The organism is Sphaerochaeta sp. PS (genome assembly GCF_032144095.1).
GTDB lineage: Bacteria > Spirochaetota > Spirochaetia > Sphaerochaetales > Sphaerochaetaceae > Sphaerochaeta.
The window spans coordinates 111864-169534 of sequence record NZ_JAVSNJ010000001.1 but is presented as its reverse complement, the minus strand read 5'-3'; the positions used below and the strand labels follow the sequence as shown (position 1 = coordinate 169534).

Sequence of the window (57671 nt, the reverse complement as noted above, 5' to 3'; positions counted from 1 at the left end):
ATTGTAGTTGGAGGAGGCAGAAGTGCCGGGGGCAACGCCGAAGAACCCAGCTTCTGGGTTGATGGCGTAGAGCTGGCCGTCAGAGCCGTACTTCATCCATGCAATGTCGTCACCGACGGTCTCGACCTTCCAGCCAGGAACGGTAGGGATAAGCATTGCAAGGTTGGTCTTTCCACAAGCCGAGGGGAAGGCACCGGTCAGGAAGCGGCTCTTGCCTTCAGGGTTGGTGATCTTGAGGATGAGCATGTGCTCGGCAAGCCAGCCTTCGTCACGTGCAAGCACGGTGGCGATACGCAGGGCAAGGCACTTCTTTCCTAGCAGGGCGTTCCCGCCGTAGCCTGAACCATATGACCAGATCTCTCTGGTTTCCGGGAAGTGGGAGATGTATTTGTGTTCCATGGGAGCACAGGGCCAGATTCCACCATCACTCTCACCTTCAGCAAGAGGCTTGCCTACAGAGTGGAAGCAGGGAACGAAGTAGCCATCGGTTCCAAGGACATCAAGGACTTTCTTGCCGACACGGGTCATGATCATCATGTTGGTTACGACGTAGGGGCTGTCAGTGAGCTCTACTCCAATCTTGGCAATGTCTGAGCCAATGGGTCCCATGGAGAAGGGGATTACATAGAGGGTGCGGCCTTTCATGCATCCGCGGTAGAGATCGGTCATCTCTTTCTTCAGTTGTTTGGGATCCATCCAGTTATTGGTTGGGCCGGCAGCATCCTGGGTCTCGGAAGCGATGTAGGTACGTTTCTCTACACGAGCTACGTCGGAAGGGTCTGAGAGAAACAAAACACAACCAGGCTTCTTGGCGGGATTCAGTCTCGTAGCTAAACCACTTTCAACAGTAAGATTGATCAATTCATCGTACTGCGAGGAACTTCCGTCTGCGAGCACAATAGCATCTGGGGTGGTGAGTTCTGCAAACTCTCCAATCCACTTTTTAAGTCCAGCATGTTTAATGTCTTTGACGTTCATGGACTACTCCTTATCATCTAGGTATTGAGCAATTCTTCACTAAGTGGAGAGTTGCTCACCTTTCACGTTACCTGTTTTTCCAATCTTTATCAATACGGTTGGCGATGCACAATCGATATTTTTTTCATGGATACAGTTGTTGGCTCATCTCTAGAACATGGTCCCATGAAACCGGGAATTGAAGCTCAGATAGAGCTCAGGGGGGACATCATCGGGGATGTCCAAGAGGAAATCCGAAATTTTCTTTATCCTGTCCTTCAGGGAGTCCTTCTTGTTGTGGTCCGCTTCCTTGAGGGCCTCCAGGCTCTCTTGGATGATGAGATGGGCGTTCTTCACCTCCTGCAAGGCCATCTTGTAGCGCTGGCTCAAATCCAGGATCATCTGCCGGGTCTCCTCGGGGTGTTCCTCGATAAAGGCGGGAAACGAGTGCTGGGAAATCTCCACCATGGTACAGTCGGTCAAGGCAACGGCAGTAGCGTTTCTTGGGTCTGCCTCAAACAACCCCATCTCACCCAGGCTTGATCCTGGCAAGGATATCTCAAAGAGTTGGAACTGCTGGGGGGTATGGTAGTTGAGGAAGAGGGCAACCGTCCCGCTGCGCAGGAGAAACATGGTGGAACAAGGCGCTCCCTGCTCGTAGATAACCGTCCCTTTTGGTAGCTCCAGTATCGGGTTCTCTCCGTTTTTTGCTGTCTGCATTCAGGCCCTCCATTATGGTGATGGTACAAGTATACCCTTCAGATAGGGTTACAGACAAGTGGTGACATTTTCCTTGCCCAGCGATAGTTCCGTGATACACTGAATCATCATGAGTCAAAGAACACCCATCAGGACACGAGAAAAGCTTGCATACGGTTTCGGGAACTTCGGGCAAAACATGCTCTACAGCTTCATGGCCAACTTCTTGCTCTTCTTCTATACGGACATTTTCGGCATCCTGCCGGCAGTTGCAGGAACCATCCTCCTGGTAGCCCGCCTTTGGGATGCCATCAACGACCCGATGATGGGAATGCTTGCCGACAAGACCCGCTCGCGGTGGGGAAAGTTCAGGCCCTACCTCCTGGTTACCCCCATCTTCTTCGTTCCCTTTGCCGTTGCTTCCTTCAGCGCCCCGTCCTTGGGCATGGGAGGCAAGATTGCATGGGCTGCCATAACCTACATAGCCTTCGGCATGATCTACACAGCCAGTGACGTACCCTTCTGGGCCTTGAGCAGCGCCATTACCGATGACACCAACGAACGCAACAGCCTGGTTGCCTACCCCCGCCTCTCCGCCACCCTGGCAGTGGCCATCGCAACGCTTGCAACCCAGCCGCTGATATACCTCTTCTCAAGGGAGGGCAAGCCAGCCTCTGGCTACCAGATGACCGCCCTGGTCTACAGCGTGCTCACCGTAGCCTGCTTTGCCATCACCTTCTTCTTCGTCAAGGAGAGGGTCCAGCCCGTACAGGATGAAAAGAGTCATTTCAAGGACATCCTCACCATTTTCGGAAGCAACAAGCCCCTGCTGTTGGTCATCATCAGCGGATTCTTCACCGGAATCGGGCAGACGGCAAAGCTCTCCATGCTCATCTACTATGCAAAGTACAACCTCGGCAATGAGCTGCTCTATACCCTCTTTGCAGGCATCAACATCCCCTTCATCCTCATCGGCATCTCCACCGTCCCCTACTTCAGCAAGCGGTTCGGCAAGAAGGCAACCTGCATCGGATACTATGCCATCTACGCCCTTGGTTCTTTGGGCTTCTTCTTTGTAGGGTGGGAAAACTTCCCCCTCCTGATGGTGTTCAACTGCATCAGCAGCCTGGGAATGGCCAGCCCACAGGTAATCCAGACCGCCATGATTGCCGATACCATCGAGTATGGGGAGCTCAAGACAGGGAAACGGACTGAGGGGACCATCTTCTCCAGCCAGACATTCCTGGCCAAGCTTACCGCTGCCGTCACCTCCGTGATGATAGCAACCTCGCTTGCCGCGGTGGGCTACCTTCCCAACGCTGTCCAGGGCCCGCAAGTATTGCAGGGTATCCATGCACTTACTGCCTTCATCCCCTTCTTCAGCAGTATTTTGGGCATCATTCCCATCGCTCTCTACCCACTGTCGGAAAGCCGCCACACTCAGATAGTAGAGCAGCTCCACCAACAAAGGCGGAACACCTTAGATTGACACGATTTGGCAGTGCCGCTACCCTAATCCCAGGAGACTGGAACGAATCGGTTTCCAAAGGATGTATTATGACTGAACTAGCACTGCCGGCAGGTTCCCTACAAGCGGCCCTGGTTGCCTTCAATGAGGGCGCCGATGCCACCTACCTGGGCATGCGCAATTTTTCTGCACGGAAAGAAGCAACAAACTTTAGCCTGGAGGACCTCTCCAAACTAAGACAGTTTGCCAACGAACACAACAAAAAAATCTATGTGACGGTCAATACCCTCATCGATGACGAGCAGATCTCCGAAGTGGTGAAAACCCTGCGGCAGATAGCCTTCATCGGCTGTGACGGCATCATCGTCCAGGACCTCGGGGTTGCCCGAATAGTAAAGAACCAGTTCCCTTCCCTCTCCTTGCACGGCAGCACCCAGCTTGCGGTACACACGATAGAAGGAGTCAGGGAACTTGAACGTCTTGGCTTTTCCCGTGTGGTGCTTGCCAGGGAGCTGACCCTTGAGGAAATCCAGACCATCAGGGAGGCCTGTCCCAATATTGAGCTGAAGGTCTTCATCCATGGCTCACTCTGCTATGGATTCTCAGGCCTGTGCACAGCCAGTGAACAGCTATGCGGCCGAAGCGCCAACTGTGGGGCATGTGCCCAGATCTGCCGCTCCTGGTTCGCCCTTGAGGCCGATCCGAGCGTACATGCAGCACTCTCCCCCACACCCGAAGGGAAAGAGACTGGCTGGTACTTCTCCATGAGCGACCTCAAGGCTGGGGATGTTGCAAAAACACTCCAGGATATGGGGATCGACAGCCTGAAGGTAGAAGGAAGGATGAAAGGCCCTGCCTACACCCTTGCCGCCTCCAGGTACTACCGGGCCGTACTTGACGGAAGTGCGACAGAAGAGGAAAAACAGGCCCTTGACGAGAGCCTCTCCATTGTATTTGCCAGAAGGCAGACCAAGGGCTGGCTCGGCGACTATGGACGGGTCGGGCATAACTTCGAGGTCAGGACAGCCCCAACCTTGGGAAGCACCAGCTTTCCCAGCCACAGGGGAGTTCCTGCTGCCAAGATCAAGGTGGTCAAGAAGGACTATGCCATCGTCACGGCCCTGCGCGACATTGCGATCCGCGATGGCCTGATGTACTACACAAAAGGCAAGAAAGACCCCATCGAAGCGATCAAGTTCGGCCTGAGCGGCATCTTCGACCAGAAGGGCAAAAGCCTCGCCTTTGCCTACAAGGGGGAGACTGTAGAGGTTGACCTCCCACGCAACGAGGAGCTTCCCCATGCGGGAGAGATGCTCTACCTCATCAGCCTGCACGACCAGAACCCTGCCTTGGTAAACGAGAACATTCCCACCACCAAGTTCCTGCTCGATACCCAGGTAGAGGTGCTGGAAAAGGACCTTGTCCTAACCACGGCCTTCAAGGGAAACACCATCTGCCACACCTATGAGATCGAGGTGGCAAAGGCTCAGAAGGACCAGGACCTGCAGCAGCATCTGGTCAATGTCTTCAGCAAGAGCGACACCTCATATTTCGGCCTTGGGGAGCTCGCCTTCGAGAACAAGACCGGGTTGGAGGACAACCAGGTATTCCTTCCCCTTTCCTGGCTGAAGGCCATCAGGAGGGATTGGTATTCCTGTCTGGACAATGAGCTTGCCAAATGGATGACCGCCGATGAGCAGCCTGCTCCTGCTGAGGAAAAGCTTGAGGTTGAGAGTCTTCCCTCTCGCGAAAAGCTCTGCACCAAGGAGGGACTTCCCTACCTTGACCTGTCCATCCTTGCCAAGCAGTTCTCTGCAGGGAAAAAACCGGAGGGTATCCTCTTCTTCGAGAACAACCTCTTCTACCTCCCCCTCTCCCCTGTCATATTCGGCGAGGAGCAGTTCTTCAAGGACCTCGATACCGTCGTATCGTACTTGAGGAAGGAGGGCTATCTGGAGAAGACCCGGTTCGGGTTGAACAACATCGGCCAGCTTGAGTGGGCACGAAGCCAGAAGGACATCCTATGCTTCATCGACATCTACCTCTACCTGGGCAATGCCGAGAGTGCAAAGATGGCTGTTGAACTGCTTCCCAACCTTGCTGGAGGATATCTCTGGATGGAACGCGACCATTTCCAGGAGGAGAGGTGGCCTTTCACCCCTACCCTGGTAGGAAGTGAGTTCACCCCACCACTATTCATCAGCAGAAGCTGTTTCCGCCACGATTCCTTGATGCTAAGCTGTGAAGGCTGTCCGCTCAAGGGTTCCTGGTATGTAAAGCAGCAGAACCATCGCTACCATGTGATGGTGAACGACTGCATCACGACGGTGGTGAAAGCCTAGCTTACAGTGGCCCTTCGGGGCCACTTTTTTTGAACTGGGAGGTAAATGGGACAAAGTGGTAGGAGATCGGGAAGGCCAGCTCCCCCCGTTGGTCGAGCACCTCCAATTCAGGGAAGGTGACCCACTTTGCGTCAACGGTCTCCTCTTTCTGCAGTACCACCTCAATGGGCCATGCATCCTTTCTTACCAGAAAGATATCCACGAAGGAGGCTGCCTTGCGGGCAGTCCCCAGAAAGGTCATTTCCGAACTCTCGGCAATGATGCCGGTCTCTTCCCTCAGTTCACGCAGGGCAGCTTCCCTACTGCTCTCGCCTGCAAGGACAGAACCGGAAGTATTCTCCCACAGGTTGGGCAAAAGCTGCTTCTGGGCCGAGCGCAAGGTCAGCAGGATCTCCTGCTTCTTGTTTACTGTCCAGACGGAGACCACCACATGGTAGAGCCCTTCAGGGATGGGAACGCCCCGCTGGTGTACTCTTCCCAAGGGGTTACGGTCATTGTCATAGAGATCGAAGTATTCTGGCATAGAGCCACCCTAGCAAAATACCCCCCGACTACTCAAGACAGGAACACGGGAGAACGGAAGAAAAAATGAAGGTCACCCAAGACAAAAAAAGCTCCCACTGGACAATGCCAACAGGAGCTCTCTCGTATCTATCTGGACTCAGATCAGGTTGAAACGCTGCACAAAGGCCTCTGCGTTCTGGATGGAACCACCGGCTGCACCCTTAACGACGTTGTTGACCAGCAAGAGGAAGCCAATCTTTCCGTTCTTCTTCTTCAGGCGGCCTGTGTAGACCACCATCCCTCTTGGATTGCCCCAGAAAGCGTATTTGGGTTGGGGAAAGGTGTTGTCAGAACCATATTCGACAGGCAGAGCCGGAGTGGAGGGAAGGTCACACACAACCTTGAAGTTGTTCCAGTCGTCGATGACATCCTGCAGTTCGACATCCTGCTCAAAGTCCAGCCACACAGCTTCCAGGTGTCCGAACAGGACAGGAACGCGTACGGTGAAGGCATAGACCTCAGGATCGATGGAGAGGATCTTCTTGATCTCCTTCTCGATCTTCTCCTCTTCCCCTTTGATGAAGGGGATGCAGTTGTCGGTAATGTCAAAGGAGGAGAGGCCAGGATAGCCTGCGCCACTGACGCTCTGGTAGCTGTGCACCATGATGCTCTTGATACCATGTTTTCTCAGGGGAGCAACTGCCATGGCCAGGCCTGTGGTCACACAGTTCGCATTGGTCACGACGAAGCCTGTCTCCGGGTACCCCTGCTTCTTGATGAGGTCGAGCGACTCCAGGTTGGCTTCAGGAATGAGGATGGGCACATTGCTGTCATAGCGCATGGAAGCTGCGTTGGAGAAGACATAGAAGCCATTCTCCCTGAGCTGAGGTTCGGCTTCCCGTGCAACTTCGGCAGGGAGAGCGGAGAAGACAATGGTGACCCCTGCTTCCTTCATTGCGGCAAAGTTGAACTCCTTGACCTCGATGTCACGGATATTCTTGGGCATCTCAAGTGGCATGACCCAGTGGACTGTCGAAGCATACTTGAGCCCTATGCGTGAAGCGGAGGCTGTTGCATATGCTATTTCAAACCAAGGGTGGTCTGAGAGCATCCACATGAATACCTGACCTACTGCCCCAGTTGCACCAATTACGGCTACTTTAATTTTCTTGTCCATCTGAAATTCTCCCATATCGGATACCTATCCGCTAACCATTCACGTAAAGTAGTTGTACACTACTAGTTTTTGAGAAGAAATTCAATAGTTTTAAACAATAATATGATTATTTTAACAAATTGTTATTATATTAACACAAAAGTTTATCATACTGAACTTTTCTCAAGCCTTAGGCCTGCATCATCCCTTAGGAACTGTTAGGAAATAAACTAAGCGAAAGTCTCTGACGGAGATACCCAATAATTCCATTCCCCATGGAACTCATGCCTGCTGATATTGAGCTCCTCAAGCTCCCTATCTGAGACCTTGATTCCCTTCTCATACTCGTTGGTATCAAGTCCACATTTCACTCTCAGACCTTTTTGGGTCGTCGTGGATCCTATCAGGCTGATGATGACCGCCAACGAAACCAAGGGCCGTCCCCTCCAGTTCTTGCTTATATGGCTGAACATTCGGTGCTCGATCTTATTCCACTTGGAAGTCCCTGGAGGAAAATGGGAGACATGTATCTCCAGTCCGATCTCATTGGACAGGAGCTGCAATGACTTCTTCCAGAGCTTGTTCCTGCTCCCATTACTGCCACCCCCGTCAGCTGTGATATAGAGCTTGGTTGCCCCATGGTACTTGAGGCAACCCATCTCATCCCACCAGGAGCGGATGCTCTGGGCTGTGAACATTGCAGTGTCACTGCTGATGCCTACATTCACATACCCCTCGTTCTCCCTCACATCATAGATCCCATAGGGACTGGCCTTTCCCAAACCCAGGAGGGGGAAGTCATGGTCAAGCACTTGGGTGGGATCACCTTTAGGTGCGTACTCAACGCCGTTGTTCTTAAAGTTTCCGATGTTTTCTTTTTTCTTTGTGTCAACAGAAATTACAGGCAACCCTTCTTTCATGAAGCTCCTTGCCTTGGTATTGATGTGCTCAAACTGCGCATCCCTGTCCACATGGGCTTCGCCCACCTGCAGAGCCTTCTTGTTGAGCTGGAGACTATAGCCCAGACCCTCAAGAAGTTCCCCAACCTTGACGTAACTTATCTTATGGCCTTGGCTGACAAGCTCTGCCTCGAGGTTCCTGAGACTCTTTGTAGTCCAGCACAGGGGGTTCTCGGGATTTCCTATGGTGGTTTCTGAAACCAGAGCCTCAAGAGCTTTTGTGACACCAGGGTTGGTTTCCTCGATAGTTTTCCTTCCTGCACCCTCGGATCTTATACGTCCCATTCCTGCGGAGGAAGTTCGAGCTTTTGGATCGGATTCTGCCTCGGAAGCTTCCTTCATACCAAGAGAAATAGTCGAGCGGGCCGCTCCGGTAAGCTTGCTTAGAGCCTCGATGCCTCCATGGCCCAAAGCCAGTGCCTCAATGCCGAGAAACTTGCGCCTCTGATTTTCTGCAAGCATAGGCATTGCTTTGGCTACCCTGTTCTTTGTTGTTTCATCTAGTTCTATCATGAAAAAAGTATATCATATTGAGTCAATATATGCTATATATAGAGGATTAATTATCTAACAATTCCTTATGCCCCAGCTGGACAAATTGTGTAACAGGGAGGGTAAAGACAATCCCGTTGCCTTCCTGCTGCATGAAGGGAATTGCCGAAATTGCGGAGAGGATCTTTTCTGACTTCTCCTTTTCGACAAGGATCATCAACAGTTCCTTCTCAGGGACAAGGCTGGCACCGAAGAATTTCAAGTCGTCGGGTTTGCTGGTTCCCCTCCCGTCGATGATGGTACCCCCGCCGGCTCCGGCTTTTCTGGCTACATCCATCACATCCTCGGCATATCCGCTGGTACAGATTACCTGGACCATCTCCCATTCATTATGCATGGTTTGCACTCCTTCTGCTCTATGCCCTCTCTTGCTGGGGATTACCGCACAGATTCCATGTAGGTTGCTTGTATTGCGTATTGCATCAAATACCGCTTCATAGTGCTGCTCAAATACCAAGGTCAAGAGGATCTCTTTCCGAGACTCGCCCAGACAGAGCAAGGAGAGCAGGGCATTGCTTGCAGTACCCCTTCCGCGGAGAATGGTCCCTCCCGGACTGCCTGCCTTCTTTGCTATTGTCATGAGCTTTTCAGCCTCACCCTTTCCTACGATGGAAAGCAATAGGGTGCTGTTCATCCTTTCGCTCCTTTCAGTTCTATCTTTGCCTGTTTTCGCTTGTAGAGCAAGCCCAACAGCTGGATGGTCACCAGCGGTGTCATGGCAACAAATGCTACCACGCCAAATGCATCGGTGGCAGGGTTGCCACCCTGCCCTACTGAAGCTCCTATGGCAAAGGAGAGGATGAAGGTCGAGCTCATCGGCCCGGAAGCCACCCCTCCGCTGTCAAAGGCCATGGCAGAGAACAGGACCGGGGTATTCTTGAGCAAGAGGAGGGAGAGGGTGTAGACAGGTACCAGGTAGTACCAGATCGAGATGCCGGTCACGATACGGGTCATGGCCAGCCCCACCGAAATCGCCACCCCCAGGGCCATGGCAATGAGCATGGTAGATTTACGGATATGGCCACGACTGATGTTCTCGACCTGTTCTACCAACACCCATACGGCAGGCTCTGCTATGACGGCAACCGCCCCAAATACAAACCCCACTAGGATAAGGAGGCCAGAGGAGAGGCTGCCCAGGCCCTTGCCCAGGGCAAAGCCTACTGGCATGAAGCCTCCATGGGCTCCTGCAAAGAAGAGGACCAGGCCGATAAAGGCATAGACTATACCGACGACCATGCGTCCTACCTGCCGGGTTGGCATCTTGACCAGGAATATCTGGAAGAGGGCAAAGATGCACAACAGTGGCGTGAGGGAGAACAGCACGTCCTTTGCCATCTCAAGGAAGAGGGGGACAAAATTCCCTGAGGGATAGGAGACTGCCATCCCCTGGGCCAGGGAAGCCTCACTGTTTGGGTTGCTGATGCCCAGCAACAGCACTGCAAGGATGGGGCCTATGGAAGCAAAGGCAAGAAAGCCGAAGTTGTCGGCCTCTTCCTGTTTTTTCTGGATGCGGGCAACACCGATGCCGAGTGCCATGATGAAGGGGGTTGCCATGGGGCCTGTGGTAGCACCTCCGCTATCGAAGGCGACAGGGACCAGAGAGGGGTCAGAAAAGAGGGCGAGGACAAAGAGCATGACGTAGAAGATGGCAAACATCCATTTGATGGAGAGCTTGAAGATGACCCGCAGGAACGCTATGGAAACTAAGAGGCCCAACCCAACAGCAATGAGGGTGATGAGCACGGTCTCGTTGATGCTGGCATTGACACTCGCCACCTGGGAGGCAAGGACGCTTATGTCTGGTTCTGCAAAGGTAATGACAAAGCCGACAACCAACCCTGTGCCCAGCAGGAGGGGGAGGTTTTTCTTCGCTGTTACGGTCGAGCCGATCTTCTCCCCGATAGGAAGCAAGCCGACTTCGGTGCCCACCAGAAAGAGGGCAAGCCCGACGATGACCAGGGCACTACCGATGTAGAAGGAGGCTAGCTGGCCATCACCCAACGGAGAAACAAAGAGATGCAGGAGCGTCACCATGAGGGAGATGGGGATAACCGAGGTACCGACTTCCTTCAGCTTACGCAACAATTCCATCCAATGCCTCCCATCCCTTGCAAGAAAAATCCCTTCCAAACCGAAAGGATAATCGCCTTCACTAACTGCTTTTGTGGCAACAATACAATTCTTCTTCTTGCAAGGTCAAGGCTCTTTTGGAATATGTATACACATTGGGGGGGGATGTCATCAAAGGGAGAATATTTCATGCATAAAACGGTAAAAAATCCAGTGCTACTTGACTTAACTCTTTCCAATCCGTATGATACCTTCTGTTATTGCCTTGGGGGTGTAGCTCAGTTGGCTAGAGCGTTTGAATGGCATTCAAAAGGTCAGGGGTTCGATTCCCCTTACCTCCAAAAAAAAGTCGTTGCTTAGCAACGGCTTTTTTCATTATAGGACATCTAGATCAATTGTAGGGCCCTCTCTCGCTCAGAGGGCAGTAGCCCGTATTCACAGCTGGATTATTTGTCCAAGGAGTGAGGTATGGAAGCCTGTATAGGTATCATCAAACCTCAGGGCCTCGATCTTGCACATTTCCATCTGGCTCGTACACTGTACGACCTCCGGATAGATAGGGATTACTGAATCCCTTTTCATGAAGATCGGCAGCAAGGCAAGAGGATTATCAAGGTTTCGCAACCACACCCCTCCCGATATGGCTTTTCCACTCCAGAAATCAACCCAATCGCCAAAGGGAAGATAGACATCCCGAATTCCGGAGTGATTCATAACAGGAGCAACCAGAAAGGAGTCGCCGCAATAGAACTGGTCATCAATCGACCAACAGACGGGGTCATCTTCATGGTGGAATATCAGGGCACGCACTACTGGATACCCAGTCTGTGTTGCCTTTTTCCCCTCTTCTGCAAGATAGGGGATCAAGGCATACCGAAGCTTCAGCCATTCCCGTACAAGATCTGCAACCTCTGGGTATTCATACGGTTCCCTAGGTGTTGTCCCATGGTACCTGAGATGGGAAGTAAACACACCCAGTTGGGTCCACCGGACATACAAATCATTGTCCGGCCGACTATTCATGAAACTAGGAACCCCCTGGAAACCGGGTACGTCATGGCTCCAGAATGCAAACCCTGAAACTCCGAGATGCAAACCACCACGCAAGGACCCTGCCATGCCATCCCAAGAGCAAGCACAGTCACCACTCCAATGCACCGGGTATCGCTGGCATCCGATCCAACCTGACCTAGCCCAGATCATGGCCTGGTCAGGTCCTTTCACCCTCTCGATGATTTCATACGCAGCTTTTTGATAGAGCAGTGCATAGAGATTGTGGAGTGTCCGGTAAGGCATGCCGAAATAGTCGGTGTTTTCATCGATCACCTCGCCAAAGTCGGTCTTGATAACGGCAACACCAAGCTCGAACAGGTGCTCAAGCAATCCTTGATACCAACGAACGGCAGCAGGATTCGAGAAGTCAATGTTCCCGTCAAACTCCACCTCGCTGAAATTCGAGCCCAAAGCGATATGTTCACTTTTCGGGGCGACATAGCGGTTCTCCATGGCTGTCGCATAGTGTTTGGTCCCTTTTGCAATGCTGGGAAGCTGCCACAGGCTGATCTTGATCCCGAGCTCATCCATCTCTTTCAGGAAAGACTCAGGATCGGGAAATCTTGTTTTGCTGAATTCCCACTCACATTGCCAGTCCTTCTCAAACCAGCCGGTGTCGATATGTATGACATCACAGGGAAATAGGCCTTCCCGCATCTTTTGGACTACGACACGGATTTCCTCTGCAGAGAAGTAACTCATCCGGCTCATCCACGTCCCATAGGACCAGAAAGGGACATCGGCGGGAAATCCAGTAATCCTTCGGTAGTTACGGACTATCTGCTCTACGCTTCCCCCACCAATAAAGAACAGATCCAATACATCGTCTTCCACCACCGCTTGGGCGGCTCGGGTCGAGATGTCAGCCAACGATAGGCGTACATGGCCAGATGTCATGATCAAAAGTCCATACCCTTGGCTAGAGATGTAGAATGGTACGTTCTTGTAGGCTCGGCGGCTATTCACCCCAAGGCCATCAGTATTCTCCAGCTGGTAGGTTTTTCCTGCCAGGTTCATGGCGGCAAAACGTTCACCAGTTCCTGCAAACTTCTCGTTGGCCTGAGCATGGAGGGAATAGGTCCATCGATCGAGCTTTGCATCCCGTTCCACAAATCCCAGACTGAAGGACTCTGACTGGGTAGGGAAAAAATCGTCGTAGGCCATGAAAGGAACAGCTGTTTCGCCATCGGGAAATACTACGGCATCAAAGGTCTGGGGAGGTTCAGGCTGCAATGTGCTCCAAATCTCCCTGCTCCCCTCCTTGGTGGTAATCTGCATCCTCGTTTTCCCAAGTGAATCCAGAAGGACCCAGCCAGTGTCCGTCTTGTTGGGATGCAGCGCCTCTTGCTGCAGCGAAGGATCCCAATCAAACATAGGGTTATCTGCATCGCATGGGGCCTTCTTCCCAAAGGACAAGGTCATCCGGATGATGGACGGTCCATAGGCGCGAACAACCATTTCCGGCATCTGCACCACCTCAGGATTGGCAGGGTACAGGAACAGGTTCCTCAGTTCTTGTTTGAAAAAAGGGAGTTTGATAACGGTACCAAGGCCTTCCTCATGGAGGGAAACGGGTTTTCCCGCACGATACACAGCTTCCCTCTGCGCCTGGGCAGAGTCCTGGTCCAACATGTCAAATACAAAGCGATTTCGTTGTTTCATGGTAGTATTTTGCCTTATATGGAGATTGCGAAAGTAGATTATCCCTTGACAGCACCACTGTAGGAACCCATGGTAATCTGCCGCTGGAAAATCATGAATACAAGCAAGGGAACAAGGGAGGCAGACAAAATGGAAGCAGACAGAATGGTGTCATCAAGCCCATATTGACCCTGCAACATTCCAATTCCTTGGGTAATCGTCCTGAGTTGCTCGGTCTGGAGCAACAAAAGAGAGAATGGAAGTTCGTTCCACATGGATTGAGTTCCGATGATCACAATGATGATGATCATGGGTTTGGCAATAGGAGCCATGATGTAATACAACATACGGTATACACCGGTCCCATCGAGCCTCGCCGATTCAACAATTTCCAGGGGGACCGTCGAATAATAGGTTGTCATGATATAGGTACCGAAGGGCCCAAAGTAGGCAACCCAGACCAGTACCAGCCCCAGATAGTTGTTGATCAGGTGTAGCTTACGGCAGATCTGGAAAATCTGTATTGAAAGCAGCATCTGCGGGAATATCATGAGAAACAAGACTGCGAGGAACAAGGGGAACCGAAACGGAAACCGCAATCGCCCAAAAGCAAAGCCTGCAGTTACGCAGACAAATAGGTAGAGCACGAGCCCTGAGGGGATCAGGATACAGCTATTGAGGAAATACTTGAGCATATGTCCTTTCACCCAAACATAATAATAGTTTTCAAAAGTGATTTTTTGGGGCATGAGCAGCTTGTTGTTTACATATTCGGCCGAGGATTTCAAGCTGGTGAATAGAATAAAAATTACAGGATAGAGTGCCAGGAAGGCAAACACAACCAACACCAGATACATGATTCCCTTTACGGTTTTCTCATAGTTATTGGACATCTGAGCTTTTCCTCATGAGTTCGACCTGGAAATATGCAATGATCGCGCAAACCACAAACAGGGCGCTTGCCCAAGAACTTGCATATCCCATGTTGAAGGCAATGAAACCCTCATTGTAGATCCCATACTCCAAGGTAAACGTAGCGAACCCGGGGCCGCCACGGGAGAAGGTGTAGATAAAGGGAAACGCACGTGCCAGGATTTCAATGAACGACAGGACCACCCAGAATTCAATGGAAAACCGGATGGACGGTATGGTGACATTCCAAAAAGTGCGCCACCAGAGGGCTCCGTCAATTTTTGCAGCATCATAGAGAGAATCATCGATACTGCTCATCGCGGCAAGGAAAAAGATACAACCAAAACCCAGACGCAACCAAACCCCATATACCAACCCCAGCGTGTTGAGGGCCAAGACAGGATTGCTCAGCCAATCAAGTGCGAATGAGCCCAATCCCATAGCTATGAGTACATTGTTCAAGGGACCCAGTTTCCTGAACATGATACTGGAGATCATCCCGATGATAACGTAGCCAAGGATGTTTGGGATGTAGATGATCGCCCTGAAGATCGGCCACCCCTTGAGCCCCTCTCGCAATACTGCCGATATGAGGATAGGGAGGATGACACCCAGGGGGATGTAGAGAAGCAGGACAAAGGTGTTCTTGATGGAAATCCAAAAGGTTTCATCCTGCATCATTGTCCGATAGTTTTCCAACCCAATGAATGTCGCCTTACCCATGCCTTTCCATTTGAAAAAGCTCAGATATACATTGGCGATTACCGGGTAGAGAATGAATACCAGCAAAAGGACCAGCAATGGCGCTATAAGCAGGTATGATTCAAATGTCTCGCTTTTCATTTTGGGTGTTAGCATTTTCATGTGAAGCTCCCGAGCAAAAGTATGGGTTGCCTGTGTGTAGTATACCATTGCAGACAACCCACGATATGACCAATTACTTTGATTTCTGAACGTTGTCCAACATACCTTGGGAAGCAGCAATGAACTTGTCGATGCTGATTTCATTCGATACAAAGGCCTGTGCACAGTATCGGTCAAAGTTGCCATTGGCATCCTCGTTCAACAACAGTGTGTTGAAATCCAGTACGAACGGTCTCTGAAGAATTTCTGCCACCAACGGATATCCCAAGCTCTTGATATCAACATTCTTGTTGGGAGAGAGGGCACCGGTCATACCCATCCACATCGCATTTCCTTCGCCGCGGGCATATCCTTCAACGACCTTCATCGCAGCTTCAGGATTCTTTGACCACTTCATGACACTGTATCCAATACCGGCAGGCTGACCGACCTGTTGGTCCTTATACTTTGCTTCAGGGAAATTGATGGTAGGGAAATAGCCTACAGCATCAGTGCCCAATGCATCGCCAAACACTTTCCAATGGCAGACATCAGAGAGCAATCCGACGAACATTGCACCCTTGCTTGCTGCAAAGTTGTTGGCTGCATCCATGAAATAGGGAGTCGATGTACCTGCAGGATCGATATAACCCTTCTTGAACATCTCCTGGACCATCTCTGCAGAGCGCTTGAATGCGGCATTGCCTACAAAATTCTGTTTTCCGGTCCCAAGGGCACTTACCTCTGGACCATAGATGTTGGCAACAAAACATCTGAAGAGGAAATCGATGGTGTACGGGCTGCCCTGCAGTCCAGCAACCATGGGGACGATTCCGGCCTTCTTGAGCTTCTCACAGGCAGCCATGAAGGAGGCAACATCAGATGGCGCCTTTTCTGGGTCAAGACCAGCTTGTTTGAACAGGGCCTTGTTGTAGTAGATTCCAAAACCCTGGGTTGTCAGGGGAACCATATGGACGGGCTTTGCCCCATTTCCGCCTTCCGAACAGTATGCCCAGCTGAATTCGGAAATCTCAGGTCTCCAAGGTTGGATATATTTGTCCAGGGCGATTGTGTAATCATCGAATTCATACGCCTGTACACCACCGTGGAACATGACGATATCCGGGCCTGATCCCGCCTGTACGGCAGCACGTACCAACTGGTAATAGTTGTCGTTCGGTTGCCCGACGTGCTTGATCGTGATGCCAGGATTCTCACGCATGATCAGCTCATCGATTTTCACCATTGCTGGCTGAACACCCTCGACATCACCATATTTGAAATCCCAAATGGTGATCACAGCCGAACCATCAGTTTTTGCAGAACCCGCTTCTTTGGTTCCTGCCGCCCACATCAGCATGGATGGGACCAGCAAAAGAATTACACAGAGAACTTTACACCGCATCTTCATACATTCCTCCTATTGCAAATCAACCGGAAAGTTGAATGCTTTACTACTTCATCCTGAATAGGCCGCAAGGTAAGAATACAACCTTTGCCAATGGGTGGGCACCCTGGGTAAAACTGGCAATGTCATTCTCCTATCAAGCTCAGCTGCTTGGATATTTCCCATTCTTCCAACAGCCCGCCTGCAACCTATAGTGGATCTGCCTCCATATGTATAAACGTTAAACATAAATTTATTACCATTGCTATTTAACCGCTTAAATAACTATACATAGCATTTCCACTATCTGTCAAGAAAAAAATTGCCACCGAAAGGTTCTGCAAATACAGCAACCATTCGATGACAAGGGTTCCTTCAGAAATTCCAGGAAGAGGTACAGAGTCTCAGCTACTCTCCCTTTCCACAAGACGCGTCGAGATGATTTCATGGGAAGGTTGAATTCGTTTTTTCTCAATGACATCAACCAACAACTCCGCAGCCTTCGACCCTATCTCATATGCCCCGATGTCAAGGCTCGTGATCGAAGGTGAATGAATCCTGGTAATGAGCGTATTTCCTGCACTTATTACAGCAATTTTGGAAGGAACGTGGAGGTTTTTCTCCTTCAAGGCACGCAAGACCCCTACAGCAATCGTATCATTGAACGTTACAATTGCTGTGATATCCGGCATCCTTTGAATGGTATTCAGACACACTTTATACCCCTGCTCTTCCAGCATTGGGACATTGATGATCCAGTCATTGGAGAAACTCATCCCATTGTCATGGTATGCCATCATATAGCCGGTTCTCCGTTTTTCGCTTTGGGTATACTCCAAGGAGCCGTTCAAAAGGAGAACCTTCCTGTGCCCTTTCTTTATAAGGTAATTGACCATGGCATAATACCCTGCTGTCAGATCCGCATCCACATAAAATGAATCCTCACGATCATCAGGAGTCCCGATAACCACATAGGGGATATTCCTCTGCCGAATATGGTTAATGTACACATCGTTGATTCGTGGATTCATGATCAGGGCCCCATCAATGGGTTGGGTCAGGTTCAGGTCAGGATGGTTCTTGGTTTTTTCATTCAGGTAATCAGCATAGAGGTTTATCTGGTATTTCTTGAGGTGGAGCACGTCAAGAACACCTGCAAGGATATTATTGAAAAAGTAGTCCTCACGGATATTCTGCGAAGAAGAGGCGTATAGCCCTACAGTCCAGGTCTTATTGCTGGCAAGGTTTCTGGCAGTAATGCTAGGCCTGTAGTCCAACTCTTCGACAGCTTTCAGAATCCTATCGGTCACCTCCTGACTAATCTTTCTTTTTCCGGAAAGAGCATAGGAGACAGTTGCTGCAGAAACCCCGACATATTGCGCAACTGTTTCTATTGTTACTTTTTTCATACATTCCTTTAAACAAAACATTAAACACTTAAATGAGTTTAAGGTGATTATACCAATTCGTCAACAGGTCAAACCGGCAAGAATTACGAAGAAGATATGTTTAAATTCAACTCCCTTATCCAATGAAAGGATAGCCTTTGCACCTTTTCCTGAAGCGATTCTCCCCATTGGAACTTCTTGCAGGCACAATACAACCACAGGCTCTGCCATTTAGCACCTAGCTTAGAACTGCTTGCCCACCCCCATTGGATGGACGTAGTGCATCCTATGCTACATACTCAAGACCGGGAACTGGTTCTTCCCACCGGAGGAGACGATGATGAGCAAGAGTACATTTTCCAGTGACGAGGGGATCTGGCTTAAGGGAAACCTGCACGGCCACTCGACATTTTCCGACGGAGAGCTCTCCCTGTGGTTTTCTTCCTTCAAAACCACAGGCTCCCCCATACGGGAATGATTCATTTGAGGCAAGAATGGGATTTATCTTATTCGAGCCAGTTTTCTACATCTTCAACAATAACTTTTCGTTGACAAACTGATAATGCTGATTTACACTGCTTAACAAGTGGAAACGTTTCAACTATAAAGGAAAATACTGTTGCCAACCATTAAAGATGTTGCTAGAGATTCAGGTCTCGGCGTAGGGACCATTTCGCGCTATCTTAACAACAAACCAGTTACTACAGAGAATCGATTGAAAATAGCCCAATCTATCAAGAAGCTGGGATATGAGCGCAATGAACTCGCTCGGGGCCTAAAAACCAACCGGAGCTTTGTGATCGGAGTGCTGATTCCCGACCTGACGGATATCTTCGCTACCATGCTTGTGCAAACCATTGAGCAGATAGCGTACAACCATGGATACAACACCATTACCTGTGACTCCCGAGGAAATGATGCACTTGAGAGGGAGAAAATTCGACTGTTAGTGCGTAGGGATGTGGATGGCCTCATTGTATTCCCTTCAAATGATAGTGCTGCAAATGAGGCCTACGGAAAACTGGATATCCCCCTGGTTCTCATCAATACCAACATTACAGACTCACTATATGATACTATCAGAAGTGATGACTTTGAGGCAGGAAAACAAGCTGGGAATAACTTCTATAAGCATGGACACAGAAGAGTTGCTATCATCACACAGATGCGAAATCGCCCGGGGTACTTACGGGCCCAAGGGTTCTTCTCCGAGTTTGGGCCTTCCCATGACCCTTCCCTTCTCTATGATGGAGAGTTCTCTATAGATGATGGCTATACAGCCATGAAAGCCATTATGGAAAGTGAAAACCGCCCTACAGGAGTATTCACCACGAACTACTACACAACCATCGGTGCCTTGCGATACTGTCGGGAAGCCCATATTGAATTCCCTGAAGACATCTCATTCATCGGGTTCGATAATATCGGTGCAATACCCATCCTGGGACCTCCGATCACCATCATTGAACAACCAATCGTAGATATTGGAAAACAAGCAGTGTCACTGCTCCTTCAACAGATTGAACACCCAGATATTTCGACACGTACGCCAATCGAGATGCTTCTCAAGACACGTTTGGTTATCGCAGAATCGGTAAAAACAATCTAATACCACAAGTGGAAACGTTTCCACATAAAGGATACATGATGACTTCTTTGCAACGAAAAAAATCACGCCTGATGCTTCAGCATTGGCAACTATATCTGTTGCTTTTGCTTCCATTGGCCAATCTCATCATTTTCAAATACTTTCCCATTTTTGGCTTACAGATGGCCTTCAAGGACTTTCGGGTAAGCAAAGGGATTTGGGGGAGTCCGTGGGTAGGGATGAAACACTTCATCGCGTTTTTTACTTCACCCAACTTTTGGAGTATCATTGGCAATACGCTGACTATCAGCATCTATTCAATTTTGGCCGCATTCCCCTTTGCCATTCTCCTGGCCATTGGGATGAATGAGTTGGCGAGTGCACGGGCAAGAAAAACAGTCCAGTTCTTTACCTATGCTCCCTATTTCATCTCCACGGTCGTTTTGGTTTCCATGATGATGCAGATGTTTGATCCCCGGATCGGGATCCTCACAAAATTCCTCAAAATGCTCGGCTACAGCGGGGACAACGTCTTTGGTTCACCCTCAGCATTCAGACATCTCTATGTATGGTCTGGAGTATGGCAGCAAACAGGATACAACGCCATCATGTATCTTGCTGCATTGAGTGCCATCAACATCGAGCTCTATGATGCTGCCAAAGTTGATGGCTGTTCGAAATGGCAACGAATCTGGCACATCGACCTGCCAGGAATTCGCCCAACCATCATAATCCTCCTGATTCTCAATATGGGTTACATCATGAGCGTGGGGTTTGAGAAAGTCTACCTCATGCAGAACCCAATGAATCTGGGCAACTCAGAAATCATATCCACCTATGTCTATCGCATTGGGCTGATAAACAGCAACTTCAGTTTCTCCACTGCCATAGGCTTGTTCAACTCAGTCATCAACCTTGTATTAATGCTTTCCGTCAATAAAATAGCCCAAAAAGTAGGAGAGACCAGTTTATGGTAAAAAAACATTCTTTCTCCGACATCTCTTTCGATATTGTCAATAGGTTATTCATGATCTTCTGTACCCTCGTTGTGGTCTATCCTATCATCTACATTGTCAGCAGTTCCTTCAGCAGTGCAAACGCTATCATTGCTGGTAAGGTCTGGCTCTTGCCTGTTGAGCCAAGCATCAAGGCATACCAGGCAGTATTCAGGAACAAGCAAGTCGTCACAGGCTATACAAACTCGATCATCTACACTGCCGGAGGAACACTCATCAGCGTATTCCTCACCATTGCGGCAGCCTACCCGCTTTCCAGGAAATTCCTACCGGGAAGGAAATTCTTCACAGCAATGTTTGTCTTTACAATGCTCTTTTCTGGTGGCCTTATCCCCACTTACTTTGTGGTTCGTAATGTTGGGTTGATCGACACAAGATGGGCTATCATCCTTCCCAATGCGTTGAGTGTCTGGAATCTGATGGTAACACTCACCTATTTCAAGACATCCATTTCTGAAGAGATGTTCGAAGCGGCAATCATCGAAGGTGCAAGCGACTTTCGAATTCTCCAAGCAATTGTGCTTCCCCTCTCCCAGGCCATCATTGCAGTCATTGCCCTCTACTATGCCATTGGTATCTGGAACTCCTATTTCGATGCCCTGATCTATCTGAAGTCCAGTAGCAAGTTCCCTCTTCAAATTATCCTGCGGAATATCCTCATCATCAACCAATCGGACCTCTCCATGGGAGCCGACATGGTTGCGATGGCAAGACGGCAAGGAATGGCTGATGTCATGAAATATGCACTCATCGTCATTTCCTCGGCCCCACTGCTCATGATTTATCCGTTCGTTCAAAAACACTTCGTAAAAGGAGTGATGCTTGGTTCAATTAAGGGATAACGTAGGTTACCCCTAAGAAATTCATAGGAGGATTTATATGAAAAAAGGAAAGAAACATGTCGTTTTGATCGTGCTTCTCCTGCTGTTGGTAATCGTCAACCTGGGAGCGCAAGCAAAAAGCGAAACAACCAAGAAGGGAACAACTGTAACAGTGACTCCCGTCGGGACCTACCCTGTTGTGACAGAGCCTGTCTCTCTTACATTTTTGACATTGCAACCTGTATTCATTGAGGATTTGAATACAAACAGGTTTGCAAAATACTGGAATGAAAAGACTGGGGTCAACATCAAGTGGGAAACAATCCCCCGTGATGCAGTCAAGGAAAAACTCAACATCATCCTTGCCTCTGGTGACTACCCTGATGTGTTTTTCGGATTGGGCAGCCAAGAACAAGGCATCGGCGTTTCTCAGGAAATGACCTATGGAGTTCAGGAGCATATGTTCATGCCTTTGAACAACCTGATAGACCAGTACATGCCGAACCTTTCAAAACTCTTAGAAGAACGACCCGGTAGCAGGCAATTTTTGACAGCTCCTGACGGAAATATCTATGGGTTACCAGATTTCAACGAATGCTACCACTGCAGCATGTCACAGAAAATGTGGATCTATGAACCTTGGCTTGATGCTCTTGGGCTCAAGATGCCAACAACTACAGAGGAATTCCACCATGTATTGACTGCATTCAAGACCATGGATCCTAATGGGAACGGAAAAGCTGACGAAATCCCATTGGCCGGAGCCATTTCTGGCTGGAACAACAACCTTGAAACGTTCCTGCTCAATTCTTTCACCTACACAAACCTTGTTGCATCACTTGATGCAAATGTGAACACAGCCATAGGATTTTACCGTGATGGAAACACCATCAAGACCATGGTCAATACCTCTGAATACCAAGACGCCCTTCGCTATCTTGCAAAACTGTATCATGAGGGCCTAGTCTACCCCGCATCTTTCTCCCAGGACTCTGACCAGCTGACCCAGCTTGTTGAGGGACCGGAACAACCGATCGTAGGCGTTGTTGCAGGTGGATATGGTGGAATGTTCTCAATTGTTGGGGGAGAGAGATATCGTAACTACAAGCCCATGGCTCCTCTGAAAGGACCTAAAGGTGCACAATTCTCTCGTTTCTTCCTTCAGGCTCCGGTCATCGGCAACGTCGCAATCTCAAAAGATTGCAAGAACCCAGCCGTTGTGGCGAGAATGATAGACTTCCTCTACACGGACGAAGGGACATTGATGTCCAACTATGGATTTGAGGGAGAGGGTTGGAAATGGGCCGATACAAATGATTTTGGACTTGACGGGGAAAAGGCAATCTATCGTCTTCTGAAGCCTTGGAACGATATGGATCCTCAGAATGACTGTTTTGTCATGCTGGGAGTCCGTGCAAATACCTCCAGGATAAGGAACGGGGAGGCTGTTGATCCTAACGTTGACATCTTCAGTGCTGAAGGTCTTGAGGCTCTGCTCTATCAGAAAACACAGGAACTCTATGCACCATATGGATATCCAGAACTAGAAATACCTACTCTTCGTTTCCTTGAGGAAGAAGATCAGGCCTTTGCTTCCAAACGTTTGGCCTTTGCCAACTATGCAAGACAGTCACTGGTGAAATTCGTCACCGGAGTCTGGGATGTTGATGGCAACTGGAATGAATATATCAAGGGACTCGAAAAGCTCGATCTTCAAGGAATTCTTGCCTTGAACCAGAAAGCCTTCGACAGACAGAATAGCGCCAACTAACTACAAACTAAGTAACTATCACACACATTGAGGTGAGGGGAGACAACTCCCCTCACCTTTCAGAGGATGTTTATTATCATGTATACTATTCCATTTCGCCATATACATCTGGATTTCCATACTTCGGGGCTCATTAAAGGGATAGGAAAGGATTTTTCTAAAGGGCAATTCAAACAAGCTCTGGTCGATGGACATGTGGATTCGATTACCCTCTGTGCCAAATGTCACCATGGGTGGATGTACTACCCTTCAAAGGAGTTTCCGACTCATCCAACCATGCAGCTTGATCTGTTTGGGGAGATGTTGGATGCGGCCAAAGAGCTTGGTTTGACCATTGAAGCATACCTTTCTGTTGGATATGACGAAATCATTGCCCTTGATCAAAGCCAATGGTTAATGAGAAAGCAAAACCAAAGCCTCGATACAACTCCTGACTTCCTTACGCCAGGCTACCACCAGTTTTGCGTCAATTCACCCTACCTTGATCGGGTATGTGCCCAAGTGAAGGAAGTGTTGTCACTCTACCAAGTAGATGGGATCTTCCTTGATATTGTAGGAATAAGGAAATGCTACTGTCCTTCCTGCATGCAGGAAGCACATGCAAAAGGCATCAATCCAAATGACTCAAACCAGATGATGCAAATCTGGGAAAAGACATATTTCCACTACATCGAACAGATTGAAAGAACCGTTTCTAGCATCCAGCCAGGCATCGAAATCTTCCACAACAGCGGGCATATCGACCGTGGACGCTTAGATCTCATGGAGGTAAACTCACATCTTGAGCTTGAATCCCTACCAACCGGGGGTTGGGGCTATGATCACTTCCTTCTCTCTTCCCGATTCGTACAACACTTTGGCAAGCCCTACCTGGGGATGACAGGACGTTTCCAATATGGATGGGGGGATTTTGGAGGGTACAAGCATCCCAATGGAATGCGATACGAGATATCCCGTTTCTTGGCCAACGGAGCCGGCTGTTCGATTGGAGACCAGATGCACCCCTACGGCAAACTCGATCCCGGGCTATACAGAATGATCGGAGAGGTCTACCAGGAGGTTGAGGCAAAGCAACCATGGTGTACCAATGTAACAGCTGTCACTGAAGTAGGCATCCTTTCCACAGAATCTGCTGGAGACTATGCCATTTCCGGGGTCAATGAATCCCTCTCTCTAGGAAGTTCTGATATTGGGGCAGTGAGGATCCTTCAAGAAGGCCATATCCTCTTTGATGTCTTGTGTGCATCTGATGATTTTTCCCATTACAAGGTGATGATCCTCCCCGATAGGATCAAACTTACACCTAATCTGGAAAACAAACTCCTTGCATATTTGGATAGGGGAGGGAAAATATTTGCAACAGGGATCAGTGCCATGAAGGAAAAAGGGACTCTTGCCAGCCGCCTTGGCGTTTCCTGGAAGGGCCAGAACCTTTCGATTCCAAATTACGCCGAACCCTGTTTTCAGGTGGGATCCTTGGACAGTGATTCTTTTGTGATGTATCAAGGCAGTCAAGAAATTGAAGCCAACAATGAAGAAAACACCATCCTTGCCTTCCTGCAGGAATCATTTTTCAATCGCAGCATCGAGCACTTCTCTTCACACTACCATACGGCGAGTTCGCTCCAGAGAAAAGGTCCCGGTATGGTAGAAACACCTTCGAGTGTCTATGCAGTATGGAACCTTTTTTCGGAATATGCATTAAAAGGCAATCTTGCAGCCAAATACTTTGTGCTTTATGCCATGAAGAAACTATTGGCTCAACCCATAATCACCACACACTATCCTTCACAAGTGGAACTCTCCTTGATGAAACAAGAAGACCAAGGACGGTATGTGCTACATGTCCTTCAGGGTTCGCGTACACTCCATGGCAAACAAATGGAGATTGTCGAAGACCTGCTTCCTGTCCAACCGGAAAAGGTAGCTATACATGTGCAGGATTCCATACAGGATGTATATCTGATACCCCAAAGAGAAGCCATCCCCTATTCCTACAATGAGGGAAATCTGGAGTTTACTATCCCATCATTCTCCTGCCATCAGATGATATGCCTGTCATATACAAAAGAGGAAACCCATGAACATTGAAATTTGTCTTGAGTCGATAGAGAGCGTACTGGCTGCCGAGAAGGGCGGGGCCGACCGCGTCGAGTTCTGCGCCGACCTGTTCGAGGGCGGCACCACACCCTCCCTCGGTGCCTTCAAGGTTGCCAGGCAGCACAGCACCATCAAGATGAGCGTCATGATCCGCCCCCGGGGAGGGGACTTCTGCTACTCCAGCCTGGAGTTTGAGGCGATGAAGGAAGATATCCGCCTGTTCAGGGAGGCGGGTGCAGACTGCGTGGTCTTCGGCATCCTCACCCCCGAGGGGGAGATAGACCTGGAGAGGAACAAGGAGCTCATCGAGCTTGCACGCCCCATGGAGGTCACCTTCCACCGCGCCTTCGACATGACACCCAATGCACAGGCCTCCCTGGAGACCCTCATCGGCCTGGGTGTCGACCGCCTGCTCACCAGCGGGCTCGAGGCCACGGTGATCGAGGGCATCGAGACCCTTGCGGCCCTGGTCAGGCAGGCCGGGGACAGGATCATCGTGATGCCGGGTTGTGGCATCACCGAGCGCAACTTCGCCTACCTGGACAGCAAGGTCAAGGCGAAGGAGTACCATGTATTCCTTCCCGGAACCACCGAGTCGAGGATGACCTACCGCCCCGAGCACATCTACATGGGGGGGATGCTCAGGCAGGCTGAGTTCTCCATCAGCCATACCGACACGGACAGGGTCGGAACCATCACCAGGATCGGGGGCACGCTATGAAGAAGAGGATCTTTGTGGGTGGGCTCCACCACGAGAGCGACACGTTCAACCCCATCATCACCGGAAGGGACGACATCTGGGTCACCAGGGGTGAGGACCTCCTGGCCAACAAGGGCCGCAGTTCCGTCAATGGCATCATAGCCACCCTTACCTGTGCAGGGTATGAGGTCATCCCCTCCCTCATCGCCAGGGCGGTGCCCAATGGGGTGTGGGACAGGGAGTACTACCTGGAGCTGAAGGAAGAGTTGCTGACTGCATTAAAAAAGGCAGGAAAAATAGACGGCATAAGCTTGTCCCTGCACGGCTCGATGAGGGTGGACGGCATCGGGGAGGCGGAGCAGGACCTGCTTGCATCGATCCGGCTGATCCATCCGAAGCTCCCCATCATCACCAGCCTGGACATGCATGCCACCCTCACCAGGAGGATGTTCTCCTCCCTCGACGGCATGGTCGGCTACAAGTGCGCCCCCCATACCGATACCTATGAGACGGGCATCCATGCGGCCCTGATGATGATCCGGGCCCTGGAGGAGGGCTTTCTGCCCACCAGCGCCGCATGCCGCATCCCAATGCTGATCGCAGGCGAGCAGAGCGAGACATCGGTCGAGCCGATGAGGAGCCTGATAGAGGAGTGCAGGAGGGTTGAGAGGACCGAGCATGTGCTCTCCTGCTCCTACCTCCTGGGCTTCCCCTGGGCTGACGGGGAGGAGAACGGTGTGCATGCGGTGGTCACCACCGACGGGGACCAGGGCCTTGCCGACAGGCTGGCCAGGGAGATGGGCGAGCTGTTCTGGAGCCGGCGCAGGGAGTTCGGCTTCTACAACGAGACGAGGATGCCCTCCGATGCTCTGGAGGCAACCAGGAAGTCGCTTGGGGATGGAGTTTTCCCGGTGGTCATCAGCGACAGCGGGGACAACCCCACAGCCGGCTCGAGCCAGGATGTGACCACCTTCCTCTCCCTCATCCTGGAGGACAAGACTCTTTCCACCCTTACTCCCCCACTTGTCTACCAGGGGTTCTATGACCCCGAGGTTGTGAGGCTGGCGAAGGAGGCAGGGGTGGGCAAGACCATAGAGACCACCCTTGGCGCCAAGTTCGATACGCTGAAGAGCAAGGGCATAGCCATCAAGGCTGAGGTGAAGGCCATAACAGAAAAGTGGGAGCCTGCATACAACAGCGACCTGGTCCTGCTGGATGTACAAGGTGTCGATGTGGTGGTCACGGGCAAGCATGTTGGCTGCTACGACCCTGAGATGATGAGGGTCCTTGGGGTAGTTCCTGAGGAGAGAAAGGTCATCGTGGTGAAGCTGGGGTATCTGGAGCCTGAGATACGCTCCATTGCCAGGAGGTCGATGATGGCCCTTACCACCGGTTCCACCGATGAGCTGTTCGAGAGGCTGCCCTACAGGAAGCTCAAGAGGCCGATCTATCCCCTGGATGGGGAGTTCGAGGCTGAGCTGGTGCTGTTGTAGGCTCTAGGAATACCCAAGATAGATACACATAAGGCTAATAGACACCAAGGGGGGACCTGTTGCCAGATTCCCCCTTGGTCGATGCAATTGTATTTATCTGAATTTTCTATGTCTTATCCGAAACCAATGGTATGGAGTGCTTCAGGATTAATCTATCAAGGGCGTCTTTTCTTCTTTCTTGCATATTTCATCTCTGACAGCTTCATGGACACAAAGACCAGGAAAATGGAGGGCCAGGGGCTCTAGCCAATGTGCTAGATATTCTGCATATGATACTGGCCTGAATCGAGAAGAGAGACTGGACCTGTCGGGGGGAATCAGGATGTTTGCATCCAACAAAAGAGGTAATGCAGGATTCCCCAGCAAAGCACTAAAATTAGGGTTGGATGTCTTGGCATCTACCTTCACTCGTATTCCTCACCATCGCTGGTTTCATCCATTACAGTTACACCAAGATCTTCAGGGCTCTTGTCAAACATCCTGAGGGTTTCCACCAGGTCTTCAGCTTCAGTAATGCCGTCGTGATAGTTTGAAATTATCGTTTCCAAACTTGCAGCATCCAATGAGAGGATTGAAGTCCGACAATTGAGAAGATCAATAACCGGACCATCAATTGACGAAGCTATCCTATGGTATTGCCCATCAGGGGACCTTGTGTCCACTGCATACAATCGATCAAAGAGAACCTCATCGATTAGGTTGTTTTCTAACAGTTTCCTTACGATTGCCTTGTAGGGAAGCCACCAGACCACATGGACTCTTGCAATAGCACGAAGAATAGTTGGGATCCTTTCCTTTGAGAGATCCCCATCAAACCATTCATGGATAAGGGATACTAACTTGCTTGAAGGAAGAAGGAATTCGGAAGCAAAATAGTTAGCCTCTCTATCTGCTATATGTGAGACATCATCAGCCATGCAAATCCTGTACTCACTCTCATGATAGGAGGCAAAGAAGTAATGATACAGCTCATGGGCCAAGGCAAAGAGCTGCCGGTCATAATAATCGGCTGTATTCAGGCCGATAAAATGATGGGCCTCCCCACCACTCCTTGACAGGTGATACAAAGCCGAGAATTGGGGTATGCCAGTATCTGTTGAAGTAGAAACAGGCGCCTGGATTATGTGAATCCCCAGGGATTCGCAATACGCAAGAAGATTGTTTGCAACAGGCAGGTCCATGCCACCAATGGAGGATCGTCTCTCTTTTACCATCAACTCAATCTTTTTCCGACTGGCCATATCAAGGCATGCAGGTCTAGCCACGTATTCCCTTCCTGTTCAGATCTCGGAGGACCACTTGGCGTTTAAGTGTCATCATCATATGAAACATGGTATCAAATTGCTCTTTCGCTTCAGCTGTGTCTATGTTTCCCCTAAGATAGAGGTTTTCCATTCCTCTTGGTTCCTCTTCTACACAGAGCTGGTCGAATGAAAAGTTCAGGGTTGCTATCAACGCATCAAGCTGAGGAAGCGAGGGAAGATATGAACCACTCTCAATCCTTCCAATTACCTGCCTGTGTATTGAGGTTTGTTTTCCTAATGCATCTTGGGTTAGACCAAGACCCTCTCGCTTCTGTTTAACCAGAGAAGCAAGTTTCTCTTGTGATAGTACTTTCATGAATTTCTCCTATGCATAGGATATGTTTCATATCAAAATAAGTCAATATCTTTGCTTATATGGTACAATCCATATCATCTATTCATTTTCAGGTTTTACAGCGGGAGATCTATCTCTTTTCTTGGTACCACAAAGGCCCTATACTCAAGACCGGGAACTGGTTCTTCCCACCGGAGGAGACGATGATGAGCAAGAGTACATTTTCCAGTGACGAGGGGATCTGGCTTAAGGGAAACCTGCACGGCCACTCGACGTTTTCCGACGGAGAGCTCTCCCCCCAGCAGGTCTTTGATGGGTATCGAGGACGAGGATATGATTTTTTCTCGCTTACCGACCATAACCTCTATCGAAGCTATGAGACCTCCGATGACGGACTCATACTCATTCCCGGCTTTGAACTGACCTGCTACAGCAAGGAGAAGCGGATACACCTAAACTTCCTGCAGAAAGGGGAGAAAAGCCTGTTCGCTCAAAACCAGAGATTTGCAGTCGAGAACCACGAGCAGACAGAGCTGTTCATCAAGCAGGCAAAGGATGACTACCTTATCATGCTCAACCACCCCGGCTGGTCCCTCCTTGAGTACAGGGATGTAGAGGCTATGGATTCTCTCTTTGCCATGGAGGTATTCAACTATGGCAGCGAATGGCAGGACCGAGTAGGAGAGAGCTCCCACTTCTGGGACAATGCCCTCATGGGTGGCAAACGGTGGTGTGCCCTCGCCACCGATGACAACCACAACCAGTTGTGTTTAGTCAATATCTTTTCCAATAATTACCGTTTGGAATTCCATCCAATTACCGTTTAGCCAATTCTTGGATTTTTCCTCTACATTTCTTGGAACTCCTTTCGCTATTTTGATAAAACCCCTAAGAGTTTTGCCTTGCAAAGAAGCCCTTACCCCACAAGGTTTCCGATGCGGGGTATGGCAACAGCCCTATTCACAGGGCCGCTCTCAGTCAATCATAATCCTCGTCATATGGGGCATCAAGACAAGAGAATTCCTCCGTTCCGATGCCCCTCATTATGGAGAAGTAGATATCCAAACCTCCTCGCACCTCTTTTGTCGTCGGGCGACACATGGAATGGAACACCTGCTGGCAAATCAGGTCAAACCCTTCCTCTCCGATGATGTCCTGACATTCCCTGAGCAGCCGCAAGGTGCACTCGCGCTCCAGTTGTCCTGTAAGCCCCAAAGGCTGTGAACTGGACAGCCCCTGTATGGTATGTTTCATTTCTTGTTTACTCCAATCAACAGACGCCTGAGACAATCACCAATCCTGCCACTGCATCCCTGTAGTTCCCTGTAAAAGGAATGGCAACGACAGACGGCCAAGGTCACCTCATGGCCGGCTGGTCCTTCATAAGCGAGTGCTCCAGACGCCAGTCGCGGTCTCCGGTATTGATCAGGTGTCCATAATGCACAATCCTGTCAATGATGGCTGCCGCAAGCTGCTCGTCGGTGAAGAACTTGCCCCATTCGTTGAATGGTAGGTTCGTAGTGATTATCAAAGCCTTGCGCTCATAGCTCTCGGAGATGACCCTGAACAGCAGCTGCGCACTCTCCCTGTCTATGGGGATATAGCACAGCTCATCCAGACAGAGCAGGTCGAGATGGGACAGTTCTGTGAACATCTTCTCCAGGGTGCCGTCAAACTTGGCTTCCGAAAGGCGGGAGACAAGCTGCCCCACAGTGGTGAACTTCACCTTGTAGTCCTGCTTGCAGGCCATGATGCCCAAGGCGGTGCAGGCGTGGGTCTTTCCACTTCCACAGCCCCCATACCAGACAAGCACCTTCTTCTGGCTTATGAACTTGAGGCTGAGCATCTCCTCCTTATCCAGAAGCTTTGGGAAGACAATCCCGTTGAAGTCGTACCCCTCAAAGGTCTTGAGCACAGGAAACGTTGCCTTTTTGATGTACCTGGCCCTTCTCGTATGCTCCCTGAGCACCAGTTCGTGACTGATGACGGAGGAGAAGTAGTCCAGCTGGCCCAGAGTAGCACTGTCCAGGATCATCTGGATGGTTCCGCTGCTGAGCATGATTTTCCTGCATTTTTCGCCTACCTCAGTCTTGAGCGCCTTCTTTGAGCGGAAATCGCTGTCTTCACTGGCCATTGCTTTCCTCCTTGCCCATAGGGAGCAAAACATTGTACTTGTTGAGGTCAACACCAGTCGAATTCTCAGCCCTGTCCAGGTCGAAGGTCATAAGGCGGTTTGCCAAGGTGACAGCATCATCCTTCCTGAGTTCGCTGCCTTTCTTGAGGCACTCCTCAAGTGCCTGTTGGGCCACATCATAAGGAAAGTTCCTTGTCAGCTGCTCCAACAGCTCCAGGGTGCTGGCAGTCTGGTGCCGGGTTATTGTCGGTGAATCAAGATAGCTTTTCAAAGGGCCGTCAAGCATCTCCTCACGGATGAAACTGTTGCCCCAAGAGCCGGGCTTTCTGGAAAGCGATGCCAACATCGAACCTATGTTCTGGCTGCTGGTACGTTCACTACCATACTCCCTTGCCATGGTACCGATAAGCTTGCCATTTGCATCATAGGTGGTGACAGTCCAGGCCGCGGCATCCACAATTATGGGTGAGTCGCGATATTGCCCGCCAAGGGTATAGAAATGGTTGCCGCTGAGGCATATCCTCCCATAACCGTCAGCTTTGACAGTCTGTCTTGAAAACACCTCAAAAGGCTTCAAAGGCAGGGACTTGAACGCCTCCTTATCCTTTTTGAACAATTCTGAGACTGGAAGCTCATGCTTATAGTGCTTTATCCCAGCCTTCAGGTCGTAGCTGAGCTTCAACAATATCCCTGTATTATAGGAAGCTATATCTTGAGGCACATCCAAGGGAGGTACGAACAGGTTCCTTCTGATGTACCCGACATTCGATTCCACGTTTCCCTTCTCATTTCCACTATAGGGATTACAGAACCTGACTTGAAAGCCATAATGCATCCGGAAGAGGGTGAAGAGTCTGGTCATCTGTAGGATGTCTCCAATCCTTCGTCCGACACCCGTAGCGTTATCGAATATCAGTAGGAAGGGGACCCCTCCTAAGTACTCAAAGATGTCTCTCAGACCTTGGCAGACGCATTCGCTAGTCTCGCCCCTGAATATTTGGACAAAAGCCATATTACTGGCAGGAAAAGAGACTACCAGATACTTGAGCCTCTCCAGTTTCCCTCCGATATAGAAGTCCGCTTCGCCAAAGTCTACCTGGGCTTCCCCTGGATGCCAGACCAGCTCATCGTAGCCGAAGCGCATACTGAGCCTTTGTTCCTGCTTGTAGGCTGCTACAAAACGTGCAACCACATTGTAGGAACAGTTGAACTCCTGATGCTTCTCACCGAGGATGATCCAGACACGTTTGGCAGTATACCGCTGTTTCTTGCTCCAGCCGTGGCTTTCTACGATCATTGCCCTGATCTCATCCTTGTACGGATCAAGGATTGAACTGAAATGTTTGATGACAGGCTGGGCAGGTTGGTTGAAGTCTTCTTGCTCAACATACCGCTTCGCTGTCTTGTAATCGATGTCCTGGATCTTGGCTATCTCTGCAATGGTCTTTCCTTGACCTGCCAAGTCCTTTATACTCTCTATTCGGAACACTTGTAGCATCTCCTCCGATGCCTCCTTGGTTTTAATAATAGTTTGGGAACTACTGAAACCAAGTTAGCCTTGCCGGAACACCGTTGCAAGTGTTCCGCCATTCATTGGAAATCCAATCGCCAACTCTTGGAATTTAATTATGCTCTAAACAACCAGTACAACACCTCACCAGGCTGGCCATTTGACCATCAGGAGAGCGACAGCTTTGGTGGGTGGGTCATGGTAAAGGCAAAGAGTCGAAGCCAAGAGGCCATAACCGAGGCTCTGGAGAAGGGATCCTTCTACTCCTCCACCGGACCGGAAATCCATGATTTCTTCGTCCAGGATGGGATAGCCCATGTCTTTTGTTCTCCGGTAAGCAGGATCATCTTCAAGGGAGAGCGACGCAACTACATCAGGCAGATCGGATCGAACCTGACAGGCTTTTCCACCCCACTGTGTGGGAACAGGGAGTATGTCAGGGTGGAGTGCATAGATGCCGAGGGCAAAGTGGCCTATAGCAACCCCATCTATCTGTAGGGCAACCCTTTTCCTTGGAAAGAAGAAACTGACAAGTCTGCTCTTAAATGGGCCCTTATATAGCCAACCGTATGGGAAAATCGTCTCCTATAGCGTTATTCTTTTTGACATCGACACATATCCTGTCTTCAACACTTGCATAGCCCAAAAAAAGAGGTCTAAGGCATTTCAGGCAAAGAAATATTTCTCTTGGAAAAATGGGGGAAGTATTGAAGTGTGGTTGTGGTAATTCCTTTTTTTGTTTGCCAATATCAAGTTAGTATAAGGAACATAAAAATATGCATGAGAAATGCCCTCATAATAAAGCTTGACGGCTCATTTTACCAATGGTAGAGTTGATTTAACATCTATTTTAGATGGTTATGTTTTTATAAAGCGTTAACGTTAACGCACGAAGCTTAAGGAGGCTGTTTATGAAAAAGTTACTAGTAGTAGGAATGGTCCTGTTATACTCGGTGACCATGGTATTTGCAGCAGGTGCTGGGGAGAGTTCGTCCTCCAAGGGGATGATCGGTGTCGTCATGCCCACCAGGTCTGAAGAGCGCTGGAACAAGGACGGGGCTGCAGTAAAATCCGGTTTGGAAAAACTTGGGTACAAGGTTGACCTGCAGTTCTCGGATGATGATATCCCTACCCAGGTACGTCAGATTGAAGATTTGATCACCAAGGGAGCGAAAGTGCTCGTCATCGCCTCGATCGATGGATCGGCTTTGAGTGATGTGCTTGCGAAGGCTGCAGAGGAAAAAATTCCTGTAATAGCGTACGACCGCCTGATCATGAAGTCGCCGAATGTTGACTACTACCTATCATTCGACAACTATGCAGTCGGCCAGCAGATGGGTGATATCCTTATACAGGGAATGAACCTGAACAATCCAAAGAAAAAGCCGCTATTAATCGAGCTGTTCGGTGGATCTCCCGACGACAACAACGCATATAAGTTCTATGATGGTGCCATGGATAGGCTTAAGCCCTATTTTGACAACGGTACGCTCAAGATTGGTTCAGGCCAGAAGGGCATGGATAGAGTTGGAACGCTGCGCTGGAGCAATGAATTGGCAATGTCCAGAATGGAAAACCTGCTTTCCGCCCATTATACCAACCAGACGCTCGATGGAATTCTCTCTCCCTACGATCCAATCAGTCTTTCAACGCTTGAAGCTTGTAAGGCAGTTGGATACGGCACAGCTAGCAAGCCTCTGCCGGTAGTCGGCGGACAGGACTGCATTGTTGCTTCCTGCAAGTCGATTCTTGCTGGTGATCAGTATGCGACAGTCCTCAAGGATACCCGCGTACTTGGCCAGGCCACTGTCGTGCTCGTTGACACAATCATGCGTGGACAAGTTCCCGCAGGTCTCGATACCACCAGTTACAACAACGACTCCATCAAGAACGGCAAACCGTACATCGTTCCCTCCGTTCTGCTGAAGTCCGTCATCGTTACAAAGGATAACTTGAAGGCTGAAGTAGTCGATACTGGCTACCATACTGCAGCTGAAGTTGGCCTGTAAGAGTATGTATCCGGCTTCTTCATAGAAGCCGGAACTTGAGCGCCTAATCGCGAACCCGGTGCCATCTGCCTAAGGCTGAATTGGAATCGGGTTCCGGTCTGTATATCGGGGGACTTATATGCCAAACAATTCAATTCTGCTGTCGATGAAGCATATCACCAAGGCTTTTCCAGGCGTAAAAGCGCTTGATGACGTCAGTCTGGATGTCAAAGAACGTAAAATACATGCCTTAGTTGGAGAAAACGGCGCAGGGAAATCGACGCTGATGAAAGTACTGTCAGGTGTGTATCCCCATGGCACCTACGACGGGGACATATTCTTCGAGGGTAAGCGTTGCACCTTCTCCAGTATAAGGCAGAGTGAACAGGCTGGAATCGTCATCATTCATCAGGAGTTGGCGTTGAGCCCCTACCTTTCCATAGCAGAAAACATGTTCATCGGTGATGAGCGGGCAAAATTCAATATCATCAACTGGGACAAGACCCGTGAAGAAGCAATGAAATACATGGAACGTGTCGGACTCCATGAGAACCCTAATCTCCCTGTAAACAGGCTGGGGGTGGGAAAGCAGCAAATGGTTGAAATCGCCAAGGCCTTGGCGAAGCATGCCAAATTGCTGATTCTTGACGAGCCCACTTCCGCACTCAATGAAAAGGACAGCGCACATCTGCTTGAAATCCTCAAGGAACTCCGTGACAAAAGTAACATCGCTTCCGTGTTGATTTCCCACAAGCTCAACGAGGTCGCTGCCGTCGCCGATTCCATTACAATTCTGAGGGACGGCAAAACGATTGAGACGCTGGATGTCGTTCGATCCAAGCAAGGGACTGTTTCAATCAGTGAAGAAAGAATAATCAAAGGGATGGTAGGACGGGAAATCACTGAGATGTTTCCCAAGCGAAACAATCCCATCGGTGATATCTTGTTCGAGATCAAGGACTGGTCGGTTCAGAATCCTGATAATCCGGAGCAAAAGAAACTCGATGGGGTGAATATCAATGTTCGCGCCGGAGAGGTCGTCGGCTTGGCTGGCTTGGTTGGAGCCGGACGTACCGAACTTGCCATGAGCGTGTTCGGTCGTGCTTACGGTGAGGTTATCACTGGAAAAACGTTGATCGAGGGCTTGGAAGTCGATATCAGTACGATACCCAAGGCAATTGCCCAAGGCGTTGCCTATGTACCAGAGGACCGCAAGGAACTTGGACTAGTGATGATTCAGAACGTCAAGGAGAATACGACAATCGCAAAGTTAAAGAAAATTGCCAAGCTATCGGTGATCAACGAACATGATGAAAATATCGTTGCGGAAGATTTTTGCAAACGTCTTAATACGAAAACCCCGACAATCCTCCAGATGGCAGGAAATCTTTCGGGAGGTAATCAGCAGAAGGTCGTACTTTCAAAGTGGTTGTTCACTGATCCAAGGGTCCTGATTCTTGATGAACCTACGCGTGGCATAGATGTCGGGGCAAAGCATGAGATTTATACGATTATCAATTCGCTTGCGGCACAAGGGATGGCGTGCTTGCTGATTTCCAGTGAAATGTCGGAGATTATCGGAATGAGTGACAGAATTTATGTGATGAGCGAGGGCAAGATCACCGCTGAGCTGCCTAGTAAGATTGCGACTCAGGAAGAGATCATGCGTAATATCCTGAACAACTAAGTTAACGCTGATTGCTTGGCGATGTGGTAACTTAGAATCTGGTGAGTTTTTGATTGTTTGCATACGATAAGGAGTGTTGGATGAGTGGCTTGATTGCGATTTTGAAAAAGAATGTAAGGCAATACATGATGGTCCTCGCCTTGGTAGTGGCGATGGTCGCATTTGGACTTTTGACGGACGGCATCTTTTTCAGACCGGTAAATCTGACGAACTTGGTGCTTCAGAACAGCTATGTTCTGATTCTTGCCGTCGGCATGTTACTGTGTACCCTGACAGGAAACGTCGATCTTTCCGTGGGTTCCGTTGTCTGTTTCATCGGTGCACTGTGTGGTGTCATGATGGTCGACCTGCAGTGGAATCCCTACGTAGCGATGCTAATTGCGCTTCTAGTCGGTGCATTGGTCGGTATGTGGCAAGGGTTCTGGATTGCATTTGTGAATGTGCCACCATTCATAGCCACCTTGGCTGGTATGTTGGTTTTCCGTGGCCTGGGGCAGGTAATCATGAAAGGACAGACAAAGGCTCCATTCCCTCGGGAATTCCAGTTGATATCATCCGGGTATATTCCTGACCCATTCGGGGGCCTAACGATCGGAAAAATACATTTGCATCTCTTTACGTTGTTGATTGGTTTCCTAATTGTTGTATTGATTGTTTTCAGTGAAGTACAAAAACGGAAGAAACAGAAACAATATGACTTTGACCTCCTTCCTGCAGGAATATGGCTTGCCAAGGTGGTATTTATAGCCACTATTCTTGTTGCTTTCACCGTCGTTTTCGCAATATACAAGGGTTTTCCCAATATACTTATCCTGTTGGGCGTCTTGGTAATTGCCTATCAGTTCGTTGCATCCAAGACTATTCAAGGCCGTCATATATACGCTCTTGGAGGTAATAGAAAAGCTGCAGAACTGTCTGGTATAAAAGTCAAATGGGTAATGTTCTGGATCTACACCAATATGGCGGTTCTGGCTGCGGTGGCAGCGATGGTGTTTACTGCGCGTCTGAACTCAGCCACTCCCAAGGCCGGGCAGAACTTTGAGATGGACGCGATTGCCGCTTGTTATGTAGGTGGTTCAGCTGTCTCTGGTGGTATCGGAACGATAATCGGGGCTGTTGTAGGCGGGCTGTTTATCGGAGTGCTGAACAACGGTATGTCCATCATCGGTATCAGCACGGACTGGCAACAGGCAATCAAAGGGTTTGTCCTTCTTTCAGCCGTTGCATTCGACCTGTATTCAAAATCGAGATCATCGAAGATAGCGTAAATCCATAGAAGAGTTGCATCTATATGACCCCTGTGAATTGTGTGATTCGCAGGGGTCATAATAACCCAGCTCATTTCTGAGCCGGCGATTTGTTATATGAAACGTATTTGATTACATGTTCGGTTTCAGGATCAAAGGACTTTCCTTGGCCATGTAGGGAAACAAGGAAATCTAGATGTCTGAGCTGAACCAAGAATTGGTTCGATCTTACCAACAACCTAGCTTCTGGAAGTAGCTAGGGATACGTGCGTCTCGCTTCTGAGGGGCTCTACGACGATGAGGGACCATCGATGGTTTCACCATCCTTGGTGGTGTTGCTGAACGTACCGTCCTCAGAGTGAAAACCAAATATACAAGACTTGAGCGACGCAACTACATCAGAAAGATCGGATCGAACCTGACAGGATTCTCCATCCCACTATGTGGAAACAGGGAGTATGTCAGGGTGGAGTGCATAGATGCTAATGGAAAGGTGGCATATAGCAACCCCATCTACCTGTAGAGGTAACCTTTTTCCTGGAAAGAAGAAACTGACAGACCTACTCTTAAAGGGACCATTATATAGCCAACTGTATGGAAAAATTGTCTCCTATACTTCTTTCCTGGAGAGCTAAGCCCTACCTCCAAACCTGCATTTGGTGTTCTGTCCTTTATTGCAGCATCTCACCGGTAGGCCATGCCAGTTGTCCATAAGGGTATCATTTCTTATCCTTCAGGCAACAAAAGCCTTGTTGACAGCTCCCTGGAGGACTTGTAGCCTTACCCTTGAAGAGGAGAAATGACTATGCGGATAATCGATGCCCATGCCCATGTATTTGAACAGCTCTGTGGTTTTGGCTCGGATGGGGAGCTTCGTGCCATCGGAGGGGGGAAAGCCCGCTGGGCAACAGGCGAGGTTGTCGACATCATCCCCCCAGGCTATGGGGATACCTCCTTCACTGCCGATACCCTGCTCTCCATCATGGACAAGCACGATGTCGAGAAAGCGGTATTGCTGCAAGGTGGGTTCCTGGGCTTCGCCAATGACTACATCCACCAGGTTTGCCAGAGCCACCCTACCCGGTTTGCAGGTGCGGCAACCTTTGACCCATGGTGTCGCAATGCCCAGAGAATCCTCGACAACCTTCTCAACTCCTTCCACATCTTCAAGTTTGAGATGTCTGTCGGATGCGGCATCATGGGAAGCCACCCCGATTTCGCCCTGGACAATCCCCTGATGATGGGCTTCTATGAACAGATCGCCGCAAAACAGGGGATGCTAGTCTTCGATCTGGGCAGTCCCGGCGACGGAAGCAACCAGCCCAAGGCTATCAGGGCCATAGCAGATGCCTTCCCTGCAATGGACATCGTAGTCTGTCACCTGATGTCCCCCAGGCGCCAACATCTCCAGCAGCTGCAGGAAGGCCTGCCAACAATGAAACGGGAGAACATCCATTTTGACCTCGCCGCCCTCCACTGGAAGGTACGCCCTGAAGCCTACCCCTTCCCCACAGCCCAGCAGTTCACCACCGTTGCAAAGGACCTGGTCGGAGCCGATCACCTGATGTGGGGAACCGATGCCCCTTCAACGTTGGTACACCACAGCTATGAGCAGCTCCTTGACTACCTGCTCCCTGTTTTCAGCGAAAAGGAGCAGCAGGCTGTATTCCACGACAATGCACTGAGGTTGTACTTCTAGCGTAAGAGCTATGTAGTGAGCAATGGCCTCGCATCCTTTGGATCGTGAGGCCATTGTTCCTTGTATATATCCTTCCTAAAGCTATGCCTTGGACTCTGTCTGGTCCGCCTTCCTGAACGCATCGCGGGTAGCAAGAAGCTCCTGGATACCTCCAATGGAACCAAACAGGCCAGCAACCTCAGTGGGTAGGAAGATTTTATGGCTCGAACCGTTGGCAAGGTCCTTGGCAATCTCATTCTGCGAACGAAGCACCTCCATCATCAGAAGGTTGTCCGCTCCCTTTCCTTCAGAATATACCTTACGGACGGCATCGAGGCCCACAGCCTTGGCCAGCTGGACCAGACGTATGGCCTCGGACTCCCCTTCTGCCAGGAGAATCTTCTCCATCTTATAGGCATCGGCCTTCATGATGCGGGACTCTGACTCCCCTTGGGCATTGAGGATGAGGCTTTGCTTGATGCCTTCGGCTTCAAGGATAGCTGCCTGCTTCTTCCCCTCAGCAATGGTGACCTCCTGCCTACGGGTACGTTCAGCCTTCATCTGGCGCTCCATATCCTCCTTCAGGTCTGTCGGGGGGATGATGTCCTGGATCTCAACGCGGAGTATCTTCACTCCCCACTTGTCAGTCGCCTCATCGAGGATGCCACGCAGTTTCTGGTTAGCGGTATCACGCGAGGAGAGGCTTACATCAAGGTCCATCTCACCGAAGATGTTACGCATCGTGGTCTTCGACAGTTCCCTGATGCCCATGATCAGGTCGCTGATCTCATAGCAGGCCTTATGGGGCTCGACAATCTGATAGAAAATGAGGGTATCCACCGTGAGGCTGATGTTGTCCCGGGTGATCACCGATTGCGAAGGGATGTCATATACCTGTTCCCTCAGGTCCACATTGTAGTCGGAGATCTTCTCCGGCTTGTAGTTCAGGTGCTTCACATACCGCTTCTTGTCAAGGAAGGGGATAATGAAGTTAATCCCGGAATCAAGGGTCTTCACATACTTTCCAAGCCGCTCAATGATGACAGCCTGGCCTTGGGGCACCTGCTTGATACCCTTGAGCACGATGATGATGACAAACAAGGTAACAGCACCGATTACATAGAACGATTCCATGGACTCACTCCTTTCCTACCACAAGCTTCACCCCATCGATCTGTAGGACCACAATGGTCTGGCCGACAGCAATGACCTCACTATCCTTTGCTATGGCTGTCCACACTTCCTTGTGGACCCTCACCCTTCCCGAGCCCTTGGTGGGATTGATCTCTTCGACAACGACACCCTTCTCACCGAGAAGGCTCTGGGAATTTGTACGGAAGCCTCTATTTTTTGATCGGGAGTTGACGAAAATCCTCCTGACGAAAACCGTAAGGAGCAGCAGCGTGATGGCGAAGGTAAGGAGCACGACCGATGTGGAGGCCTGCAGGTAGACAGGGATTGCCGCAACGATAAAGGCAAGGCCAAACCACATGATGATGAACCCTGGCGTGAAGGCTTCCAGGGCCATAAGAAGAATACCAACTGTCACAAACAACCACCAGACATTCATACAACACCCCTTTGATTCGGAAAGAAAAAGCAAACAAGTTCACCGTTCATAAACAGTTACACTCTACGTCCCGAACCGGAGATCTGTCAACTGATTCCTGAAAAGCTTCAGAAGGGACAGTTTTTGATGCGGTAACCTCTGCCGTACACATTCTTGCAGATTTCAGAGCGATTAATACGATCAAGGTTGCAGGCGATCCCTTTGCAGGGAAGTGCGGCCTATTCTCCCAGATTGCAATAGAGTTTTTCCCTAGAGGGTTTGCAAGGGAAGAAATGCAGGGGGAAAAACAGAAGCTTACTTTTTCCGTTGCAAAATTCACCATCCAACTCCCCCACCGTAAATCTCAGGCGGAGGGACCTGCACCTGGCCTTGCAGCTACAGAGAGAGCATCGGCTTATCGAATACTTCCTGACAAACAGCCTTAGGATGGACAGTAAGGATAGGCTGAGGCGATGGAGCATGTTCTTCCCGACACGGTGCTGGCCTATTTTCTGGAACTTGAGCTATAGGGAAGGATGATGATCAGAGCTCATTGGCAAACATATTTCGGAAGAACCGCTTGCCGCTCTCGGTACAGAAGATCTCCTCATACACTTTCCTGAACGTTTCCTTGGGCGTGGGCTTCTCCTGGAGATTTACCAGAAAGTCGCTCTCGATGAGGATCTGGTAGTCCAGGCCCTGGATATCGGTGTAGGTATGATGGTGTCCCACCAGGAACGCAACCCGGTCGATAACCGCTGGGCTGAACTTATGGAGTTTGGCAAGCAGCTCCCTTGCTATGGGAGGGCCCTCAAGCTCCTGCAGTTTCCCACTGGATTTTCCTTCGTACTTCTCTTCACACACCTTGATCCCAATGTCATGGACGATGGCAGAGGCTTCCAGTATCAGAAGGGTGTTGGCATCAAGGCCTTCCAGTACCCCTATCGCCCTAGCGTAGCCATGCACCTTTACGAGGTGGGCGATGCGTCTTGCATCGGGTGAGTCATAGGCGATGGTGTGATCCAGTAGTGTAGCAAGCAGAATGGTCTGTTCCATGTACGTTCCTCTCTAGGGGAATTGAAACACACCCGAGGGTTAGGCGCAAGGAAAACTGTGGGGCAAGAAGGTTCCCCTAACCCTATGGCGATCTCTTTTGGAGAGGTGGACCTATCGCTCCTCTGTTCAATGACATAGTGCTCAATTCACTTTTCCATGGCAAAGAGAGAGACCTGGACAGGGGTTTTTATCCCCATCCCGATGGAGGAGCACAAACAATCGAAATATTGGCTCCTGCCACTATCGGCCTGCAAAATCTTGCTTGCACACCTTCCCCAATTGGACTACAGTCACTCTATGAGCAGACAGGCGAAACTGATGACAACGGGGCCAATCCAAGGACATATTATCCGTTTTGCCATCCCCATATTCTTAGGCACCCTCTTCCAACAACTCTACAATACGGCAGACTCCCTTGTGGTGGGAAACTTCGTTGGCACAGAGGCCCTTGCTGCGATCACCTCCTGTGGTTCGCTGATCTTCCTGCTGATCGGGCTTGTGCAGGGCGTCTTCGTCGGAGCCGGGGTGGTAATATCCACCTTCTATGGGGCAGGGGATCTGCATTCGGTACGAGAGGCGGTCCACACCTCGATTGCATTCAGTCTGGTAAGTGGACTTCTTTTGACCATCATTGGTTACTTCTTCTCCCCAGTCATCCTGACCTGGATGGGAACTCCTGCCGATGTCTTCGACGAAGCAGAAATCTACGTACATATATATTTCTTGGGAATTGGGGCGGTAGTGCTCTACAACTGTGCGGCAGGGATCCTCCAAGCTGTCGGGGACAGCAGGCACCCACTCTATTTCCTCATCATCGCAGCGGCTCTCAACATTGTATTGGACCTGGTGTTTGTGGTGGGCTTCAAGATGGGCATTGCAGGGACCGCCTATGCAACCATCATCAGCCAAACGGTGAGCGTCGTCCTCTCCTTCCGCCTTCTTTTGACCTCAAGGGAGATTGTCAGAGTTGAACTTAGGCATATTGGATTCAAAAAGGGATTCCTCTCAAAGATCCTTAGGTTGGGCATCCCGTCAGGCATCCAGAACTCCGTAACCTCACTGGCAAATGTCTTTGTCCAGTCGAGTGTCAACCTGTTTGGCGCAACAGCCATGGCAGGTACCGGAGCCTTCATGAGGATCCAGGGCTTTGCCCTCATCCCCATCACCAGCTTTGCCTTGGCAATGACAACCTTTACCGGCCAGAACATCGGGGCAAGGGAGCACGAGAGGGTAAAGAAAGGGATACGGTTCGGCATCATCTTTGCCATGATCCTGTCAGAGTCGATCGGGATCCTCCTCTATCTCTATGCAGCCCCGTTGGTGGCCCTCTTCAGCCAGAACCCGGACATCATCGCATTCGGGGTGCAGAAGTCGAGGATATCATCCCTATTCCTCTTTGCCCTGGCCCTCTCCCATGTCATGGCAGGGCTCTTCAGAGGGGCTGGGAAATCCATGGTGCCCATGGTAGTCATGCTGACCTTCTGGTGCATTGTAAGGGTGCTCTACATCAAGATTGGCCTGTTGTTTTTGATGGACATCCGTGTCGTCTATTGGGCCCACCCCATCACCTGGCTTCTCAGCGCCATGGTATTCATCATCTACTACTTCTCTGTGGACTGGATGAAAACCAAGGAAACCTTGCCCCCGTTGTGAAGAATCCTTGAGCCAATACGAGGAACAAGGGTGTATCCATTCAGGCAGAATTGACCCTATCCAGGAACTGGAATCAAGCAGTGGCAGAGCAGCCACGAATCTTTCTCCCTTTCCTCATTCCCTCTGCTTGACAAAAATTGGACAGAATAGAACTATAGGCTATACAACTATTTTTCCTATAAGGATATCATGTATACAGACCACACCATCATCATTCTTCACAACCAAGTCAGACAGGATAGTCCTGAGGATGTCCTGGACATAGAGAGACAAGCCAAATGGGTTGCAGAAATCCTGCAAGCCAAAGGGTACAAGACCCTTATGGTTCCTTTTTCCATGGAGAGCCTTTCCATGCTGGAGACCATGAACAGCTCCCATCCCCTTCTGGTATTCAACCTGGTCGACTCTGCCCCAGCAGAAGAAAACCTTGCCTACCTCGTCCCGGGGATTCTCGAACACATGGGCCTTCCCTATACCGGCTGTTCCCTGCACAACCTCTACCTTACGACAAACAAGATGCTTGCAAAACGGCTGCTCAAGGCTGCAGGAATCGCTACCCCACCCTGGATCTGCAAGGGGGAGACGGAAGCCCTTCAGGACAGGTCCATCAAACGGTTCATCATCAAGCCCATTTCGGAAGATGCCTCCATAGGCTTGGACGAGAGTTCGATCGTGGATGGTAAGGCTACTCTGCTTGCACTGCAACAGAAGGAAGAGGCCCTGGGGAGTGCCTGCTTTGCAGAAGCCTTCATCGAGGGCAGGGAGTTCACCGCATGCATGCATGGAATGCAGGAGGCCTGCACGGTCCTCACCCCATATGAATGGGTGTTCCAGGGGTATGAAGAGCACAAGAAAGAGAAGATCATCACCTATGATGCCAAATGGACAGAAAACTCATTTGGGTTTGAACACATCGTAGCAAAGTATCAAGCTGATGAGCGTGACCTCCCCCTGCTGGAGGAGCTTACCCAGATAGCGAGGGCCTGCTGGAAAGCCTTCGACCTCACCGGCTACGCCCGTGTTGACTTTCGCATTGATGAGAGAGGCAAGCCATGGGTGCTGGAGGTCAACTGCAACCCCAGCTTCTACGGATTCTACCACCTGGCCCTGGAGGGAGGTTTCTCCTTCGATGACTTGGTCCAGGGTATTGTAGAGCAGGTACGCTAGTCAGAGGTACTTGTCGACCCAGACCAGCTTCTCCAATTCAAAGCCCAGTTCCTGATAGAGGGCCTGGGCTTTTTTGTTGTTTGGATGGGTTACCATGGCCAGGTATCCACATCCCATTTCCTGGGACCAGGTCCGCACAAACCCCAACAGGTCCGACCCCAGCCCCTGCTTGCGGCAACTCTCCGACACATAAAGCTCATTCAACCAGAAGTAGTCACCTCCGGTTTCCAAGCCAGAGCAGATATTGCCGTAGGCAAATCCTATGGCAGTGCTACCGCCCTCATATGCAACAAAGAGAGCTGAACGGCTCTCTTTCTTCATGGCATTGTTGACCTCTGCCTCGACCTCTTCCCTGCTCTGTTGGTAGCCGATGAATGCCATCTGCTCCTGGATCAGGGTGATGACAGTTTCCTTGTCTATGATATCCCCAGTATGCTGGTACGCTACAATAGTTGGCATATGATCTTCCTACCAAGCCTTCACATAGATAAGCTTATTGTCACCGGGGGCGTAGTAGTCCTTCAGTTCAGCTTCCAGAAGATACCCGTTCCGTTCGTAGAATGAACGGGTTGGGAAGTAGAGTTCGGTCGAGGAAGTCTCGATATAGACACGGTTTCCCCCTCTCCTGTCGATCTCCAGTTCTGTCTGGACAAGGAGCTTTGTACCGAGGCCCTTACCCCTAAAGGCCATATCGACCGCTATCCAGTAGAGGTCATAGCTGCTCTTGGTCCCCGGTATGGGCCCAAAACAGGTATACCCCCTGACCTCTGAGCCACATTCGGCAAACTGGAAGAAGTATTCGCAAACCTCCCCCTTCTCCAAACGCTCGGTCACCAGAGAGACCCCCACCTGCTGTTCCTCTTCATTGAAGAAGCCGGAAGTGTGTAATATCGAAGCAACACAGGCGACATCGCTACTCTGTGGTTGCTCCCTAAATGTATAGGTATCCATAGTATTACCCTTTGATGATCAGGGCGATCATCTCTTCATAGCTGAGTTCTGCCCTCTCGGCAGCAGCCACAAATCCGCTGTCCCTCGCTATGCAAGGGTTCAGGTTAACTTCAAGCACAAAGGGATTTCCTCTTTCGTCGACCCGGAAATCCACCCTCGCATACCCTTTTCCCCCAAATAGCTGGAAAGCCCTGCGGCTCAACTCTTTCAGGGAAAAGAGCAAAAGGTCATCATCCTCGGAGAAAGTGAAGCTCCGTTGGGTGTGGAGGTACTCGAACGAGGTCTCATCCCACTTGGCTTCATAGCCTACGATGGTAGGCTTGTCAGCGGGATAGTCCACAAAAAGCATCTCGGCAGGCTCAAAGACCATCATCTCGTTGCCGACAGTAAGCAGGGAGACGCTGAATTCACGGCCAAGAATGAATGTTTCGGCAAAGTGTGCGTTCCCGGCAAGCTCATGCCTCAAAGCTTCGGTATTGGAGAAACTCTTCACAGAGGTGTCGGTGATCCCAATCGAAGCCTCTTCGGCCACAGGCTTGATGATCAGCGGTTTGCCAAGGAATGCAGAGAGGGGACCAACGTCAGAAGGTTCGACCCAAGGGGGGGTAGGGATCCCTGCATCTCGCATCATCCGTTTGGCTAGCAGCTTGTCAGAGGAGTGCATCATCCCCTCCCCGTTTCCACCGGTGTACCTGGCCTTCAAGGATGCAAATAGGGCGGGAGCGAGATGGAGGAGACGACTTCCTTCCAAGGTTTCCACCAAGTTGAAGATGAGGTCGGCATGGTAGGAGAGTATCTGCTCTCCCATCGTTTTTGCATCAAGGACAAAGCTAGCATGAAACACCTCATGGCCGAGGGCCATGAGGGCTTGGGTTACCTGCTCAACTTCCAATGCTGTGTCAAGCTCGTCCTTGGTAGGGACCATGGCGAGCTTGTCAGAGACGATCAGGATACGCATGTTGCCTTCGGAGGCTGAAGCCTGAGCATGGCTGATGCCATGATCCTGCTGATCAGTTCATGGTAGCTTATCCCACTCTTCCCACAAAGGATGGGAAGGTCAGAGTCGATGGGATTCAAGCCGGCAAGAGGATTCACTTCCAAAAAGTTCACCCTGCCCTGCCCATCCATCTTCACATCGATGCGTCCGCCGTCACGACAGCCGAGGGCGTTCCACGCACCCAGGGCAACACGCTCACATTCGGATGCCACATCCCCTTCGACAAGATGGTACCTTGCAAACTCAAGGTACTCCTGCTTGCTCTTGTAGGAGTAGACACCCATATCACAGCTCGGGTCGACGACAATCTCCATCACCCCAGTCGTCCGTGCATGTTCCCGTGTTCCGGTGATGCCGACGGTAAACTCCCTTCCTCCAAGGTAGGTCTCCACCAACACAGGCTGGTGGAACTGCTGCAGAAGGAGATGGGCAACTGAGCTGAGCTCATCCTTGTCCTTGACGATGGAGTTGGCACTGATGCCCATGCCCGTCCCGCCGCCGACCGGCTTGAGGAACAGGGGAAAGGGAAGCGAGACAGCATCGACCTCATCCATAGCATGGATGACAAAATAGTCAGGGGTAGGGACGCCCTGCTCCCTCACCACAGCCTTGGTCATTCCCTTGTGCAGGGAGATGGAGAGGATGTGGGAATCGGAGAACACATAGGGAATCTCGTATGCATCGAGCAAGGCGGGAATCTGTGCTTCCCGGCAAAGGCCATGGAGACCTTCAGCAATGTTGAATACAAGGTCACAACGATTTCCTTCGGCAAGGAACCCAACCAAGGCCTTGATGTTACCGATACGGATGGTCTCATAGCCCAAAAGCCTGAGAGAATCGTCGATCGCATCAATGGTCACGAGGCTGTCAAATTCAGCGACTGCCTCGGCAGGATATCCCGCCTTGAGGTAGTCGTCTTTGAGGTCATAGGTCATTCCAATAAGCATGTCAGATCTCAGTGCCCTCTTTGGCACGGTCGGGATAGGCGAAGACCTTCCCCTCATAGTTACGAAGATAGAGGTTCTTCTCGTCGTGCCCAACTTCATAGTCGGGGAGGATGGGGACCTTTCCGCCGCCTCCGGGAGTATCTATGACGTACTGGGGAACGGCATACCCGCTGGTAAAGCCGCGTAGGCCCTGGATGAGCTGCTTACCCTTGTCCACAGTTGTGCGGAAGTGGGCAGAGCCGGTGATCGGGTCACACTGGAAAAGATAGTAGGGTTTGATCCTTACCTTCAACAGGCCGTGGTAGAGGGCCATCAGGATTTCAACTGAATCATTCACACCCTGCAGCAGGACCGTCTGGCTTCCCATGACCACCCCGGCATCAGCGAGGCTGTTGCAGGCCTTTGCGGCTTCTGCTGTCATCTCATCAGGATGGGTGCAGTGTACGCTCAGGTAGATGGGCTTGTAGCGCTTGAGGATCTTCAGGAGGTTTGGAGTGATCCGCTGGGGAAGTACCATAGGTACCTTTGTCCCGATCCTGACCATCTCCACATGCTTGATGGAGGTAATTTCCTTGAGCAACCACTCGATCTTCTCGTCAGAGAGGGTCAGTGGATCTCCACCGGAAATGACGACATCACGGATGACGGGGGTTCTGCGGATATAGTCAATGGCATCTTTCCAATGGGATTCCAGAGGTTCGGTATGCCCACCGACCAGGCGGGAACGGGTACAATATCGACAGTAGACCGAGCAGAAGCTTGTGGTCAGAAACAATACCCTGTCAGGATACCGGTGCACTATGCCTGGGACCGGACTGGTATTCTCTTCATGCAAGGGATCTTCACTCTCACCGGGAGAAGTGAAGGACTCAAGGATGGAGGGGATTACACTCTTGCGTAAGGCACTCTGCTGGTCCTTGGGGTCAAGAAGGCTAAGATAGTAGGGGGTTACGGAGAAGGGGAATCGATCTTCAAAATGTTCAAGAGCTTGTCGCTCTTCGTTGGTCAAAACCAGGAATCGGGAGATCTGCTCAAGGGTGGTGATTCGATGGGAAACCTGCCAGTGCCAGTCATTCCACATCTCTCTGGTCGCGTCAGGAAAATAGGCTTTCCTGAACTTGGTTGCCTGGCCCTTAAGGGAGGATGAAGTACTGGACTTCACCATCTTGGGGCTGCCGGAGGCGGGGACGCTCTGTGACATGCAAACCTGCATGCCTTTGCGTATAAGCGGAGGGTCACCGTCGTCAATGTTAACTGTTTGATTAGTATTGAATTGTTCCATAGGAACCGTCCTTGGCACGAGTGATTCAACGTCCTTGGAAGACTTCTGATCCTCTTGCCTACATTACTGGCTAAAGTGTATCACTAAGAATCAAAAGCGTCTCTCTTTTTATCAATAAAAATGAAAGATTTTTGGGGATTTCCCCAAGATAGTTTTCCTTGGGGAAAAAGCCCAAAAAACTTACTCACCATACGGGCTGAAACGCCATTGGAGCGGCATCGGTACAGGCAGAAAAACTCCCTCTCTTTTCACGTTGAGCCGTAACTCTTCTGCTTCATCTCGAGGTAGAGCCTACGCATCTCATCTGCCACCTCAGGATGCTTATAGTTGTTCCTGTAGATGATGTTCAGTTCCCGTACCATCCGAAATCCAGCCGCCAGGGGCACGACAACCAGCTTGCCTGCCAACTGTTCCACCAGGCAGGCATTGTGGCTCATCACCGTAACGCCCTGGTTGTTGTACACCAGGTCCTTGATGATGGGCACATTGTCGATCTCCATCATGATGGTATAGTTCTTGACCGTCTCCCCATTGTGGTTGAGGAACTGCTCGAATTGGCGTCTTGTTGCAGTAGTGGAAGGCCTGAGGATGAGTTTTTCCTCCTTCAGCCGTTCCAGGGAGACACTCTTCTCCTGTGCAAGGGGGTTCTTCGGTGATACCACAAGATTAAGGTAGTCAGTATCTATCTCATAGGTCTGCAGATGGGTCCTCAGGGATTCCAGGGTTCCTGTCTCGATCCGAACCTTGGTCTTGTCATGGATGTGGCAATATTCGGCAATGACTTGGGGAAACAGGTTTTCCTCTGCAGTGGCGGTCATCCCTATAATGAGGCGGCGGATCTTGTGCCGACATTCTTCCAGAGCAAGCAGGGCATTCTCCTGACATTCTTTGTGCTATCAGGCATGAAGCTGGATGTACAGATGCTCAAGGTTGCGGGTATCATGGGTATCACCTACTTCTTCATCAGGATAGTCGGCAAGTATATTGGTTCCTTTGTTGGCTCTGCTGTCTGCTCCATGGACAAGCCGGTGAGAAACTATCTGGGCTTGGCACTCTGCCCCCAGGCAGGAGTCTCCATCGGCCTTGCAGCCCTAGGGCAGCACCTGTTGCCCCCGGACATGGCAATGCCGCTTACCACCATCATCCTCTCATCCGCTGTGCTGTATGGGATGGTAGGCCCTGCTAGTCCCTCATCCTTTCCGGTTCGATCGAAAAAAACCAGCATGCAATGCAAATTCCACCAAAGGAGGCAAGCAATGTATAAAAGGAACAAACTCTGGATTATCATCGTACTTGCCATTGCCCTTGTCCTGACCCTGGAACTGTGTGGCTTGAATTGGGTCTTCAAGAGTTCAGATGATACCAACATGGAAAGCTCAGTCCTTCTGATGATGTAGCGACCATATGCACCTATCGCACAACCGGCCAGAACGCCCTACCACAACATTTTCATGAGTTTTCCTTTTTTCCTTCCCACTCTCCCCTGAATTGTCCCATACTATAGCTGCAATGAACCCACCACTTCCAACCCGAAAGGCAGAAGAGGCTGCCCTGCTTTTGCAGGCGGCACTCGATATGCACACCTGTCTCGACTTTGAAGGGGCCGGAACCATCTCCACAGACTACCTCTTCGGTCCCGCCAGGGGCCAGATGTTCGGCATCCTCGTCTGCGAGGACGCCAGTGGCAACGAGGTGGTGCTCAAGGCGTTCTCCGGCCAGTATGCGGGGAACTGGACCATCCCCGGCTGGGTGGGCCCTGTCGTCGATCCTAGAACCTATGAAAAGGTTGCCCTGAGGCACGATACGCTGATCCATACGCTGACTTCCCAGATCGAGCAATCCAAGGCAGAGGAGAAGCCATCCCTGGCAAGCCAGAGAAAAACCCTCTCCCAATCCATCCTTTCCGAACTCTACGGCCTCTACAGGTTCCGATGCATCGACCAGAAGAGTATTGGCTTAGCTGATGTCTTTGGACCAAGGCTTCCCCCCACAGGCACAGGTGACTGCTGTGGCCCCAAGCTGCTTCACCATGCCTTCTGTAACCAACTGCACCCCGTCAGCATGGCAGAGTTCTTCTATGGGGAGCCCAACCGCTCCCGTACAAAGCAGCACAAGGCCTTCTATGGTCCGTGCGACGAGAAATGCCAGCCTCTCTTGAGGCATATGCTCGGGCTGGACATCGTCTACGCTGACGAGAGCCTGGTGGTAGTAAACAAGGAGGGCGGGATGCTCTCCGTCCCAGGAAGGGGGGAAGAGAAGCAGGATTGCGTGGAGACCCGCGTCAGGCGTCTCTTCCCCAAAGCCCCCAGACAGTGTGCCGTCCACCGCCTGGACATGGACACCTCGGGGTTGTTGCTCCTCGCCCTGGACAAGGAGACCCATAGGGACCTCTCCCTGCAGTTCATGCACAAGAAGATAGAGAAAGAGTATCAGGCCCTCCTGGAAGGGGTGGTAAGACAGGAGGAGGGGGAGGTGCACCTGCCCTTCCGACTCGATGTCGAACATCGACCCTACCAGATATATGATGAAGAGCAGGGAAAGTGGGGAACCACAGTATGGAAAAAGCTCCGGGTGGAGTCCTTCCATGGATCGTTGGTCACCCGGGTGGTGTTCAGACCCCTGACAGGGAGAACCCACCAGCTGCGCCTACACAGCTTCCATCCCAAGGGCATCGCCCACCCGATCGTCGGTGACCGCCTCTACGGAACTGGCAAGGAGGGCGACCGGCTCTGCCTGCACGCCAGCTCCCTCTCCTTTATCCATCCCCGAAGTGGGGAAAAACTCACCATTACCAGCAGCTCTCCATTCTGAGAGCCATCTTTTCAACCTATCGCCCACATCTATTGTGTAGTATGCTTACAAAAAGATACCAAGGAGGATAAAAACAATGAAGAGAAAGAACAATGCAATCTATATCGACCTGGAGAACATACCCAACAACCTCGATCTGAAAAGCCTCTTTGATGAACTCACCCTCAAGCACAATGCCAATGTCGATGAAGAGAACATCTTTGTCATCAAGCTGGCTTGTGGTAACGCCGCATCCATCAAGAAGCTGGAGAAACAGCTTGCAGAGTACAACTTCAACATACGGGACACCCCTTCCATAACCACAAACTACAAGAACCGTGCCGACCTCATCATCTCCCTCGAGGCATTGGAAACCATCATCATCAAGAGCCCCATCATCGACCGCTATGTCTTCATCACCTCAGACTCCGACTTCACCGTCATCATGGAAATCCTGAGGAAATATGGCAAGGAGGTCTATCTGGTCACCAAGGAAGATGTCAGCGACAAGCCAATCTTCAACAACAGCTGTGACGAGATCCTCATTCTTGAGTCCTTCCAGACCAAGGCCAAGGTAGAGGAGCCAAAGGTTGCCTTCCCAAAGGAAAAGGAGAAGGAAAAGAACGAACCTTCCAATACCAAGAGAAACGACAAGCTTGTCGAATCGATCATGAAAAAGGTAATCGACTCCATGGAAGCAGATACATGGCAACTGGTCAGCCTCGTGGGGATAAAGTTCCATCAGATGGACAAAAGCAGGACCATCGAGCGAAGCAGTTACAAGACCATAGGCAACCTCATGCTCAAGCTGGAAAAAGATAAGCTCATCGAACGAAAACTCAACGAAAAGGGGCATCCAGAAGTCAAGCCTATAGTAAAGTAAAGGATACTCTGACACCACAAAATGAACACCAAACACAAACCTCTTACCCAGATCCAATACATCCTGTTCTTCTTCGTCCTCTTGATATTTGTCCTCTCCCTCTACTTCGACTCCTTCCTCAAAGTAGAGCCGCTGGACAACGAGAGTACCATGGCCCTGGAACGGGGGTGGGACATCTACCTCGATGGGGAGAAACTCGCCACTGGCATTACCCTACCCTATTCCTACGAGAAACCCTTGGTAGGGAAGGTCTGTACGGTAACGACTACCCTTCCGCTTCGCTTCCCCAACCACAACACCTGCATGAGCGTTGAGTCCAGCATGGCAGGGCTGGAGGTGTTCGTCGATGGGGAGAAGATCTACGCCTTGGAGGGCCCGGACAGGGGATGGGCCAGACCTGTCTTTGGCGGGAACTTTGCCAATTTCATCAGGATTCCCGACGAGGCAAGGGGCAAGGAGCTCTCCCTAGTCTACCGTTTCACCTCAAACAACAGTTTTGCAGGAAGCATCAAGGCCCCCATCCTGGGTAGCAAGGCTTCCCTGATCCTCCAAAAGCACCAGGCGTGGCCATCGATCGCCTTTGGGTACACACTTCTCTTTGTAGGGCTTGTCTGCATTTTTGTCCCGCTTGGAATCCAGAGAGGGAAAGAACGCGACAGCTTCATCTACTTTGGGTGGCTTGAAGCTACCTTGGGAGGATGGGTATTCTCCCAAAGCACCAGCAAGCTGCTCATCATCCGCAACCCTGCCCTTCCCATGAACCTTAGCTTTGCCTCCCTCTATCTTTTGCCCTTTTTCCTGACACAGTATATCTGTACCTCCTATGCTGTCGGGAAATCCATCGAGCGGATGCGGACCATTTCCCTCATCTTCCCCCTGACCTACATCGTGGGAGGTGTGCTGCAAGTGCTCGGGATCCTGCAATATACCGACCTGTTGCTCATCTCAGGCCTTTTTTTGGGAATATTCCTGGTTGTCCTGCTGGCACTGCTGGTCACCAGCTATATGCAAGGCCACGCAAAGCTGGGATCATTCCTCCTCGCCATGGGCATATTGCTGGTAACCATCCTCACAGAGGAGGCTCTCCTATTCCTCAACATCAAGCTCAAAAGCGCGGTACTGCTCCATTTTGGCATGAGTCTGAGTGCAGCGATCCTCTTCTGGCACAGCATGAGGATTCTCAGTGAAAAAACAAAAACCATCCTCAAGGAACAGGTGCTTCTCGACATGGCATATACCGACTCCCTTACCGGCCTGAACAACCGTGCAGCCTACGACAAACGCATAGAGGAAATATCGTTGCCCCAGTATGGAAAAGAGGTATTAGGTATCCTGGTCATGGACATCAACGACCTGAAAGTAATAAACGACACCAAGGGCCATAAGGCTGGGGACATGGCCCTGAAGGACTATACCGTATGTATGACCAAACTGTTGCCGGACAAATCAGAACTGTTCCGTATAGGAGGCGATGAGTTTGTGGCCTTCGTCCCCAAGGTCATGGACGACACCATGGCCAAGCTTGCCAAGACTATCATAGAGTTCTTCACCAACAGGAAGACAGACTACACCGTTGCTGTTGGCTGGGACCTGTTCATCCCCAAGAAGAAAGAGAAGTTCATCAACATCATTCACCGTGCCGATAGCGCGATGTACCAGTGCAAGGCAGAGATGAAACTGGCAAAGCCCAAAATCCTTGACTCTTGAACCATATTTCGCCACCATTTGCAAATAGGAGGATCATATGAGACGATCCATACTTCTTTTCCTGCTTTTCCTGCTTTTCCTGGCACTGGTATCACCCATCGCTGCAGAGGGTGCAGGCAATACAACACTTTCCGGGGTCAATGGGTACCTGGTAATCCCCAGCGCAGAACCCGTTTCCAGTGGCAAGAGTCCTAGCATCACCACAGGCTACTCAGGTATCTTCTCGGTTACGGGGTTTGCACATATTCCCTTTGTCCAGATGGGCTTCTCCGACAGGTATGAAGTCGCCCTTGCTGCCGATATCGCAGATGCAACCGACCTGTTGCTCAATGCAAAATGGCGCTTCTCCCACAAGGGCGAGACATCCCTGGCAGTAGGGGTGGTCGGCCAGCTCATCGATGTGAAAACAGAGAGGGGCCTTGCGGCGCAGCTCTACCTTGCCTCAACCTTCAGCAGCTCCATCATGGATTTTCCCTCCAAGACAACAGTCCTGTTGGGCTACACCTTCCATGAGAACCTAGACAGCAACATTGATTTTGGCCTCGCATTCCAGACCCCGTTTTTCCCCGAGGCGCTCAAGGGCAAGGTAGATTTCCTGCTGGACTTTGGCAACGTATCCTACAGCATATCCCCCTCAGGTGGAAATGCTGAAAATAGGGGGCTGGTCAACATAGGGCTTCGCCTGCTCCCCCTGCAGGTGCTTGATTCAGTCTATCTCTCTGCCGACATCAGAGCTCTGGACCTCTTCGACCATCAGGGAAGGGCGGTCAGCATAGCACTCAGCCTTGGGTTCAGGCCCAATGCCTAAGTGAATTTACTTTTTGTGGTTTGCATCGTCATGAAAGCATGCAAACAGATGACGGCCCCAGAAATTCTGGGGCCGTTGCTTTTTTCCGAAGGCTCTACTCTATCTCCACGACCTTGATCATGTTGGTCTTGCCAGCACTTCCTACAGGGACCCCGGCTGTTATCACCAGGGAGTCGCCCTTGCGGACATACCCCTCCTTTTGCAGGAAATCAGGGGCAAAGGCGAGCAGGGAGTCCACACTCTTCTGTTCCTCAATGAGGATGGGGGTGATGCCCCATGAGAGTGCAAGCCGATGGACGACAGCCTCCACAGGGGAGAAGGCAAGGATGGGAACGCTTGGGCGGAACTTGGAGATCAGGCGGGCAGTACTTCCCGATTGGGTGAAACAGGCTATGTAGGAGGCCTTCACAGCCAATGCCAGCTCTCTGGTGGCATGCCCTACAGCCTCTGTCCTTGTCTGTTTCTTTCGGTTCTGTTCGCCTTCAATGCCATAGAGCTGGTTGAATACCAGGCGCTGGAAGTCATTGCTGCGTTCAGTCAGGAGGGCAATCCTGCTCATCGTAAGGACCGCCTGCAAAGGAAATTCCCCTGCAGCCGTCTCCCCTGAGAGCATTACCGCACTCGTCCCATCGAGGACTGCGTTTGCAACGTCGTTGGTCTCTGCACGGGTGGGCCTGGAGTGGAGCATCATCGATTCCAACATCTGGGTTGCCGTTATCACGGGCACCCCGCTGGCGATGCAGCTGCGGATGATGGATTTCTGGATGAGTGGCACCTCTTCTGCAGGAACCTCCACACCGAGGTCCCCACGGGCTATCATGATGGCAGCAGACTGCTCGATGATGGCGTCCAAGGCCGCAACAGCTTCAGGCTTCTCAATCTTGGCGATGATGGGAATGGTTCTGCCAAAGGTCTTGAGCATGTAAGCCTTCAGGGCCTTGATGTCATCACCACTTCGGACGAAAGAGAGTGCGACAAAATCCAGGTTATTGTCAAAGGCAAAGGCCAGATCCTTCTCATCCTTCTCCGTAAAGGAGCTGAGATGCATGAGAGGCACCTTGGGAAGGTTCACTCCCTTGCGGGGGTAGATGACCCCTTCCTCTACGAACGTGCAGTAGATTTCAGTTTCCACAATCTTCTCGACGACCAGCGAGACCAACCCGTCGTTGATGAGGATCTGGCTGCCCGGAAGGATTTCCTGATGGAGGTAGGGGTAGTCGATGCTGATGCGCTCTTTTGTACCAACACAAGGTTTGGTGGAAATGATCAGGGTCTCCCCTTTCTCATAGGTATAGGAGGGTTCTTCCAGCTGCCCGACCCTGATCTTTGGACCCTGAAGGTCCATGAAGATTGCAATGGGGATGCCAAGTTTCCTGGAAGCTTCCCTGGCCCTGTCGTGACGAACTTGCTGTTCAGCCGCAGTTCCATGGCTGAAATTCAACCTGATGACACGCGCCCCACCCTTGATGATGGACATGATGACATCCATCGATTCCGAAGCAGGCCCGAGTGTCGCAACGATCTTGGTATAGGTTCCCTGAATGAGCATAGTAGCCCCCTTGTTGCTTCCATCATCCAACATTACGGGAGAATTGTAAAGTTTAGTCGAATCACCCCAACAGGTGAGAAGGAAATGACCTGTAGGGGGTAGGCAAATCATCTTCCAAGGCGATTGTACCAATGGGTAGATTCGCTACCATAAGGGTATGATAGGAAGAAGAACAAAAGACCTGCTGCTCATTGCAGCCGTACTGGCTCTCAGCGTTGTCTCACTGCTGCAGATCGGCAAACTCCATATTGATAGTTCCACCAATGCGTTCATTCCCCAAAACGCCCCTGTGGTCCAGATAAACAATGAGATCGAAGCACAGTTCGGGTCCCTCGACCTCATTGTGGTCAACCTCTACAACGGGGAGGGATCGATGCTTGGCACCTCCTCTCTTGGGGTTCTCGACAAGGTAACGCAAGCCATTGAGGCCCTGCCCCTCAGCTTTTCAGTGACTTCCCTTACCAATACCGATCATCTTGGCAGTTCCGATGAAGGCCTATTGGTCGAGAAGCTCTATGACGCAAAAGAAGAACATGCCCTAGAGAACCTCACCCTACGTCTTGGAGAGTGGGGCGACCTCTACGAAGGCAACCTGATCTCCCGCGACAGGAGCATGGCATCGATCATCGTCGAGGCTGTAGTAGGTGCAGATATGGACCTCTTACTCAAGCAGATCAAGGCAGAAGTCGCCAGGATAGACCTGCAAGGCCTCACCGTCTCGCTCATCGGTCTTCCCGTCGTGACCAATGCAATTGAACAGAGCCTGCTCTCCGACCTTGCAATCCTCGCCCCGATAGTAGGATTGCTCATCGTGCTGCTCTTGTTCCTCTCCTTTGGAAGGTTCAAGGCCGTCATCCTCTCCCTATTTTGTCTTGTGGTCACGGCCAGCATCATGCTCGGTTTGATGGCCCTCCTGCAGCTTACCTTTACCATGGCCACCATGCTTGTGCCTGTCCTGCTGTTGATCGTGGGCAGTGCATACACCATCCACATCCTCAGCCACTTCTATGAGGAGGCATCCAACTCTGAAAAGGGTCTGAGCCAGGAAGGGAGGGACAGGATCATT

Annotated in this window: 52 protein-coding genes and 1 tRNA gene (2 of these 53 cut by a window edge); 26 read left to right on the top strand and 27 right to left on the bottom strand. The window is 50.6% G+C overall.

Features of this window, described 5'->3' with window-relative positions:
• Positions 1-978, bottom strand: partial view of a phosphoenolpyruvate carboxykinase (GTP) gene (locus ROJ03_RS00870; RefSeq protein ID WP_313725091.1) — the 5' portion only. 852 nt of this gene lie to the left of the window's left edge; only the first 978 of its 1830 coding nucleotides appear in the window; it begins with the start codon at positions 976-978; its stop codon lies beyond the left edge, outside the window.
• Between the two features lie 150 nt (positions 979-1128).
• Entirely contained in the window at positions 1129-1677 is a 549-nt protein-coding gene (locus tag ROJ03_RS00865; RefSeq protein ID WP_313725090.1) for a cyclic nucleotide-binding domain-containing protein, read from the bottom strand.
• A 109-nt stretch (positions 1678-1786) separates the two neighbouring features.
• Here ROJ03_RS00865 and ROJ03_RS00860 point away from each other — a divergent pair, with 109 nt between their 5' ends.
• Together ROJ03_RS00860 and ROJ03_RS00855 are read left to right on the top strand one after the other, a co-directional pair.
• Complete coding sequence (locus ROJ03_RS00860; protein WP_313725089.1) at positions 1787-3145, top strand: glycoside-pentoside-hexuronide (GPH):cation symporter; 1359 nt, start codon at positions 1787-1789, stop codon at positions 3143-3145.
• 68 nt (positions 3146-3213) lie between these two features.
• Complete coding sequence (locus tag ROJ03_RS00855) at positions 3214-5466, top strand: peptidase U32 family protein (RefSeq protein ID WP_313725088.1); 2253 nt, start codon at positions 3214-3216, stop codon at positions 5464-5466.
• Position 5467: 1 nt separating this feature from the next.
• Here the strand turns inward: ROJ03_RS00855 and ROJ03_RS00850 are convergent, their stop codons facing one another.
• From ROJ03_RS00850 to ROJ03_RS00830, 5 genes are all read right to left on the bottom strand, one after another.
• Positions 5468-5989: an NUDIX hydrolase gene (locus ROJ03_RS00850; RefSeq protein ID WP_313725087.1), complete on the bottom strand. Its 522-nt coding sequence runs from the start codon at positions 5987-5989 to the stop codon at positions 5468-5470.
• 138 nt (positions 5990-6127) lie between these two features.
• Entirely contained in the window at positions 6128-7147 is a 1020-nt protein-coding gene (gene asd / locus ROJ03_RS00845) for an aspartate-semialdehyde dehydrogenase (protein WP_313725086.1), read from the bottom strand.
• 209 nt (positions 7148-7356) lie between these two features.
• A complete protein-coding gene (locus ROJ03_RS00840; protein WP_313725085.1) occupies positions 7357-8598 on the bottom strand; it encodes an ISAzo13 family transposase in 1242 nt (413 codons plus the stop codon).
• 46 nt (positions 8599-8644) lie between these two features.
• Positions 8645-9271, bottom strand: coding sequence for a P-II family nitrogen regulator (locus tag ROJ03_RS00835; protein WP_313725084.1), 627 nt, complete (start codon positions 9269-9271; stop codon positions 8645-8647).
• Complete coding sequence (locus ROJ03_RS00830) at positions 9268-10731, bottom strand: DUF1538 domain-containing protein (RefSeq protein ID WP_313725083.1); 1464 nt, start codon at positions 10729-10731, stop codon at positions 9268-9270. The genes ROJ03_RS00835 and ROJ03_RS00830 overlap by 4 nt, the downstream gene beginning before the upstream one ends.
• Before the next feature lie 246 nt (positions 10732-10977).
• Between ROJ03_RS00830 and ROJ03_RS00825 the strand changes: the two genes are divergently transcribed.
• A tRNA-Ala gene (locus ROJ03_RS00825) sits at positions 10978-11051 on the top strand.
• A gap of 94 nt (positions 11052-11145) precedes the next feature.
• On the opposite strand, the gene ROJ03_RS00820 is transcribed toward ROJ03_RS00825, so the two are convergent.
• The 5 genes from ROJ03_RS00820 to ROJ03_RS00800 all read right to left on the bottom strand — a co-directional run bounded on the left by ROJ03_RS00820 (position 11146) and on the right by ROJ03_RS00800 (position 17955).
• Positions 11146-13425 carry an alpha-xylosidase gene (locus tag ROJ03_RS00820; protein WP_313725082.1) on the bottom strand — a complete coding sequence of 760 codons (2280 nt, stop codon included), beginning with the start codon at positions 13423-13425 and terminating at the stop codon, positions 11146-11148.
• A gap of 38 nt (positions 13426-13463) precedes the next feature.
• Positions 13464-14297: a carbohydrate ABC transporter permease gene (locus ROJ03_RS00815; RefSeq protein ID WP_313725081.1), complete on the bottom strand. Its 834-nt coding sequence runs from the start codon at positions 14295-14297 to the stop codon at positions 13464-13466.
• Positions 14287-15180 (bottom strand): sugar ABC transporter permease, encoded by an 894-nt coding sequence (locus ROJ03_RS00810; RefSeq protein ID WP_313725080.1) that lies wholly within the window; start codon positions 15178-15180, stop codon positions 14287-14289. The genes ROJ03_RS00815 and ROJ03_RS00810 overlap by 11 nt, the downstream gene beginning before the upstream one ends.
• Positions 15181-15253: 73 nt before the next feature.
• Entirely contained in the window at positions 15254-16570 is a 1317-nt protein-coding gene (locus ROJ03_RS00805; RefSeq protein WP_313725079.1) for an extracellular solute-binding protein, read from the bottom strand.
• 380 nt (positions 16571-16950) lie between these two features.
• On the bottom strand, positions 16951-17955 hold the full coding sequence (locus ROJ03_RS00800; protein ID WP_313725078.1) for a LacI family DNA-binding transcriptional regulator: 1005 nt from the start codon (positions 17953-17955) through the stop codon (positions 16951-16953).
• Between the two features lie 319 nt (positions 17956-18274).
• Here ROJ03_RS00800 and ROJ03_RS00795 point away from each other — a divergent pair, with 319 nt between their 5' ends.
• From ROJ03_RS00795 to ROJ03_RS00760, 8 genes are all read left to right on the top strand, one after another.
• Positions 18275-18412: a hypothetical protein gene (locus ROJ03_RS00795; protein WP_313725077.1), complete on the top strand. Its 138-nt coding sequence runs from the start codon at positions 18275-18277 to the stop codon at positions 18410-18412.
• A gap of 141 nt (positions 18413-18553) precedes the next feature.
• Entirely contained in the window at positions 18554-19543 is a 990-nt protein-coding gene (locus ROJ03_RS00790) for a LacI family DNA-binding transcriptional regulator (RefSeq protein WP_313725076.1), read from the top strand.
• Positions 19544-19761: 218 nt separating this feature from the next.
• Positions 19762-20499 (top strand): ABC transporter permease subunit, encoded by a 738-nt coding sequence (locus ROJ03_RS00785; RefSeq protein WP_313725075.1) that lies wholly within the window; start codon positions 19762-19764, stop codon positions 20497-20499.
• Positions 20493-21380, top strand: coding sequence for a carbohydrate ABC transporter permease (locus ROJ03_RS00780; protein WP_313725074.1), 888 nt, complete (start codon positions 20493-20495; stop codon positions 21378-21380). Before ROJ03_RS00785 ends, ROJ03_RS00780 begins: the two co-directional genes overlap by 7 nt.
• A gap of 37 nt (positions 21381-21417) precedes the next feature.
• Complete coding sequence (locus ROJ03_RS00775; protein WP_313725073.1) at positions 21418-23130, top strand: extracellular solute-binding protein; 1713 nt, start codon at positions 21418-21420, stop codon at positions 23128-23130.
• Between the two features lie 78 nt (positions 23131-23208).
• Positions 23209-25221: a beta-galactosidase trimerization domain-containing protein gene (locus tag ROJ03_RS00770; protein WP_313725072.1), complete on the top strand. Its 2013-nt coding sequence runs from the start codon at positions 23209-23211 to the stop codon at positions 25219-25221.
• Positions 25211-25951, top strand: coding sequence for a copper homeostasis protein CutC (locus ROJ03_RS00765; protein WP_313725071.1), 741 nt, complete (start codon positions 25211-25213; stop codon positions 25949-25951). Before ROJ03_RS00770 ends, ROJ03_RS00765 begins: the two co-directional genes overlap by 11 nt.
• Entirely contained in the window at positions 25948-27423 is a 1476-nt protein-coding gene (locus ROJ03_RS00760) for a M81 family metallopeptidase (RefSeq protein WP_313725070.1), read from the top strand. The genes ROJ03_RS00765 and ROJ03_RS00760 overlap by 4 nt, the downstream gene beginning before the upstream one ends.
• A 404-nt stretch (positions 27424-27827) precedes the next feature.
• On the opposite strand, the gene ROJ03_RS00755 is transcribed toward ROJ03_RS00760, so the two are convergent.
• Both ROJ03_RS00755 and ROJ03_RS00750 read right to left on the bottom strand, forming a co-directional pair.
• The gene (locus tag ROJ03_RS00755) at positions 27828-28688 is read right to left on the bottom strand and encodes an ImmA/IrrE family metallo-endopeptidase (protein ID WP_313725069.1); all 861 of its coding nucleotides are present in this window, start codon (positions 28686-28688) and stop codon (positions 27828-27830) included.
• Positions 28681-29043 carry a helix-turn-helix transcriptional regulator gene (locus ROJ03_RS00750; RefSeq protein WP_313725068.1) on the bottom strand — a complete coding sequence of 121 codons (363 nt, stop codon included), beginning with the start codon at positions 29041-29043 and terminating at the stop codon, positions 28681-28683. The genes ROJ03_RS00755 and ROJ03_RS00750 overlap by 8 nt, the downstream gene beginning before the upstream one ends.
• A 185-nt stretch (positions 29044-29228) precedes the next feature.
• Here ROJ03_RS00750 and ROJ03_RS00745 point away from each other — a divergent pair, with 185 nt between their 5' ends.
• Positions 29229-29849, top strand: coding sequence for a hypothetical protein (locus tag ROJ03_RS00745; protein WP_313725067.1), 621 nt, complete (start codon positions 29229-29231; stop codon positions 29847-29849).
• A 151-nt stretch (positions 29850-30000) separates the two neighbouring features.
• On the opposite strand, the gene ROJ03_RS00740 is transcribed toward ROJ03_RS00745, so the two are convergent.
• The 3 genes from ROJ03_RS00740 to istA form a co-directional block, all read right to left on the bottom strand.
• Complete coding sequence (locus ROJ03_RS00740) at positions 30001-30276, bottom strand: hypothetical protein (RefSeq protein WP_313725066.1); 276 nt, start codon at positions 30274-30276, stop codon at positions 30001-30003.
• 103 nt (positions 30277-30379) lie between these two features.
• On the bottom strand, positions 30380-31156 hold the full coding sequence (gene istB, locus ROJ03_RS00735) for an IS21-like element helper ATPase IstB (protein ID WP_313725065.1): 777 nt from the start codon (positions 31154-31156) through the stop codon (positions 30380-30382).
• Positions 31146-32654 (bottom strand): IS21 family transposase, encoded by a 1509-nt coding sequence (gene istA, locus ROJ03_RS00730; RefSeq protein ID WP_313725064.1) that lies wholly within the window; start codon positions 32652-32654, stop codon positions 31146-31148. The genes istB and istA overlap by 11 nt, the downstream gene beginning before the upstream one ends.
• Before the next feature lie 117 nt (positions 32655-32771).
• Between istA and ROJ03_RS00725 the strand changes: the two genes are divergently transcribed.
• The 6 genes from ROJ03_RS00725 (at position 32772) to ROJ03_RS00700 (ending at position 39287) form a co-directional block, all read left to right on the top strand.
• A complete protein-coding gene (locus ROJ03_RS00725) occupies positions 32772-33164 on the top strand; it encodes a hypothetical protein (protein ID WP_313725063.1) in 393 nt (130 codons plus the stop codon).
• Between the two features lie 413 nt (positions 33165-33577).
• Positions 33578-34675 (top strand): substrate-binding domain-containing protein, encoded by a 1098-nt coding sequence (locus ROJ03_RS00720; RefSeq protein ID WP_313725062.1) that lies wholly within the window; start codon positions 33578-33580, stop codon positions 34673-34675.
• Positions 34676-34793: 118 nt separating this feature from the next.
• Positions 34794-36341, top strand: a complete 1548-nt coding sequence (locus ROJ03_RS00715; RefSeq protein WP_313725061.1) for an ATP-binding cassette domain-containing protein — start codon at positions 34794-34796, stop codon at positions 36339-36341.
• Between the two features lie 80 nt (positions 36342-36421).
• The gene (gene mmsB / locus ROJ03_RS00710; RefSeq protein WP_313725060.1) at positions 36422-37609 is read left to right on the top strand and encodes a multiple monosaccharide ABC transporter permease; all 1188 of its coding nucleotides are present in this window, start codon (positions 36422-36424) and stop codon (positions 37607-37609) included.
• A gap of 337 nt (positions 37610-37946) precedes the next feature.
• A complete protein-coding gene (locus ROJ03_RS00705) occupies positions 37947-38111 on the top strand; it encodes a hypothetical protein (protein ID WP_313725059.1) in 165 nt (54 codons plus the stop codon).
• Positions 38112-38387: 276 nt separating this feature from the next.
• On the top strand, positions 38388-39287 hold the full coding sequence (locus ROJ03_RS00700) for an amidohydrolase family protein (RefSeq protein WP_313725058.1): 900 nt from the start codon (positions 38388-38390) through the stop codon (positions 39285-39287).
• Positions 39288-39368: 81 nt separating this feature from the next.
• Here the strand turns inward: ROJ03_RS00700 and ROJ03_RS00695 are convergent, their stop codons facing one another.
• The 3 genes from ROJ03_RS00695 to ROJ03_RS00685 form a co-directional block, all read right to left on the bottom strand.
• A complete protein-coding gene (locus ROJ03_RS00695; protein ID WP_313725057.1) occupies positions 39369-40400 on the bottom strand; it encodes an SPFH domain-containing protein in 1032 nt (343 codons plus the stop codon).
• A 4-nt stretch (positions 40401-40404) separates the two neighbouring features.
• Positions 40405-40836 carry an NfeD family protein gene (locus ROJ03_RS00690; protein ID WP_313725056.1) on the bottom strand — a complete coding sequence of 144 codons (432 nt, stop codon included), beginning with the start codon at positions 40834-40836 and terminating at the stop codon, positions 40405-40407.
• Between the two features lie 522 nt (positions 40837-41358).
• Complete coding sequence (locus ROJ03_RS00685; protein WP_313725055.1) at positions 41359-41871, bottom strand: phosphohydrolase; 513 nt, start codon at positions 41869-41871, stop codon at positions 41359-41361.
• A gap of 156 nt (positions 41872-42027) precedes the next feature.
• On the opposite strand from ROJ03_RS00685, the gene ROJ03_RS00680 reads away from it, so the two are divergent.
• Positions 42028-43524, top strand: a complete 1497-nt coding sequence (locus tag ROJ03_RS00680) for an MATE family efflux transporter (protein ID WP_313725054.1) — start codon at positions 42028-42030, stop codon at positions 43522-43524.
• Positions 43525-43713: 189 nt separating this feature from the next.
• A complete protein-coding gene (locus ROJ03_RS00675; protein ID WP_313725053.1) occupies positions 43714-44691 on the top strand; it encodes an ATP-grasp domain-containing protein in 978 nt (325 codons plus the stop codon).
• Here ROJ03_RS00675 and ROJ03_RS00670 read toward each other — a convergent pair whose 3' ends face one another.
• From ROJ03_RS00670 to ROJ03_RS00645, 6 genes are all read right to left on the bottom strand, one after another.
• Positions 44692-45150 (bottom strand): GNAT family N-acetyltransferase, encoded by a 459-nt coding sequence (locus tag ROJ03_RS00670; RefSeq protein ID WP_313725052.1) that lies wholly within the window; start codon positions 45148-45150, stop codon positions 44692-44694.
• Positions 45151-45159: 9 nt separating this feature from the next.
• Positions 45160-45642 carry a GNAT family N-acetyltransferase gene (locus ROJ03_RS00665; RefSeq protein WP_313725051.1) on the bottom strand — a complete coding sequence of 161 codons (483 nt, stop codon included), beginning with the start codon at positions 45640-45642 and terminating at the stop codon, positions 45160-45162.
• Between the two features lie 4 nt (positions 45643-45646).
• The gene (locus ROJ03_RS00660) at positions 45647-46600 is read right to left on the bottom strand and encodes an ATP-grasp domain-containing protein (RefSeq protein WP_313725050.1); all 954 of its coding nucleotides are present in this window, start codon (positions 46598-46600) and stop codon (positions 45647-45649) included.
• On the bottom strand, positions 46588-47586 hold the full coding sequence (locus ROJ03_RS00655) for a D-alanine--D-alanine ligase (RefSeq protein ID WP_313725049.1): 999 nt from the start codon (positions 47584-47586) through the stop codon (positions 46588-46590). Before ROJ03_RS00655 ends, ROJ03_RS00660 begins: the two co-directional genes overlap by 13 nt.
• 1 nt (position 47587) lies before the next feature.
• A complete protein-coding gene (locus ROJ03_RS00650; RefSeq protein WP_313725048.1) occupies positions 47588-48787 on the bottom strand; it encodes a KamA family radical SAM protein in 1200 nt (399 codons plus the stop codon).
• A 329-nt stretch (positions 48788-49116) separates the two neighbouring features.
• Entirely contained in the window at positions 49117-49686 is a 570-nt protein-coding gene (locus ROJ03_RS00645) for a LysR family transcriptional regulator substrate-binding protein (RefSeq protein ID WP_313725047.1), read from the bottom strand.
• Between the two features lie 24 nt (positions 49687-49710).
• On the opposite strand from ROJ03_RS00645, the gene ROJ03_RS00640 reads away from it, so the two are divergent.
• The 5 genes from ROJ03_RS00640 (at position 49711) to ROJ03_RS00620 (ending at position 55056) form a co-directional block, all read left to right on the top strand.
• Entirely contained in the window at positions 49711-50265 is a 555-nt protein-coding gene (locus tag ROJ03_RS00640) for a cation:proton antiporter (protein ID WP_313725046.1), read from the top strand.
• Positions 50266-50377: 112 nt separating this feature from the next.
• On the top strand, positions 50378-51679 hold the full coding sequence (locus tag ROJ03_RS00635) for an RluA family pseudouridine synthase (protein ID WP_313725044.1): 1302 nt from the start codon (positions 50378-50380) through the stop codon (positions 51677-51679).
• Between the two features lie 76 nt (positions 51680-51755).
• Positions 51756-52541: an NYN domain-containing protein gene (locus tag ROJ03_RS00630; RefSeq protein WP_313725043.1), complete on the top strand. Its 786-nt coding sequence runs from the start codon at positions 51756-51758 to the stop codon at positions 52539-52541.
• Positions 52542-52562: 21 nt separating this feature from the next.
• Positions 52563-54248: a GGDEF domain-containing protein gene (locus tag ROJ03_RS00625; RefSeq protein ID WP_313725042.1), complete on the top strand. Its 1686-nt coding sequence runs from the start codon at positions 52563-52565 to the stop codon at positions 54246-54248.
• A 37-nt stretch (positions 54249-54285) separates the two neighbouring features.
• A complete protein-coding gene (locus ROJ03_RS00620) occupies positions 54286-55056 on the top strand; it encodes a hypothetical protein (RefSeq protein ID WP_313725041.1) in 771 nt (256 codons plus the stop codon).
• Positions 55057-55150: 94 nt separating this feature from the next.
• On the opposite strand, the gene pyk is transcribed toward ROJ03_RS00620, so the two are convergent.
• A complete protein-coding gene (pyk, locus tag ROJ03_RS00615; protein ID WP_313725040.1) occupies positions 55151-56605 on the bottom strand; it encodes a pyruvate kinase in 1455 nt (484 codons plus the stop codon).
• A gap of 157 nt (positions 56606-56762) precedes the next feature.
• Between pyk and ROJ03_RS00610 the strand changes: the two genes are divergently transcribed.
• Positions 56763-57671 carry the start of an MMPL family transporter gene (locus ROJ03_RS00610; RefSeq protein WP_313725039.1) on the top strand. It continues 1554 nt past the right edge of the window, so only the first 909 of its 2463 coding nucleotides appear in the window; the start codon lies at positions 56763-56765; the stop codon falls past the right edge of the window.

Bases quoted from the DNA above. Each gene is read 5' to 3' on its own strand.
- ROJ03_RS00865 (WP_313725090.1), bottom strand. From the start codon at position 1,677: ATGCAGACAGCAAAAAACGGAGAGAACCCGATACTGGAGCTACCAAAA.
- ROJ03_RS00860 (WP_313725089.1), top strand. From the start codon at position 1,787: ATGAGTCAAAGAACACCCATCAGGACACGAGAAAAGCTTGCATACGGT.
- ROJ03_RS00855 (WP_313725088.1), top strand. From the start codon at position 3,214: ATGACTGAACTAGCACTGCCGGCAGGTTCCCTACAAGCGGCCCTGGTT.
- ROJ03_RS00850 (WP_313725087.1), bottom strand. From the start codon at position 5,989: ATGCCAGAATACTTCGATCTCTATGACAATGACCGTAACCCCTTGGGA.
- asd (WP_313725086.1), bottom strand. From the start codon at position 7,147: ATGGACAAGAAAATTAAAGTAGCCGTAATTGGTGCAACTGGGGCAGTA.
- ROJ03_RS00840 (WP_313725085.1), bottom strand. From the start codon at position 8,598: ATGATAGAACTAGATGAAACAACAAAGAACAGGGTAGCCAAAGCAATG.
- ROJ03_RS00835 (WP_313725084.1), bottom strand. From the start codon at position 9,271: ATGAACAGCACCCTATTGCTTTCCATCGTAGGAAAGGGTGAGGCTGAA.
- ROJ03_RS00830 (WP_313725083.1), bottom strand. From the start codon at position 10,731: ATGGAATTGTTGCGTAAGCTGAAGGAAGTCGGTACCTCGGTTATCCCC.
- ROJ03_RS00820 (WP_313725082.1), bottom strand. From the start codon at position 13,425: ATGAAACAACGAAATCGCTTTGTATTTGACATGTTGGACCAGGACTCT.
- ROJ03_RS00815 (WP_313725081.1), bottom strand. From the start codon at position 14,297: ATGTCCAATAACTATGAGAAAACCGTAAAGGGAATCATGTATCTGGTG.
- ROJ03_RS00810 (WP_313725080.1), bottom strand. From the start codon at position 15,180: ATGAAAATGCTAACACCCAAAATGAAAAGCGAGACATTTGAATCATAC.
- ROJ03_RS00805 (WP_313725079.1), bottom strand. From the start codon at position 16,570: ATGAAGATGCGGTGTAAAGTTCTCTGTGTAATTCTTTTGCTGGTCCCA.
- ROJ03_RS00800 (WP_313725078.1), bottom strand. From the start codon at position 17,955: ATGAAAAAAGTAACAATAGAAACAGTTGCGCAATATGTCGGGGTTTCT.
- ROJ03_RS00795 (WP_313725077.1), top strand. From the start codon at position 18,275: ATGAGCAAGAGTACATTTTCCAGTGACGAGGGGATCTGGCTTAAGGGA.
- ROJ03_RS00785 (WP_313725075.1), top strand. From the start codon at position 19,762: ATGAAACACTTCATCGCGTTTTTTACTTCACCCAACTTTTGGAGTATC.
- ROJ03_RS00780 (WP_313725074.1), top strand. From the start codon at position 20,493: ATGGTAAAAAAACATTCTTTCTCCGACATCTCTTTCGATATTGTCAAT.
- ROJ03_RS00775 (WP_313725073.1), top strand. From the start codon at position 21,418: ATGAAAAAAGGAAAGAAACATGTCGTTTTGATCGTGCTTCTCCTGCTG.
- ROJ03_RS00770 (WP_313725072.1), top strand. From the start codon at position 23,209: ATGTATACTATTCCATTTCGCCATATACATCTGGATTTCCATACTTCG.
- ROJ03_RS00765 (WP_313725071.1), top strand. From the start codon at position 25,211: ATGAACATTGAAATTTGTCTTGAGTCGATAGAGAGCGTACTGGCTGCC.
- ROJ03_RS00760 (WP_313725070.1), top strand. From the start codon at position 25,948: ATGAAGAAGAGGATCTTTGTGGGTGGGCTCCACCACGAGAGCGACACG.
- ROJ03_RS00750 (WP_313725068.1), bottom strand. From the start codon at position 29,043: ATGAAAGTACTATCACAAGAGAAACTTGCTTCTCTGGTTAAACAGAAG.
- ROJ03_RS00745 (WP_313725067.1), top strand. From the start codon at position 29,229: ATGAGCAAGAGTACATTTTCCAGTGACGAGGGGATCTGGCTTAAGGGA.
- ROJ03_RS00740 (WP_313725066.1), bottom strand. From the start codon at position 30,276: ATGAAACATACCATACAGGGGCTGTCCAGTTCACAGCCTTTGGGGCTT.
- istB (WP_313725065.1), bottom strand. From the start codon at position 31,156: ATGGCCAGTGAAGACAGCGATTTCCGCTCAAAGAAGGCGCTCAAGACT.
- istA (WP_313725064.1), bottom strand. From the start codon at position 32,654: ATGCTACAAGTGTTCCGAATAGAGAGTATAAAGGACTTGGCAGGTCAA.
- ROJ03_RS00720 (WP_313725062.1), top strand. From the start codon at position 33,578: ATGAAAAAGTTACTAGTAGTAGGAATGGTCCTGTTATACTCGGTGACC.
- ROJ03_RS00715 (WP_313725061.1), top strand. From the start codon at position 34,794: ATGCCAAACAATTCAATTCTGCTGTCGATGAAGCATATCACCAAGGCT.
- mmsB (WP_313725060.1), top strand. From the start codon at position 36,422: ATGAGTGGCTTGATTGCGATTTTGAAAAAGAATGTAAGGCAATACATG.
- ROJ03_RS00700 (WP_313725058.1), top strand. From the start codon at position 38,388: ATGACTATGCGGATAATCGATGCCCATGCCCATGTATTTGAACAGCTC.
- ROJ03_RS00695 (WP_313725057.1), bottom strand. From the start codon at position 40,400: ATGGAATCGTTCTATGTAATCGGTGCTGTTACCTTGTTTGTCATCATC.
- ROJ03_RS00690 (WP_313725056.1), bottom strand. From the start codon at position 40,836: ATGAATGTCTGGTGGTTGTTTGTGACAGTTGGTATTCTTCTTATGGCC.
- ROJ03_RS00685 (WP_313725055.1), bottom strand. From the start codon at position 41,871: ATGGAACAGACCATTCTGCTTGCTACACTACTGGATCACACCATCGCC.
- ROJ03_RS00680 (WP_313725054.1), top strand. From the start codon at position 42,028: ATGGCAAAGAGAGAGACCTGGACAGGGGTTTTTATCCCCATCCCGATG.
- ROJ03_RS00675 (WP_313725053.1), top strand. From the start codon at position 43,714: ATGTATACAGACCACACCATCATCATTCTTCACAACCAAGTCAGACAG.
- ROJ03_RS00670 (WP_313725052.1), bottom strand. From the start codon at position 45,150: ATGCCAACTATTGTAGCGTACCAGCATACTGGGGATATCATAGACAAG.
- ROJ03_RS00665 (WP_313725051.1), bottom strand. From the start codon at position 45,642: ATGGATACCTATACATTTAGGGAGCAACCACAGAGTAGCGATGTCGCC.
- ROJ03_RS00660 (WP_313725050.1), bottom strand. From the start codon at position 46,600: ATGCGTATCCTGATCGTCTCTGACAAGCTCGCCATGGTCCCTACCAAG.
- ROJ03_RS00655 (WP_313725049.1), bottom strand. From the start codon at position 47,586: ATGCTTATTGGAATGACCTATGACCTCAAAGACGACTACCTCAAGGCG.
- ROJ03_RS00650 (WP_313725048.1), bottom strand. From the start codon at position 48,787: ATGTCACAGAGCGTCCCCGCCTCCGGCAGCCCCAAGATGGTGAAGTCC.
- ROJ03_RS00645 (WP_313725047.1), bottom strand. From the start codon at position 49,686: ATGACCGCCACTGCAGAGGAAAACCTGTTTCCCCAAGTCATTGCCGAA.
- ROJ03_RS00635 (WP_313725044.1), top strand. From the start codon at position 50,378: ATGAACCCACCACTTCCAACCCGAAAGGCAGAAGAGGCTGCCCTGCTT.
- ROJ03_RS00630 (WP_313725043.1), top strand. From the start codon at position 51,756: ATGAAGAGAAAGAACAATGCAATCTATATCGACCTGGAGAACATACCC.
- ROJ03_RS00625 (WP_313725042.1), top strand. From the start codon at position 52,563: ATGAACACCAAACACAAACCTCTTACCCAGATCCAATACATCCTGTTC.
- ROJ03_RS00620 (WP_313725041.1), top strand. From the start codon at position 54,286: ATGAGACGATCCATACTTCTTTTCCTGCTTTTCCTGCTTTTCCTGGCA.
- pyk (WP_313725040.1), bottom strand. From the start codon at position 56,605: ATGCTCATTCAGGGAACCTATACCAAGATCGTTGCGACACTCGGGCCT.